This is a genomic window from Salibacterium lacus (assembly GCF_042684865.1).
In the GTDB taxonomy this organism is placed as follows: Bacteria; Bacillota; Bacilli; order Bacillales; family Marinococcaceae; genus Salibacterium; species Salibacterium lacus.
Map to the genome: position 1 here is coordinate 1,333,681 of NZ_JBHUML010000002.1, position 45,181 is coordinate 1,378,861.

Genomic DNA, 45,181 nt, shown 5'->3' on the forward strand with positions numbered 1-45,181 from the left:
TGATGACACTCATGTCCAGTTCATCGGCCACCCGCTTGAGAATTTCCAGGCCTTCCCTGCCGAGACCCTGAAAATCATACGGGGAGGAACGCGGTTTAAACGCGCCGCCTCTTAAAAGATTCAGACCCTGCTCTTTCATGGCAGAAGCCACTTCGTATACCTGCTCATAGCTTTCTACAGAGCATGGTCCCATAATCAGGCGCTGCTTGCCGTCTCCCACTTTTTCGCCTTTGAGATCCACAATGGTATCTTCCGGTTTTTTCTTTCTTGAGACGAGCAGTGCTTTGCGGTTATCATCTTCCTGCAGTTCCAGACTTGCCTGAAAAATCTGTTTAAAAAGATGCTGCATCGTACTCGTTTCAAACGGTCCTTCATTATTTTCTGTAATCATGTCGAGCATTTTACGTTCGCGTACCGGATCAAACCGGTTCTGTCCCGCACGGCTTTTCACTTTGCCGATTTCCTGCACGAGACCCGCCCGTTTATTAATAAGCTCAAGCAATTGCAGGTTCACATCATCCAGCTGTTCTCTCAGCGCTTCCAGTTCTTCGTTACTCATCTCTTCCCCACTCCTTACGTGATTTCCCTTTTCTCTTGATATGTGTTACATTTTTTATGATTAAGACCCATTATATAAGAAGATGACTGAAATGTCAGCCCCTTTTTCTTTGTTAATTGAACGCTTTTAAGTGTTAAAGTATTTTTTCCTTTAAAATCAGCTTTTTTTATTATCCACATTATAATTTTTTGAGGTGTGTGAGACGATGACACATAACGGGGAGATTATGTATGCACTGGATATCGGCACCCGGTCTGTTACGGGGTTAATTCTGAAACAGCTGAATGGCGCATTTGAGCTGGTGGATGTCGAATCCAGGGAACATAAGGAACGATCCATGATGGATGGACAAATTCATAATGTAGCTGCTGTCAGTGATGTGATCCGTGAAACAAAGGCGGCACTGGAAGAAAGACACGGACCGCTGCATAAAGTATGTGCAGCAGCAGCCGGAAGATCTTTAAAAACCCAGCGGGCTTCGATGGAACTTGATATTTCAGGGCAGCCTTGTGTGTTCGAAGGGGATATACCTCCGCTTGAGCTCGGAGCAGTGCAGAAAGCCCAGCACCAGCTTGCTTTTGAAACGGAACGTGATTCGGACAAAAGTCTCCAGTACCATTGTGTCGGGTATTCTGTTGTTGCTTATTATGTAGATGGACAGGAAATAGGAAGTCTTTTGGATCAATCAGGTGAGAAGGCATCCGTCGATGTCATTGCAACCTTCCTTCCAAAAGTTGTCGTAGAATCACTCATAAGCGCGTTGCAGCGGGCCGACCTTGAATTGGAAGCATTGACACTGGAGCCAATTGCTGCCATTAATGTGTTAATTCCACCGTCGATGCGCCGTCTGAATGTTGCTCTCGTCGACATTGGCGCTGGAACGTCGGATATTGCCATTACAGACCTTGGAACGGTTACCGCCTACGGCATGGTACCCATAGCCGGCGATGAAGTAACAGAAGCGCTGAGTGACGAATTCCTGCTCGATTTTCCGGACGCGGAACGGGTGAAACGGGATTTGACGGCCGGGAATACTATTCTTGTAACGGACATCCTCGGCATGGAAACAGAGTACCAGGCTGAAGAAGTAACAGCCCCCATCCGGCCTTCTATCGAGCATCTTGCTGCAGAAATCAGTTCTGAGATTCTGACGCTCAATACAAAGCCGCCTAAAGCCGTTATGCTGGTAGGCGGCGGCAGTATGACCCCCGAAATTGCAAAGCATTTAAGTGAAGCACTCAATCTTCCGGAAAACAGAGTGGCACCAAGGGATATTGAAGCCATAAAAAACCTGTCCTACGAAGGGATACAACCAGGACCGGAACTTGTTACACCGGTTGGTATCGCTATTGCAGCCAAAGAGCATCCGGTTGAATACATCCCGGTTTATGTAAACGGACGATCCATCCGCCTGTTTGATGTAAAAACGTTAACTATCGGTGATGCCGTCCTCGCCTCCGGCCTATCGATCCGAACATTATACGGCAGGCCCGGTGAAGCTGCAGTTATTACGTTGAATGGGCGGGTCATATCCATTCCCGGGACACGCGGGGAAGCACCAGTTATCATACAGAACGGCCGGCCTGCTTCCATCAAAGATTCCATTACTCCGGGCGATGACCTCACTCTGGAAAAAGGGAAAGATGGAAATCCAGCCTCTGCAGCATTTAAAGATATTGTTGACGAGCCTCCGGAAATGAAACTCGTCATTAATGACCGCGAGTACCTGATTCCACCGATGTACATCCAAAATGGGAGACAGGTATCTTCAGAAGAAGCACTGAAAGACCGGGACGATTTAGTCTTCAGGCTTCCTGAGAATCTGGAAGAAGTGTGGAACGTGATGAACTGGAAAATTCCTGTATCCTCCGCTCATACTGCGTATTACGTGGATAATAAGGAGGCTTCCCTCCCCGAAATGTTATATCCATTCTCCCGGAACGACCGGCCTGCTTCCCCGCAGGAGCCTGTACGGACGGGCGACATTATCACAGCCGGGCATGAGCAGAAGGAAGTTACGGTCCGAAACCTTCTGGAACATCAGGGAATACAGACCACAGCACAGCAACAGGTATTTTTTAATGAGGAAACAGTAGATATGGAAAAAACAATCGTTGAAGTGCAGATAAACGGGGAAAAAGCAGGACTGGACGACCCATTATCATCCGGGGATCATGTAACGACGGAGAAAACAATGTCTTCCCTTGATTTTATCGTCCAGGACATCTTCTCTTACGTTACAGTAGATCTACAGTACCATACCGGGAAAACGTGGAACCTTACAAAAAACAAAGAACCGGCCTCCTTTACAGAACCCCTTCACGGCGGGGACCAAATTGAACTGGAACTGTTTGATAAAGACGAAAAACGCTTTGCCGATTAACCGGCAAAGCGTTTTTCTATCTCTATCCTTACGTTTGATCTTTTTCTTCGGTGGAGGCGTGGAGATCGCGTACATCTTCTTTCACGCTGTCAACGTTCCCCTGTTCTGCTTCCAAATCTTCCGACAGCTCTTCGGCAAGTTCATCTGCTGTTTTCTCCTCGTTGCCTTCGCTTCCGGAAGAGGCTGTTTCTTTCACTTTACCATAAAGCTGGGAAGACTGCTCAGAAACGTTTTTTGCGATTTCCGATGACTTCTCCCGGGCATAATCCGCCCACTTCGAACCTTTTTCATAAGCATCGTTTGTCAGTTCATTTGTTTTTTCCTTGGCAGAATAAGCTCCTTCAGACAACTCACCGCGCAGCTCTCTTCCCGATTTCGGAGCCATCAGCAGTGCAGAGCAGGCGCCGACAATACCACCAATCAACGTGCCAATAACAAAATCCTTCGTGTTCATATCTGACATGTTACATCATCCTCCTGTCGTATAACTATTTTCATTCTGATTCACTTCTTTTTTGCGCTTGCGGTCCTGCCATTTTGCATACAAATCAATGGCAGCATTCCCCCACTGCACAGCCTGTGCAACCTGTTCAGACTGCTCTCTGGAGTGGCGGCTGATGGAATCCGACATATCTTTGAAAGAATAGTTCACATTCTCCAGAGAATCTCCCACATCTTTCAGAGACGTAAATAAACCGTTCAATGATTCAGTTTTATGTTGGACATCATCTGCTATAACATTTGTTTTCTGAATCAGTTGTTCGGATTCACTGGTGATGCCTTCCACCTGTTTTTCCATGCGTTCCATCGTGGTGGATACTTTCTCCATCGTCTGGGTGGCAGCTTTTAATGTTTTAATAAGGTAAATTACTAAGACTGCGATGGCTATTGCGACTATCAGCGCACTTATGTACACTAGTTCCATTGAACGTTTACACCTCCCTTCCTGTAAGTGTACCACGAATCACACCACATGAAACATAAAATCTGATTCTTCGATTAAATCCCTGCATCCATGTACTCTCTTCGACAAACGTTCTGAAATTCCTTTTCGCTGAAAAATATTATTTCATTTTTGAGCGATCAAAAAGCTCGTGCCAAACGCAGGAATCACACATACGAAATAAGCAATGGAGCTGTGTCAAAAATACAGCTCCATTAATAGTTATACAAGTTGTTTTTCATAGGCTGCCTGGAATTTCTGAATGTCGCCGGCCCCCATAAAAAGCAGGATTCCGTGTTCGTGAACCCCCAGTGAATCAACCTGATCCTCCGTAATGACACGGGAACCCGGTATCTGGTTCTGTAGATCTTCAATTGATAAAGCTCCGTCTTCTTCACGTGCCGAACCGAAAATGTCACAAAGGTACACTTGGTCGGCCTGCCGCAGGCTTTCTGCAAAAGCATCGAGAAATGCTCTTGTTCTGGAAAAAGTATGCGGCTGAAACACAGCTATAATATCCCGGTTCGGATATTTCTGCCGGGCAGCTTCTATGGTTGCGTTGATTTCGGTCGGATGATGAGCGTAATCATCAATTAATGTCTGACTTCCTGCTTCTTTTTCCGTGAACCGGCGTTTCACACCCGGAAAGGAGGCAAGCTGCTCTTTAATTACTTCCGCCGGTACTTCTTCATAATGGCAGAGAGCAATGACACCCAGAGCATTCAGCACATTATGCCTCCCGTATCCGGGTATGGTGAACGTACCTAAACGGTCCCCGCGGATTTTGACGTCAAACGTGGTTCCTTTTTCATCCGTCTGAATGTTGTCCGCATTGAAATCATATTTTCCTTCTATTCCGTAGTACACAATCGGCACCGGGACATTTAACGTCTGAAGGTATTCATCATCTCCACATGCTACAATGCCTTTCTTTACGTTACGGGCCATTTCCTCAAATGCCCGGATCACATCATCGACATCTTCAAAATAGTCAGGGTGGTCAAAATCGATATTGGTCATCACCGCATAATCCGGTTCATAATGGAGAAAGTGGCGTCTGTATTCACATGCCTCAAATACAAAATAGCTGCTTTCTTCTTCTCCTTTTCCTGAGCCGTCCCCTATTAAATATGATGTCGGTTTATAAGCTCCGATCACATGAGCAAGCAGCCCTGTTGTAGATGTTTTACCGTGGGATCCAGTTACTGCAATGGATGTGAACTGCTGTAGAAATCCTCCCAAAAAAGAGGGATATCGGTGTATCTCCATGCTTCGGTCCTGTGCTTCCTTAATTTCAGGATTGCTTTCTCCGTAGGCCGGTGAAGCAATCACATGCTGGTCGTCTGAGATATTTTCCTTCTGGAACGGGAAAATGGGAATACCTTTGCGTTCCAAAGGAAGCTGAGTGAAAAACTGCTTATCTACATCAGAACCCTGGACATTATATTTCATATCGTGAAGAATCTGCGCCAGGGCACTCATTCCCGAACCTTTAATTCCTATAAAATGATAGGTTGTCATAGTTGTGGCCCTCCATCTTATCCAGTTGTCCGGCCCGCCTTCGGAACCGGAACGAAAACACACGGGCTTTTTTCCTTCTTACCTTGCAAACACCTACATCATTATATCAGAAACAAATCAAAGCTCCAATACAAAGTGAAACTTCCATTCATCGTGCTCTCCGATGAATGGTTAGTTGAACAAGTCGGGGTGCCGGCAGCCGTCTATTTCTGTTTCGCATTTTGAAACAGAAACTTTACGGATGCCTGCACCGGGACAAAGTGAAACTTCCATTCATAGTGGTTTCCTATGAATGGAAGGGGATCAAAGGCTGAGGACGCCACGTCCTGTGGCAGCGCCTTTGTGACTCACATCGTGCGAGCCCGAACTCCCCGGGGATAATGTTACGGTCTTATCCTGAGCACACAGGATACTCCCCGTAGAGTTATAAAGGGGAGGTGTCTGCATACACAAGCCAGGAGGCTCCATTATCCTTCATAAATCGAAGTCTCCGATTTTCTTCTTCTTTTTTCTCGTAACGTGCTTTCCATTCCCGCAGTTCAGCATCATCCCCGGGCATAATAAGCGGTACGACAGGGCTGAACACCCGGTTCTCAAAACCGCAGTAAACCGGACGGGCCAGGATATAGGAAGTCTTCTCAAAGAGCGGAAAATTTCCATGTAAGGAAGACAATCTTTTTTCTTCTTTTTCCCATAAAGGAACAGCTGTTACTGATCCGCTCTGCAGACTTATCACTCTGAATGGTTCCAGCGCAGCCGTCAATACAAGTCCGCTCAGCTGTATTTGGGAGGGCGTGAGAACAGCAGCCTTTTCTTTTACAAATAAATCAAAAAGTCTACTCCCGATAATGGTGACATAATCAAATGCAAACCAGTCCTCAAAATACTGCCGCCACGGTTCTTCTTCCAGGTCTGAAACATCACACCCGGCCTGTTCGGCAAACATATGCTTTGCGCGTACTTTTTCACGCAGGTTCGTATTATGTTTCAGCCAGTCTTCATAAGCATCCAGCAGTTCCATAAGGTCAAGATCCGCCTGCTTCTGCTTCTCTCTGCGGTGTTCTTCAAAACTCGGAACATTGGATATCATCAGCACCGCCCCTTTCCGTGCTATCTAAACTCGTTCCAAACGGGGGTTCGGGCGGTAGACCCGTCCTGCTTTCGCCTCATCTTTATCATTTATCTTTACATTATCCCCCGTAAAACCAATATGAATCTCCAGAAGGCTGCTTCCGACACCGTATAGATCAATTGGAACATTCATATCCTCGTATTCATTGATTTTCTCTGCCGTGAAGCCTCCGCTGGCAAGTATCTGTACATGTTGATACCCTTCTTCATCCAGGGCTTCACGGAGCGCAAACAGAAGTTTCGGGTTGGCACCGCGTGGGTCGAAAGCTCCCATCACTTCAGGGTGACGGCAGAAATACTGGTCCACCATGTGGTTGGACGTATCCACCCGGACTCCTTTCAGCTCATATCCAAATTCACGTGCCAGTTTCAGAGAATCCATAATGACATCATTATTGTAATCAACCAGTGCCATTAAATCGTCATCAGGGTACGTTTCTTTATACGCATAGCTGGCCGCTACGACGTCTCCTTCAAATAACTGAATCAACGCATGCGGCATCGTTCCCATTCCTTCTTTTCCCCACCATTCGCTCATAGCGTGGGTAGCCTGAGCCTTTGACCCACCGATATAAGCGGAATATCCGTCCCCGGCCTGCTGGGTGAAATGGTCATCCCGGTCTCCCATAAATATAACCGGCTTCCTTGCCCCTGATTTCCGGGCTGCTTTCACAACATTATATACATTCGTGGCAACGGATGTGCGGCGGGCAAAAATACCGTCAATCAACCCTTCCAGGTGGCCGAAATTCGGATAGGGACCTTCAATGGTAAGAACCGTTTCATATGGTTCCACCTTGTCGCCGTCTTCGAGAGAGTGAATGACAAGATCCTCCGGATTTTTGGCGAAAGTCTTGATCAGGGCTATCACCTCATCGGTTCCACAGAGAACAGCATGTTTCTTCTGAAAAAACTGCATCGTTACATTTTCGCTGGGTTTATACTTTTCGGCGATTTCTCTTGTTTTCAGAAAATAAACAGCGGAAAACCAACCCTCTCCGACCCGTTCATCAAATTTGAACGTTTCATTGGTCAGTCGTTTTATATCTCCCTGCATTTTCAGTGCGATTTCTTTCATCAGCCTACTCCTTAACATTCAAAAATAATTTCATTGATATCTATCAAAGGATAAAAGAAAAAGCTGTTTCAAAGAAGCACACGGCGCTGCCTGTTCTGCCTGCACCTTATACCTTTTGAAACAGCCTTTGTTCAAGCAGCCTCATTTCCAAATACTCTCAGCTCTCAAACTTCTTTCTCAGTGAACCAGGTCGCCCCGGCCCTGTTCCATAATAACAGCTTCGAGAATCTCCTGTACATCTGCTTCGTTAACGTCCCGCAGTCCGTCCTGAAGCACAATCGGTGTATCCTTCTCTTCCTGTTTCAAAAGTTCCAGAGCCTCCGGATACAAAAATCCCAACAATACATTCAGCTGAATCTGTTCCATAAGAGCTCCTCCTTCTCAAGAAGTATGCCGGCTTCGGAATTTCAGCCTCTGTTCCATCATGTTTCTTAAAACGTGCTTTCCACGGTCCAGAGGAAGGTTCATGAATGCTGTGGTACCCTGTCTCTCTCTATATTATAGAACGCGGAGAGGAAAAACAAGCTTTTTGCTGAGATGGTGGCCTCTCATCCGCCGATCTGTTCTTGAATTTCATGTTCACTTAACAGTACGTTCCGGGGTTTACTTCCATTCGCTTCAGAAATAATCCCCTGCTTTTCCATCATATCAATAAGACGGGCGGCACGGTTATAACCAATGGAAAAGCGGCGCTGCAACAGGGACGAAGAAGCTCCCCCCTGCCCTGATACAAAGAGGCAGGCTTCCGGAAAAAGCTCATCGCTGTTTTCTTCCTGCTCTGCTTTTTTCTGAAGATCTTCCCTCCCAAAGATGTAGGAGGGCTGCTTCTGCTGCTTTACGTCATTCGTGACGGCATCAATTTCTTCATCCGTTACAAAAGTCCCCTGCACCCGGAGCGGCTTGGAGGTGCCGTTTTGGTGGAAGAGCATATCTCCTTTCCCTATCAGCCGTTCTGCACCGCCTGCATCCAGAATGGTACGGGAATCAGCCTGGGAGGAAACAGCAAAGGCTGTGCGGCTTGGAATATTAGCCTTAATCAAACCTGTAATCACATCAACGGAAGGACGCTGCGTGGCGACCAGAAGATGTATGCCGCAGGCCCGCGCCTTTTGGGCAATCCGGCAGATGGCATCTTCCACATCCTGGGGAGATACCATCATCAGATCAGCGAGCTCATCGATGACTATGACGATATACGGCATTTTATCGGCTTTATTCTCCATTTTTTCGTTGTATTTCTTAATATCGCGGACGCCCTCTGCGGCCAGTTTTTCATAACGTTCATTCATTTCAGCCACGGCCCGTTTCAGTCCCGCCGTCGCCTCTTTAGCATCATTTATAACCGGAGTCACAAGGTGGGGGATGTCTTTATATGAAGCCAGCTCCACCATTTTCGGGTCAATCAGCATCAATTTTACTTCGTCGGGGTCCGCTTTATACAGCAGACTGAGGAGGATGGAATTAATACATACACTTTTTCCGGAACCGGTAGCACCTGCGATCAGTCCGTGCGGCATATCCTGCAGATCCGTGACAATCGGAGAGCCGGAAATATCAAGTCCCATCGCGACCGTCAATGGCGATTCCTTTCGTATGAAAGCGTCCCGCCTCAGGATTTCCCGGAGCAGAACAGGCTCACTCTCCGCATTCGGAACTTCTATTCCAATCGTGTTTTTCCCGGGGATGGGGGCTTCCATCCTCAAATCTTTCGCCGCCATCGCAAGCTTTATGTCATCGGTGAGATTAGTGATTTTATTCACTTTCACCCCTGCTGCGGGCTGGACTTCGTACCGCGTGACGGAGGGGCCTTTTGTCATATCCACCACTTCTGCATCGACGTTAAAATTCTGAAGCGTCTGCTCCAGCTGCTGCTTCTGGTAAGAAAAATCTTCTTCCTGCATTTCCGGTTTTCTCGACGGCTGCTGCAGAAGCTGAATGGAAGGAAAGTGGTAAGCGGACGGGTCTGACGTTTTGGAATTTCTGCCGTTCGAACCACGACCAGGCTTTTTGTCAGGCTGACGGAGCACATTAAATGGAACCCCCGGACTGGCAGCGTCCTTTTCCTTCCGGGAGGTCTGTGCCGCTTCGCGTTCACGGCGTCTCCGTTCCTGACGGGTGGATGAGCTCTGCGAAGAGGAGCGTGCTTTCTCTTCGTTTTGCTCTGTTTCCTCTGTCTTCTTCGAAGATTCCAGGTCAACCGCTTCTACAGCAGTTTCTGTGCTTTCTTTTTCTTTCATTTCGCTTTCGGAAACATGCGTTTCAATAGGTTCGGTTTCCTCAACACCGGCATCCTTCTCTTCCGCAGGCGGGGGGGAAACGTATGTATCGAGTGCTGCACTGTCCGGTTTTGTCTCCTGCTCCGCTGATTCATCCTCCCATTCCTGTTGGGATGGAATCTCTTCCTCATGTTTTTTCAGGTAGCTGGAATGAAGCGGAACATTTTCAAAGCCAAAAATGGGAGACGGTATATTCTCTGCGATGAAATCATTTCCCTGGAAATAAGTACGTGAGGTCTCTTTTTCATTTTCCGCGGGGGCAGACGCCCGGCTTTTTTGTTTTTCAGAAGCATAAGAAGGCGGGCTTTCCTCCTGTGTTTTTTCTTCTTTGTCTTTTCCGCTTCCGTGCGTCTGTAGTTTTGCATCCAGTCTGTCCTGCCCGCTCTTAGGGTAATAATGCACCATTTTAATTCGGGAATCCGACTGTTTATGAAGCTGTGCAGGTCTGCTGGGTGCCGGTTTTTCTGTTTCGTTTTCTTCCTGCCCGGCATGCTCTTCGTTTCCAAAAAAGAAACGCTGCATTTTTTCTTTCAGCCGTTGAAAGGAACCAGCCATAGTATATTTCTCCTCTTTCCGGAATGTCATCAATGAAGCGGGGATGCACAGCAGGCAGAGGCACTCACTGCTTGTGGTACTGCATCAGGAAATCCGCACCTGTCGTGTAGGAGTCGTTCAGCTCAAGAATTCCTTTCTCCGACGGTGCATCAGGAAGCGCCAGTTCTTTGGCGGAACATATCATACCGCTGGAGGAGACACCCCGGAGCTTCGATTTCTTTATTTTCATCCCGGAAGGCATCTCATCTCCCGGTTTGGCAACGACGACTTTCTGGTCTTTCTTTACGTTCGGTGCACCGCATACGATTTGCAGCGTCTCCGTCCCGGTATCAACCTGGCAGACACTCAGCTTATCGGCATCCGGGTGTTTCTTTTTTTCCGTAACGTGGCCGACAACAAACGAGGCTTCTTCCGGAAAAGAAACAATATGCTGCTCAAGGCCGTTTGTGGTCAGAGCATGCTCGATCAGAGCTTTCACGTCTTTTGTCAGCGCGCACATCCCGGTCTGGTTTATCTTTTTGTAAGAAGAGGCATGAAAAATGTGAAAGCCGGCCGTTTCTCCATTTTCCTTATTATACAGCCGTGCCACATCCCCGTGTTTTTCTGTACCACGGTTTTGTTTCTCTATTTCTTTCAGGGAAACAAGAAGTGTATCCCCGATGCCCTTATTGTTGTAAAAAACGTTCATAAACTGTTTCTCCTTTTCCTGTGAAATTCCTATGTTATTGTAGCATAAACCGAACCGCGGTGCGCTTTTAATTCTCGGGTTTTTTCCGAGCGAGAATGAAAATCGGTTCAAGGCCGCCGTCTTCATATAAGAACGGCAGAGCTGTCACAGGAATCCGGCCGTTGTTGAAAAAGCGGAACGTCATCTGCCCGAGCACATCATAGCCGGCGTCATTTTGAATGTCGGCTATGATCATCACATCCTGGTGCGGCACAGCAATAGCTGTGTCACCTGTGACTTTTGCATCCATTTCTTTAATAAAAGTCTCGTGCAGCAGACGGCTGGCATCGTATCCATCATTGGAATTAATAAAATAAAACGTATTCCCCGCCACTTCATCGGTTTTATACTCATTCGGGAGCTGGCGGACGTTAAACAATGCGAGTTCCTTCATCTGTTCATTCGAGAAACCTTCTCTATTTACCGTTTCTTCTTCAAGCATTGTGTAGGCATCTCCCAGATCCAGAGCATAGTAAATTCTTGTTTCCGCGGTATGCTCGGAAAAGAGCAGAGCCTTGCCGTCTTTTGTTTCCGTTGGGAAGGAGGTGGATCTCAGTACCGGATAAATGTTTTTTTCTTTTCCTTGGATAACAACATTGCGCTCCATCGCTTCAAAGGAAGCATCAATAAACATGGCCGCTTCTTCCAGCGCTTTCTCATGATCGGTGTCATTTTTAGCCAGAAGTTTGTTCAGGTCAAGATCCAGGCCTTTATTCAGACCGGTGTGCTCCACCCGCAGCGAACTTTTTTCCTCGTCGAATATAAACTTCCGGTTATTTTTTGCAAGCTGTTTTTCCAATCTGTTTCTGAATTCCTCTAAATCCATCTATATCTCTCCTAAACGCGTCATCCATACTGTTTAACGGTATTTCTTTTAGTTTAACACGAAAAAAACCAGTATATAAATCAATAGACGACCCTCTCCGCTAAAATGGTGTTATGCTTCACCCTTGATCAATCGTCATGTCACCAAACGTAATCCACTGCTTCCTTCTCATCCATTCCGACAAGAGCAGACTTACGACAGCAGGGCCGGCGATATGGGTGAGCAGCATGGCCAGGAGCACATCGACGTGAAACCCCATTACCGAAAAAGTCATTACTTGTCCGACCAGCCCGCTCGTTCCCATTCCTGCCCCCGCTGCATTGTTTTCCATAAGAAAGACTATGGTAGAAAGCGGGGCAAAAACAGCACCCGCTATCGTCGGAGGAAGCAGAATAACAGGTTTTCTGACAACGTTGGGCACCTGCAGCATGGACGTCCCGATACCAAGTGCGGCAAGACCTGATACCCCGTTTTCCCGGTAACTGCTCACCGCAAATCCGACCATCTGGGCAGAGCATCCCACTGCTGCGGCGCCGGCAGCTATTCCTTCCAGCTCAATCATAATAGCAATAGCCGCGCTTGATATAGGAGCGGTAAGTGCCAGACCCATCAAGACCGCCACTATGATTCCCATGATAAACGGCTGCCTCTCTGTCGCCCACATCACAGCGTCTCCGAAACCAACCATTCCGTTTTGAATGACCGGTCCCAGGAAATAGGCCGTCGTATACCCCGCTGCAATCGTAACAAACGGTGTCACGATGATATCGAGTCTCGTTTCTTTTGATACAAGTTTCCCCAGTTCCACAGATATCAAAGCAGCAAGAAAGGCCCCCGCCGGACCGCCAAGTTCAGCACCGGCAGCGCCCGTTATAACAGCCGAAAACAGAACAAGCGGCGGAGCTTTCAGGCCATATGCCACCGAAGCGCCGATGGCAGGTCCCATAAGATCCATGGCCAGCTGCCCCATCTCTTCTAAAAATGACAGCGTGAATTGTTCACCAATTGTGCGTATAATAAGACCAATAATCAATGAAGAAAAAAGACCAAGAGCCATATAACTCAATGAAGTGACAGCATATGTCTTTACAGATAAGTTAACACCTTTACGCAAAAAAAATTCCTTCATCGTTCTCCCCCTCCCGGTAAAGAATTGTGATGTTTTTCACTTTCTTTTATCTTACCCTTCTTCTTTATGAATTGACAAGAGAAAGAATGCATTTCATGATGTGTATGTATTATTTTCTTGATAAGGGAGGTTTCAGCATGGAACTAAATGTATATTTAGCAGGACAGATTCACGATGACTGGAGACAGGAACTTAGAGACCTCGCCGAAAAACAGGAGTTGCCTCTTCGATTTTTCGGACCGATGGAAAACCACAGCCGCTCCGACAACATCGGCGAAGAAATTCTCGGCAGTCAGCATGATGCCGTGCAGAAAGACGATGCCGCTTCTGATTTTAACAACCTGCGCACCCAGATTCTGATGCAGAAATCCGATGTCGTCATCGCGCTGTTCGGCGAAAAATATAAACAATGGAATACTGCTATGGATGCAGGAGCCGCTGCTGCGATGGGCAAACCTCTGATCCTGATCCGTCCCGAAGATCTCCATCATCCGACAAAAGAACTGGCCAACAAGGCAAACGTCGTCGTTGAAACGAAAGAACAGGCGCTTCAGGCTCTTTCCTACGTATTCGAAACCCAATAACCACATGCTCTTCATATATTGTTGATTGATCGAAAAAACAGCCGCCCGGAGCAGTATCCCGGCGGCTGTTTTTTATTTATTCTGCTGATTTTCTGAAAGCTGATGGATCCCGCCTGTCAAAGCACCACTGCCCGTAAAGAAGCCGGACAGTGTGCTCAAACATTTCCGCTCTTGATATCATACCATCCGTGAAGATGCCGACCGCTCCTTCGTGGTGGTTGATGTTGTGCCGGTTGGTGTAGTCGTTCATAATTGTTTTTAATTCGCCGCCTGTCCAAAGTTTTTCAGCGATTTCAGCAGGCAGTTTTAGTTTTGCCCCGGCCGCAGTAACCATATGTCTGCTGCTGTCGATCAGGGCGCCCCAATTACAGAGATACAACCCGTCCTGCATTTCCATCACACCGCCTTCAAGGCCGATACCTGCGTCTGCCCTCTCGTTCAGAACAGCTGCCGCGCGGTACTGTGCTCCCTCTTTCGTTTCTTCATCGGAAAAGGGCTGCACCGAGACACCCGTTTCGACCTCAAACCCCTGAATCTCACAGCCCTCGTTTCCGAAAACAGCAGACACGGCTTTTATCTTTGCTTTATTGGTGGAGCCGACGCCGAGAATCATGGTCATAGGAGCATCAGACTCCTTTGCGGATCATCTCAAGGGCATTGTTGTCCGTCGTCTGCACGAGTTTTACAAGCAGTTCTTTCGCTGCGGCATAATCATCCACATGCAGAATGGAACCGGCGGTATGAATGTATCTTGAGCACACCCCGACGACAGCGGATGGAACGCCTTCGTTCGATGTATGTACCCGTCCGGCATCTGTACCTCCCTGGGATACGAAATACTGATACGGAATGTCATTGGCTTCCGCTGTATCCAGAACAAAATCACGCATACCGCGGTGGGTGATCATCGTCTGATCAAAAATCCGGAGCAGTGCTCCTTTTCCAAGATGACCGAATGCATCGCTTCCACCGGCGGCGTCATTGGCCGGGCTTGCATCCATCGCGTAAAACACATCCGGCTGAATCATCCGGGACGCTGTCGCTGCTCCGCGCAGTCCGACTTCTTCCTGCACCGTCGCACCGGAATACACAACGTTTGGATGATTGGTGTTCTGCAGTTCTTTCATCAGCTCAATGGATAAGCCGACGCCGTACCGGTTGTCCCATGCTTTCGCCAGAATCTTCTTGTCATTGGCCATCGGCGTGAACGTACCAGCCGGCAGAATCGGCTGTCCGGGTTTCACTCCGATGTGTTCGGCATCTTCCTTATCATCGGCCCCGATGTCGATATACATCTTGTTCATCGGCATTGGTTTCTGGCGCTGTGATTCTTCCAGCAGATGAGGTGGTGTTGAACCAATCACCCCTGGAATGGAACCGTTTTCGGTGATAACCTCCACTCGCTGCGCCAGCAGCACCTGGCTCCACCAGCCGCCGAGCGGTTCAAACTGAATCATTCCTTTTTTGTCGATATGTGTGACCATAAAGCCGACTTCATCCATATGCCCGGCCGCCATCACTTTCGGGCCGGTGGAATCTCCGGTTTTTTTCCCAAAAACACTGCCCAGTTTATCCTGGACGATGTCCTCACTCAAAGGCCGGAGCTGTTCTTTCATATAGTCTCTCACCGGTTTTTCAAAACCGGGAGCCCCCGGAAGTTCGGTTAACGTCTGGAACATTTGTTTCGTCTCTTCGTTCATCGTTGACTCCTTTCCGTTTCTTCTCCCCTTTTCATTTTATCGGAAGCTCTCTGCTTTTTCTACCTATACACATCTTTACGTTTGGAATCAGAAGAATTTTAGGCTATACTTGTAATAAATGAGATAGAAAAGGCAGGGATACCATGAAAGTAAGAGATATTCTCATTGGAGCAGGTGTAGGTCTTGCAGCCGGTTATGCATTGAAAGAGTGCACCGCAGGCAGCCACATTTCTCCTGAAAAAGCACTCAAAACCGTAAAGGAAAACATTCAGGATCATATACCTGTCAACGGATCATGGATTCATATGACCGCAGAAAATTACATGAAAGACAATCTCGACTACAAAGTGTACCGCGGCGGTATTTCGAGCACCAAAGAAGGCGAAACAAAGCAGATGGATTTCATCGTGGATGCCAAAACAGGCACCATTCTGGAACTGACGTCATAAACAAAACCGGGACAACCCTGTAAAAAAAGACGCTTCCGACTATCATTTTCGATAATCGGAAGCGTCTTTTTGTCTATTTTACCGGGCGTTTCAGGATTCCGGTTAACAGTGCTGTTACCATCATGCCGATTAAGATGGCTGCAATGTAGAGCAACGGATTGGTTCCCTGGATGGTCGGCACAACAAAGATACCTCCGTGCGGAGCCGGCAGTCCGGCGCTGAACAACATGGCAAGACCTCCGGCAACGGCTGAACCAGCAACAGATGCTGGAATAACACGGCCCGGATCCGCTGCGGCAAATGGAATGGCACCTTCTGTAATAAAGAATGCTCCCATAAAATAACTGGATAAACCTGCGTCCCGCTCTTCTTTCGCGAATTTCCGGCGGAACAGGCTTGTTGCCAGCGCAATGCCGAGCGGCGGCACCATACCGCCTGCCATAATCGCCGCCATCGGAGCAAAGTTTCCGGCATCAATCATGGCAATACCGAATGTATAGGAAGCTTTATTGACAGGGCCACCCATATCAACCGACATCATTCCGCCCAGAATGATACCGAGAAGGACAATGTTACCGGTCCCCATCCCGCTCAGAAGATCTTGAAGAGTTTGGGTCAGCCAGCTTACCGGTGGATTAATGACAACCGCCATTAACAAGCCTACAATGAAAATATTCAGGACCGGGTAAAAGAGAATGGTCTTGATACCGTCAAACACTTTCGGCAGACCGGCCAGTGCTTTTTTCATCAGATTCGCTGTATATCCCGCAAGGAACCCGGCAATCAAACCGCCGAGGAAACCGGCGCCTCCGGTTGTCGCCAGGAGTCCTCCAATCATGCCGGGCGCAAAACCGGGACGATCGGCAATGCTCATTGCGATAAAGCCGGCAAGAACGGCAACCATCAGCTGAAAGGCATGATCGGCCCCTATGGAATTTAATGTGGCTGCAAAAGCATTATAATCTTCATGTCCCTGTTCTGCTGAGTTAATACCGAAAAAGAAGGATACAGCCATAAGCACTCCACCGCCGACAACAAACGGCAGCATATTCGACACGCCGTTCATGAGGTGCTTGTAAAAACCGGTTCGTCCTTTGCTGTCCTGCGACCCATCTTCTTCCTCTGCTCCATCCGCATGATAGACCGGCACCTCTCCATTTGTTACCTGATCAATCAGTTCTTCCGGCTTTTTCATCCCGTCGGATACTCCTTTGATCAGCACGGGGCGGCCGTCGAAACGACTCATTTCCACTTTTGTATCCGATGCAATAATAATGCCGTCGGCGCCGGCAATTTCCTCGGATGTCAGGGCATTGTCGATCCCATTGGAGCCATTGGTTTCGACTTTAATGGACAATCCTTTTTCTTTTGCCTTTTCCTTTAAAGCATCCGCTGCCATAAATGTATGGGCAATGCCTGTAGGGCAGCCTGTAACCGCAAGAATCCTTGGTGTGGAACGCTCCTGATTCTCCACCTGCGCTGCCTGCTGCTGTTCTTTTTCATCAGCGCCGAGCTTCTCTTCTTCTTTTTGATCCACCAGTTTCAGAATTTCGTCCTCTGATGAAGCCTGCAGCAGGTCTGCACGAAACGTTTCGTCCATAAGCAGTGTTGAGAGTCTCGATAATGTCTGAAGATGGTCCTGATTCGCCCCTTCACTTGCTGCAATCATGAAAAACAGATGAGCCGGCTGCCCGTCGAGCGATTCATAATCCGTTCCTTCATGAGAGCGTCCAAAAGCAATCGCCGGTGTTTTCACGGCCTGCGTCTTGGCGTGGGGGATCGCAATTCCTTCCCCGATACCGGTGGAACTCTCGTTTTCCCTTCCATGAATCGCTTCTTTAAACGATGCCGGATCAGACAGATTCCCCGCTTTATCGAGCACGTTCACCAGCTCATCAATGACTCCCGCTTTTGAATCAGCCTGCAGATCGAGCACCATCGTCTCTTTTTGCAGCAGTTCTGTAATTTTCATCGAATGTCACCCCTTTTCCCTATTTTTAAAGCGTTGTGACTTTTATCTCTCTCTGCACTTTTTCCACTTCATCTTTTGTACAGAAGTCTTCTGAAAACGCGGTGGCACTTCCCGCAGCTGAAGCGTAGGCGAGAATGTCTTCCGGTTTTTGAAAGGACTGCACCGCTTTGATAAACCCGGCCACGAGCGAATCACCTGCTCCCACGGAATTCACTGCCTCACGCACCGGGGGAACGGCACGGCAGGCCCCTTCCGAATGCAGATAAACCGCTCCTTCGCCGGCCATGGAAATGATGATGTGCTGAATGCCTTGTTCTTCCATCAGTTTTCTGCCGTAATGCACCGCATCCCCGGCCGTTTCAATGGAAACGTCGTACAGTTCGCCAAGCTCTTTATGATTTGGTTTAATAAAATACGGTTCTCCTTTGAGGGCCCGCTTCAACGGTTCACCGCTTGTATCAAGGTATACTTTCACCTGCTGCTGTTTCAGTGTTTTCATCAGTTGTTCGTAATAATCCACAGGAAGGACCGAAGGCAGACTTCCGGCGAGGACAACTTCATCCTGCCCGGTCAACTGCGTCAGCTTATCCTCCAGCATTTTCATGTCGGAGTCCCGAACCGCCGGAGAAACTCCGTTCACTTCCGTTTCCTCGGCCCCTCTCAGCTTCACGTTAATCCGCGTGTCTTCCTCCACCGCTGTAAAATCAGTGGAAATGCCCTCTTTTGTAAGTGAATCCTTTATATAATCACCGGTAAAACCTCCGATAAAGCCAAGTGCAGTACTCGCTGTTCCCAGGCGTTTCAGCACCCGGGAGACGTTAATGCCTTTTCCGCCGGGGTATTTGATATCCCCCCGTGACCGGTTAACGGTTCCTTCCTGGAACCCCGGCACGTCGACTATATAATCCAGCGCTGGATTGAGTGTCACCGTATAAATCATGTTTTCACAACCTTTACTTCTGTTCGCTGCTGCAGTTGCTGCAGGTAGTCCTTATCTACATTCCCTGAGGTCAGAACGGCTGCCCGGTCCACCTGCGCCACACTGGCAAAAGAAATTTCTCCCATCTTGGAATAGTCGGCCAGCACCCACGATTTCGACGACAGGGAAAGAGCAGTTTTTTTCACAAATGCCTCTTCCGGGTCCGGAGTAGTAAAACCATGAACAGCGTCCACCCCGTTCATTCCGAGAAAGCAGGCATCAAATCGGAATTCGCGCAAAGACATCACTGCTTTTTCCCCTGTCAGCGCCGATGTTCCCGGTTTAGCTTTCCCCCCCGTCACGTAGGTCTGAATGCCGCGTTCCAGCAGAAGTGGCACATGCGGGATGCCGTTTGTTACGACGACAATATCCTTCCCCGCCAAATGCGGAATCATTTCCACCGTTGTTGTGCCGGCATCAAGAAATATACAGTCCCGTTCTTTCACGACGGATGCCGCTTCTGCTGCGAGCGCCTTTTTGTCTTTTTGATTGGTGCTCTGCTTTTCCGCAATCGAAGGCTCTTCCAGTTTCCGCTTTAGAAGAGAAGCACCTCCATGTAAGCGTTTTACATAGTTTTCAGACTCAAGCTCCGTTAAATCCCGCCTGATGGTTGATTCGGATGCACCAATAGTAGAAACCAGCTCCTGTACGGACACGGTTTCTCTGGACTGCAGGACGTTCAGTATCTGTTCTTTTCGTTCCGCATGAAGCATGATACGCCCTCCTCTCATGTTCAAAGGAAACGCTTACTATTATTATCTTTCTATATTATATAATCATTTTCGTTCAAAATCAATCATATTTTTAATTGATTTTGACTGAAAACAATCATATGTAGTCACATTGGTGACGGTTGAAGCAAATTGTGCACCTCAGATATACTCTAACGGTTGCTTTTTCCCTGTTTTCGTAAAAAGTACCTTTTAGGGCGCATCTAACACTCACATTCTCCTCCAGCCCCCCCTGAAAAGTGATGCTGAGCGTAAACACAAAAAAGATGATTCCTGCTTCTCACAGAAACCATCTTCTCCGTCATGCCCCGTTATTCCCAAGTATATGCTGCCGGGTACCGCCCTCTTCATCAAACTGGACCGCCCGGTATCTGCAGTCATGATAAAACGTAAACCAGGCCCGGCTGTTGTATCCAAGCTCCATATACCGCTGTTTTACCTCTATAGAATCCATCGGGTAATCATCATAGGCGGTCACCCACAATACAGGCTGATGGGCAAGCGTCGGCATATTGTCCGCCATATGGATGAGCGTTTCTTCCCCCTGCTCCATGGTAATAATACTCATACCCCGGCTGTGGCCGCCGGTTTTTTTCATCGTTATTCCGGGAGCCGGGATGCAGGTCTCCTCATATGTTTCCACCTGGCTGCGTACCGGTTTCCAGTTTTGTTCCCAGTACGTGTTCGCAGACCGGATATTCGGGTTGGTCGTTTCCGACCACTCTTCAGCTGAGGTCCGGATGACCGCGTTCTCAAAGACAGGAACATCCTCTCCGTGCTGATGCTTAACAAGCCCGGCTGCATGGTCATAATGCATATGTGTCATGAGAACGTCATCAATGTCCGCCGTTGTTAATCCAAGCGCATGCAGATCCTCTGCAATCTGTGATTCCTCCGTGATGCCGAAGTTGCGCTTCTGCTTTTCTGTGAAACGATCATTGCCAATACCCGCTTCTATCAACATGGTTCGGCCATTTCCCTGCACCAGAATAGGATCACAGCGCGTTTCGACCTGATTTTTTTCATTTACCGGATACTTCCGGGACCACAGCGGCTTTGGCACAACACCGAAAATCGCACCACCATCCGGATGTGTGACGCCGCCCCGCAGCCATGTCAGGGTATAATCGCCAATCTTCAGCTGATCCATGAAACCCCTCCTACTCCTTCGTTTCTGCTTTTTCATCCGGAAAAAACGCTTCCAGTCTGAAAATCGGCTGTTCCTTTTGATAAAACTTCCGCTCATACTCCGTCATGATGTTATGTTCCATATTGCTGTTGTGAAGGTCAAGTGACACGTTTTTCAGCACCATGCCACATCTCGACATACTTTCCAGGCTGTATTCAAACAACGTCTGGTTGTCGGTTTTCATATGGATATCATGCTCATTACGGAGTACTTTTTCGTATAAATCCAAAAACGTTTTATGTGTCAGACGCCTTTTTTCATGCCTCTTTTTCGGCCATGGATCGGTAAAATTAATAAACAGTCTGTCCACTTCATTTTCATCAAAAAAATCAAGCAGATTCAAGACATCTCCGTGAATAAAACGAATATTTTCCCGTCTTTCATGAAGAATACGCTGCATCCCGGTAACAAGAACACTCTCGTATTTTTCCATTCCAATAAAATTGATATCCGGGTAAGCCCGGCTCATTTCATCAATAAATTTTCCTTTTCCGGTACCAAGTTCAACATGGACCGGATTGTCATTGCCAAAAAGTTCTCTCCATCCGTCCGCAACCTGGGATGAATCAGATATTACCAGTTCCGGATGCTGCTGGATCCAGTCCCCGGCCCATGGTTTACGACGCAGTCGCATGTGCATTCCCTCCTGTTCGAACATTTCCTGCAGTTTCTGTTAGTCCGGCAGCAAATACCGGATGTTATAAAAGTCCGACCCGCCGGGCCGGACTTTTAAATAGTATAATAAACTTCCACGCTGCACCCGTCCTGAAGGCAGTGCAGCCGTATCATCCTGTGGAAGCTGCTGTTTTTAAACGGTGCCGTATACGAGGCCGTAAAGATAGTCCGTCCATGAGGCAGCTTTCTGGTTGAAACCTCTGCTCCGGTGATAAAGAGCCCGTTCAAGAGCATCGGCTGTGACGTACCAGTGCATTCTCCTTTTCAGGTTGCGGGTAAGAGAGAGTCCGTAATGGCGCAGCCACTGCTCCCACTCTCCCACCGGTATATACTCATACAATAGAAGTCCAAGATCAAAAGCCGGATCCGCAACCGTGGCTCCGTCCCAATCAATTAAATATAATTCATTACCGGAATTAATCATCCAGTTGTTGTGATTGATATCACAGTGACAGACAACCATAGGGGATGATACCACTTCCGAATAAGCAGCAAGCAGGTAATGAAGAGCCTCCTGAAACAATGGGGGAAATGCATCATCGCGCTGCATCTGTGATTTCAGGTTTTCAATAATAATCGATGGTGTCAACGGTTCATTTCCGATACGCTTGAACATATCAAGCAGCTCACTGGATGCATGTATTTTGCTCAGCAGACCCGCTACATCCGCACGGTTCATATCAGAAGCACGCAGTTCACGTCCATGCACCCAACGCTGTGCTGTGATGACATCGCCGTTTTCCAGACGCTTTGTCCATAATAACTTTGGAACTATTCCTTCGGCAGAAAGTACTGCTAAAAAAGGGGAGGAGTTACGTTTTAGAAACAGCTTCTGCTCTCCGGCCCAGGCAATATACGCTTCACCGGTCGTTCCGCCTGCAGGTTCAACGGTCCATTCATTTCCCAATAGAAGATCCAATACCTTCACCCTCGTTTTTACAGTTTCCTCTTTCAACCAATATATCAGGCAGAAATTCGTCTGTTTATCTTTTATTGTCCATTCATTCCGGGTGTCCGGATGAACGTGCGTGACATGGGGATTTTTCCGTTCTTCATCTATTTCAATGTCGTAAAAGAGCGAATCGTTTTTAATAGTATCAAAGTTTTTGATACATCGTCAACGACAACCTTTGTTCGCTCTCCTCCCGGACAGAGGCGGCTGGTGCGCGCTTGGGACGAATCGATTGATCTCCTTCTTTTTTTTACCCGGCAGGAGTGATATAGTTAACAACGTATGAATGATTTGTAATTGGAGGCTCATTGTCATGCACGAAACCCATCAATCCAATCGGGTGCGGCTGTTAATATCCTGCCCGGACCAACCCGGTATTGTAGCTGCTGTGTCGCAGTATCTGCAGAAGCAGCAGGCTAACATTGTACAGTCCGACCAATACAGCACAGATCCGGAAGGCGGAACATTTTTCATGCGTATTGAATTCAACCTGCCTTCTTTTGAGGAACGTTTCCCTCTTATTCTACAGGGATTTGAGTCTATTGCCGACTCGTTTCAGATGAGCTGGCGGCTCGAACAGGAACGTAAGCGTAAGAAAATGGCCGTGTTTGTATCCAAAGAAGACCATTGTCTGCTGGAGCTCTTATGGCGCTGGCGCTCCGGCGAACTGGAAGTAGATATTCCGGTGGTTATCAGTAACCACGATCAGTTACGTGATATTGTAGAAAGTTACGGCATTCCTTTCCGGCATATTCCGGTAACCAAGGAGACAAAAGTGCAGGCGGAACAACAGCAAAAAGAAGTAATAGAAGCATATGACATTGATTTTATCGTGTTGGCGCGCTACATGCAGATTCTTTCGCCTTCTTTTGTGAAGTCATTCCAGCATAAAGTGATCAATATCCATCACTCTTTTCTGCCGGCATTCATCGGAGCCAACCCATATCAAAAAGCCTTTGACCGCGGCGTGAAACTGATCGGCGCGACTGCCCACTATATAACAGATGATCTCGATGAAGGACCGATTATCGACCAGGAAGTTCTCCGGGTCAATCACCGCTACGGAGCGGGAGATCTGAAAGTCGCCGGACGTAACGTGGAAAAAATCGCGCTCGCCCGCGCTGTCGACTGGCATATCCAGGATAAAATCCTCGTCTACGAAAACAAAACGATTATTTTCAACTAGTCAGTCTTCCTCTTCCATATCTTCCATCAGCTCCCTCCGCCGAAAGGATGTCGTCAACGTATGCTGCAGTAATGTTTCCGCGGCATACAGCTGATTTTTCTTAATCGGCGAGGGGGTTCTTTTTCTTTTCTCAAACCAGACATCGTGATTTCGTTTATCCACCATTTCCACTTTCATTCCGGGAGCCCGGTGATCAATGACAGAAGTCGGGGACCATACCGCCCGGTGCAGCTCCATCTCAAGGGGATGCTCCTGAAATATGGACTGAATGACACGGCTCATTCGATTAAGCGAAATCACCGGGTTAACGATACGGTGCCTGCTCTTATGAACATACTCGTTCCAGTAACGACCCGAGGACGTCTCAAACACACTGTTTTTATCCCCGGAAAGATAAGAAAGACATATAATTTCTGTCGGACTGATCAGAATGATATCCATGTCCAGCGGGGCACCCCCGACAGAGAATACCGGATAATATAAAATAAGGTAGTTATCAGGCAGGAATCGAAGCAGAAACCTCAAATTCTGATCATATTTATAAACAGGATTCATACGCGATTCTTCCAGAATGGATGCACTCGCCCACCTTAGCTGAGCCATGAATAACTCTTCAAAGAACATATCCTTCAATTGCTCAAGCGATTTTCCTTCATAAAAAAGAGAGCGGTCATCCGTCTCCTGCGCCGGTTCTTCTTTTTTTCCGCGCCTTTCCTGAAACTGTTTTAATCGGTTGATAGCTCCCTGAAAAAAACCGTCCCCCGCTTCTTCAAGCCAGTCCTCCAGCGTTTCTTCCTGAAGGGGCTCCTGCGCATTTTCATTATTCACCTTTCTCCAATCGCGTTTCATACTCTCCCACCGCTCTTTTTTCAAGCGGGAAAAACGACTCAGGTAGCGCTGCATATCATTCATATACCTTGATGTATAATCTTCCAATTTTATTAAATGAGCCATGATAACCCCTCCTTATCAAAAGAAAATCGCTGTCAGTAATGGGGTGATAAAGGAGAGAAGCAGAGCGCTAAGTGTCATCGCCACTGATCCTGCTGTCCCTTCCAGTTCACTATTTTCAAGTGCTTTTGCCGTTCCTATGGCATGGGAAGCCGCTCCGAAAGAAATCCCTTTGGCGAGAGACTGTGATATGCCGGTAAAAGCAAACACATAGGACGCACTCACGACACCGCCTATGCCTGCAACCATGACAAAAACAGCCGCAACAGCTGGAATACCTCCTGTCGTCTGTGCGATATCCATGGCGACCGGTGTCGTAACCGATTTCGGAAGAACAGTAGCAATCAATTCGTCATCCAGACCCAGCCACCTTGCAGGAACGTACCCCGACAGCACCCCCGCCAGCGCACCTGCCGTGATACCGGCGGTGAGTGGAAATGCATATTTTTTCACCGTTTCGCGCTGTTTGTACAGCGGCAGGGCAAGAGCCACCACTGCAGGACCCAGCAGCTTTTCAATCCACTGTCCGCCTGACATGTAAGTCGAATAGGAAATATCCATAACAAGCAGAAACAAGACAATGGTGATCGTTCCGGTGACAATCGGAAGCGTAATCGGATACGGAAAACGCCGGTAAAACCACCGGGTTCCCTGATAGACTGCCACCGTCCCCGCCACAGCTGCAAATGCCGGCAGCCATTCATTCATGATGATTCCTCCTTCTTAACAGCAGCTGCACCGTCCAGCCGGACGTAACGAGCACAAGCAGTGTACTGAGATACGCAATAACCACAAGCCATAATCCCTTTCCGGTGAATAGCTGTGTATGGGCAATAACCCCAGCCGTCACGGGAAGGAAAAGAAGCGGCATATGGGACAGGAGAAGAGAAGTTCCCTGTTCGATCCATACCGGTTTCACGAGATTCAGCGAAAAGCAGACCAGCAGCAGCAGCATCCCGATAATGCTTCCGGGTATCATGAGCTGTAATGCTTCCTGAATCCATACCCCTGTATAATAAAAGACAAATAAAATTCCAATATGAAAGACAATTCGAATCGTCTGCATGTTTTCTCCTCTGCTCCAGCATCAAAATATCATGTTTTTTCTTTATTCCGGACCGAGCGGAAAGGTTTCCACCCTTTCATATTTCACTTCCCGGTGCGGGTGTGTGCGAAAAAGAACAACCTCCTCTGCTGTCCAAGTCATCGTTTTAAGCTCCGGCAGGAAAACGGACTGCCGGGAAAAAGAATATGCTCCGGTCCATGTTCGGGCCAGTGTAATATGAGGGCGGTATTTTCGTTTTTCTTCCGCAAAACCGCAGGAAACGCAGCTGTCTGCGACGCGCTGCTGAAGACGCTGCAGTTCTTCCGGACAGTTTGTATCCGCCCACAACACCTTTGGGGCCTCCCGCGGTCCGAAATGCCCTATCCCGCCTGTCTGCATTGTGATGGCAGGGCACGCAGAGCAACTGCGGCGTACGAGTTCCGTCGTCTGTTGAAGAACAGCCTCATCCGCTGCCCCGAGAAAAAAGAGTGTAATATGGTAATCCTCCGGGTGAACCCATGTTTTAAATGAAAGGTCGAACACTGCTTCTTGTGTCCACGAGGCGATTTCCTCTTTCACCTCCACGGACGGTACAAGCGCGGTAAAATAGTGCGGTTCCATGACGTCCCCCCTCTTTGTGACATTCACCTGCTTCCCTCTATTATATCGGATAACAACTGTTATGGCTAAACACAGGAACAATTCCCCGTTTCTGCAAATAGAAGAACAGCTCTGGAATATGTTACGATATGTGAAGCAGTTATAAAAAAAGCCCTGGCGCCCCGGGAAAACACCGAACAAACCTGTCTCCTGCAGATTGTCGGGAGGATGGGCGCCGAAGCTGTATTCAGGGGAATCCTGTAATCTATACGTTCCTACTTACGGAGAAAAAGGAAGTGTCATTATGCAAGTTGTATCCAATATGTCAGATTTAGTCGGAAACACTCCCCTTGTTAAATTGAACCGGCTCCCAGCCGCCGATGGAGCCGATGTATATTTGAAACTCGAATTCCAGAATCCAAGCGGCAGCCTGAAAGACCGTGCCTCCAACAATATGATTGCACAGGCGGAAAAAAAGGGCCTGCTTCGTCCGGATTCTGTCATTATTGAACCAACATCAGGCAATACCGGAATCGGTCTTGCCATGAATGCATCCGCAAAAGGATATCGTTCTATTCTCGTGATGCCGGACACGATGTCCCAGGAACGCATCAATCTGCTTAAAGCCTACGGGGCGGAAGTAGAACTCACACCTGGAAAGAAAAAAATGCCCGGCGCTATTGAAAGGGCACATGAGCTCGTAGAAGAAATACCTTCCAGTTTCATGCCGATGCAGTTTGAAAACGAGGATAACCCCGACGCACACCGCAAAGGTACAGCCGAAGAAATCAAAGCAGCGATGGATGAACTCGGCAAGCCGCTCGGAGCCTTTGTTGCAGCATCGGGGACAGGCGGAACAGTAACAGGTACCGGAGAAACCCTCCGCAGCTACTATCCAGAGACAGCCATCCACGTTGTCGAGCCGAAAGGATCCCCTGTTTTATCGGGAGGAAGCCCCGGCCCTCACAAATTAGTTGGTACGAGCCCCGGCTTTATTCCGCCGGTGTTAAACCAGGATATTTACGATTATATTTACAAAATCTCCGACGAAGATGCTTACGAAGCAGCACGGGGCCTCGCCCGGGATGAAGGGATTCTCGCCGGCCCTTCCACCGGTGCAGCCTGTTACGCAGGCATGCAGACCGCCAGCGGCATGAAACCGAATGAAATTGTCGTTGTCATTGCCTGCGACACAGGTGAACGCTATCTCTCCACCGATCTTTTTCGTCACAACTAAAACGAATAAAGAGAGAAGGGGCTGTATCAAAAGGTACAGCTCTTTTTCTATGATAATACAAAGGCTGCAATGCCGGCGGCGTACTTTTTCCATCCACAGACTTTGGATACAGCACCCGCTTTTGTAAACATTTAATTAAAAAAAATGATTTTTCTATACTTTTTATTAAGTGTTGCGAAACTCCCTTTTATATGCTTTGCGCGTGTTGAGGAAATATTGTATAATGCAACTACAACATAAGGGGCCATTGATAGGTTGGAAATATATATATGTACCATTTATGCTTTGGCTGATATCGCACTAGTTCGTCACACCATGACCGTTGCATCGTTTCCCTGTCAATGCGGATGACTAACAGCATGATGAAACGCCCCGGGAGTAGATCTCCCTATTCATTAAAGCTAAGGAGTGGTTTTTTGAGGCCATCAACCGACCGCATGATCACCCGGGTAAAATCGATTTATCTTTATATCAAAGAGAAAGGAACGGTGACAACGAGCGAACTGGTTGACGAATTCGGAATCACCCAGCGGACGATTCAGCGGGATCTGAACGTGCTGGAATACAATCATTTGGTCCACAGTCCTTCCAGAGGAAAATGGACAGCTACTAAAAAGAAGGTTAAAGTTTCTTAAGTCTATAACGGTATCCTGCGTATAACAGAACCCCCCGGGCGCCTGATCAGTCCGGGGGGTCCGTTTTTCCTTTGCGGTACGCTTCTTCAAGCAGAAGCTGCACTTCCTCTTCTTCCATATCGCGGTATTCACCGGCGCCCAGGCTTTCATCCAGCGGCAGTGAACCGATCTGTATCCTTTTCAAGTAACGGACTTCTTTTCCTACGGCTTCAAACATACGTTTCACCTGATGGTATCTGCCTTCCCGTATCGTTATCCGCACACGCTCCGGATCCTCAGGAAGCAGTTCAAGCTCAGCCGGTTTTGTCCGGTACCCATCATCCACCAGTGTGACTCCACGTGCGAACGCTTCTGTATCTTCCTCTGAGGCCTCTTTGTCCAAAAGCGCTTCATACGTTTTGGGGACCCCTTTTTTCGGCGAAGTCAGCGCATGGGAGAACTTCCCGTCATTCGTGAGCAGAAGCATCCCTTCGGTGTCTTTATCCAGTCTCCCCACCGGAAAAGGATGACGGACAACATCTTCCCATTCCAGTATGTCGAGCACCGTTTCATGCAGTTCATCTTCGGTGGCGCAGATGACACCAGCCGGTTTGTGCATCAATAGATAGATGTATTCGCGGTAATGAAGCGGTTCCCCTTTCACTTCAATATCCTGAGTGTCCGGATCCAGATGGACTGCACCGTTTTTCACTTTTTCTCCGTCCGCAGTCACGACTCCCTGCTTCAACAGTTTTTTTACATCTTTTCTTGTTCCAAAGCCGGTACTTGCCAGTAACTTATCAGCTCTCATTGCTTTTCTCTCCCTTTTATGCGTCTGCAGCCTGTTCTTCCCGGGCCCTTTTTGCACGTTTTCCTTCTCTTGAAATATTAGCCAGAATACCGATGCCGGTCATGGACACGAGCATCGAGGACCCTCCATAACTTAAAAACGGGAACGGAAGACCTGTAATCGGAAGTAGTCCGGTTGCCGCCCCCGCGTTCACGACAGACTGGCTCACAAGTTGAAATACAATGCCAAAAGCCAGAAGCGTTCCGAAAGTGTTCCGGCAGCGTATACCAGCTTTTATTCCTCTCCAGGCAATCGTCAGCAGGCAGATCAGAACGAACCCTATGCCGAAAATACCAAGCTCTTCTGCGATCACCGCCAAAATAAAGTCTGTATGGGGGTCAGGCAGATAATGCATTTTCTGCACACTCTGTCCAAGACCTGTACCGGTCAATCCGCCGTGTGCGATGGATATGTACGATTGAATAAGCTGATAGGCGCTTCCTCCGGCACGTTCGGCCGATTCAAATGGATCGCGGAAGGCTATCAAACGTTGGACACGGTAGGACTCACTCAATGCAAAGTACGTAATAACGATACCGGATAAAAAGGCAAGAACTGTTAAGTGCCGTAATTTCGCACCGGAAAGAAAGACGATGATACCGGCGGTCATTAAAATGGCGGCGGCGGTACCAAGATCCGGCTGAAGCATAATCAGCGAGAACACGAAGACAACCAGCACGAGCGGCGGCAGCACCCCGGTGATGAATTTATTGATATAGGCCTGCTTCTGGGAATACACCTGAGCCAGATAAATAATGACGGCCAGCTTCACAAATTCCGACGGCTGAATCGTAAACGGTCCGATGGAAATCCAACTTGTCGCCCCCCGGATCGTTGTTCCTACGATGAGCACGAGTATAAGAAGCAGAATGGTTCCCGCAATAAGAAACGGGGACAGCTTTTTCAGCGCCTCGTAACGAAGATGCATAAAAAAGAACAGCAGGACACTGCCGAGTACCAGCCAGATTAATTGTCTTTTGAAAAAGTAGGCAGGGTCGTCATACATATCAATAGCAAGCGGAAAGCTGGCACTGAAAATCATGATAACCCCGAACACAGCAAGCAGCAGAGCTGCTGATAATAACCACCAGTCATAGTCTTTGTAACGTCTCGTTTTCATATTACCTCCAGGGTGATTGCACGTCCCTTCAGCATGATTGTATTCTATCCCGGCAGACGGGAGTTATTACATTATACCACCGGGTCCTGCCGTGAAAAAGAGGACCCGGTCCCTGTTTTGCATCTTGTTTTTCATTACGGCAAATCTTTCGTCCGCTTTAAAAAGGAGAAACGGTCTCCCAGAATAACACCGGCCAGCCCGGTTTTCACACTCAGAATCAGGTACAGCCCGGCTCCTGCTGCAACGCTGAAAAACTCAACAAGAAATGCATGATACCAGGATTCCAGCGGAAACATCGTCTGCGCCCCTTCTTTAACAATCACAACAGCCGCTGTCATCACCAGCGTCAATGCGGCAATTAACAGCAGCCGTCTGGCAGGTTTTCCATAATGAAACGACGTAAAACGACCGATCCCCCGTATATTCATTCCAACAGCGGCAGCATAACCGGCAAGCGTACTGAAACTGCCGCCGACCGGTCCCATGTAATACAAAAACAGATAAGCGGTGGCGGCTTTTATGCAAAGTCCGATAAGTAGAGAAGCCACCACGTAACGCTGTCGGTTAATGCCCTGCAGAATCGCTGCCGTCACGGAAAAAATCGAGAAAAACAAGGCAGCCGGAGCGTAATACCTCAGGATATTGCCGCCAAGCTCCATATCATCTATGCCAAATAACACGGCAAAGGTAGGATAGGATAAAACCATCAGACCGGCCGAAGCCGGCACGGCAAGAAACAAAATGATCTGGTAAGTTTGCGTAATCTGGCGCTGCAGCAGTTCTTTGTTTCCATTTGTAAAAGCATTGGTGATGGCGGGAATCAACGTGACCGACATCGCTGTCGCCAAAGCAACCGGTATAAGAATAAGCTTGTGCGCCGATCCTGAAAAAGCACCATATGCCCGTTCCGCTTCGCGCTGTGTAAAAGCTTCCGAAGCCGTCAATGCATTGTTGAACGTAAACAGATCCACCATCTGAAACAATGGGATGGCAAGACCTACAAAAGAAAGAGGCAGCGCGTAAGCAAGCAGCTCTTTGTACATCGAAGGTAATGAGATATTGTAATCCACTGTACTCTGCGCTGCTTCCTGCTCGAGGTGGCGGCGCCGCTTTTTCCAATAAATAATCAGAACAAGCAGAGAGCCAAGACCGCCCACAAACGCGCCGAATGTAGCAAATCCGACCGCTGTACCACGCTCTCCACCAAAGATATGCAGCACAGCAAAAGCCATGGATAAAATAAAGGTGATGCGGACAACCTGCTCCACCACCTGGGAGGCCGCCGTCGGCCCCATTGACTGAAAACCCTGAAAGTAACCGCGGATAATAGACATGACAGGTACTAAAAGAAGCGCCGTACTGACCATTCTTATAGTGAAAATGACAGATGACATGTCATTACCGCCGATCGCGTCCGGACTGGGGATAATCCACCCTGCGATAACCGGAGCCATGAAAAATAAGCCGAGAAACGCAGCCACTCCGGTCAAACTCATAATAACCAGTCCGGACTGGAACAGACGTCGTCCCGTCCGGTAATCTCCGAGCGCGTTGTATTTGGAAACAAATTTGGATACCGCCATCGGTACACCAAGCGTAGCGAGGCTCAACAAAATCGTGTAGGGCTGATAGCCGTACTGATAAAGAGCCATCCCCTGCTGCCCGACGAGGGCAACAAAAGGAAACACAAAGATCATCCCAAGAAACTTGGATGAAAACTGGGCCAGCGACAGGATCATCGTGCCCCGTAAAAATTTATTAGAATCGGGCATGGTTTCCACTCCAATTGTCAGTGCTGAAGGTATATATCACTCGACATTTTACCACAATCTGCATAGTTACACTTCTGTTGTATCGGTGATACCCTTCACATACATGGAACGTCTGCGTGGACCATCAAATTCGCAGAAATAAATGCCCTGCCATGTGCCGAGCACAATCTTTCCCTTTTCTACAATCAGTGTCTGCTGGGTGCCGACAGTGGACGCTTTTAGATGGGAAGCCGAATTGCCTTCACCGTGCTGGTACTTCGGATGGTTCCACGGATACACCTCATCAAGCTTCATAAGCATGTCATGCAACACGTCCGGATCTGCGTTTTCATTAACCGTAATACCTGCGGTTGTGTGCGGGCAGTAAACGACAAGGATACCGTTTTGCATCTTTTGTTTATGCACCCACTGCTGTATGTCTTCTGTCACATCCACCATCTCGTCATGCTGTGATGTAGAAACGGTCATTTTTTCAAGCATTCAACACCCTCCTTCAGGCTTTGACAATCTCTTTCTTTCTGTATAACCTTAGCGTATCATTTATAGTAGAACTGATTAAATAAGGCGGGAATAAACATGACGTATCATACAATTATCATCGGAGGCGGACCGGCTGGTTTAATGGCAGCTGTGGCTGCCGCACAACACGGCGCCCGTGTCCTCATCGTTGATAAAGGAAAAAAACTCGGGCGCAAGCTTGCCATCTCCGGCGGCGGACGCTGTAATGTAACCAACCGGATGGAACAGAGAGAATTGATTGAACACATTCCGGGAAACGGCCGCTTTATGCACAGTCCCTTTTCGATTTTTAATAATGAAGACATTATCACCTTCTTCGAAAACCTGGGGATTGAGTTGAAAGAAGAAGACATGGGCCGGATGTTTCCGGTCAATGACAAAGCCATGACCGTCGTGCAGACTCTGCTTCAGAAAATAAAAGAACTCGGGGTTGACACCCGGCTTCAGACGAAAGTGGATTCTCTTACCTTTGAAGACGGCCGCGTAACGGGGCTGAAGCTTGATAACGGGGAAACACTCGAAGCCGGAAGCGTCATTGTTGCAACCGGCGGGAAATCAGTTCCCAATACCGGAAGCACCGGCGACGGATACCCTTGGGCCGAAGCAGCCGGCCATACGATCACGGAACTGTACCCAACCGAGGTCCCCATCACATCGGCGGCCTCTTTTATTCAGGAAAAAACGCTCCAGGGGCTTTCCCTGTCCAATGTCGCGCTCACTGTCTACACTCCGAAAGGAAAGAAAATAAAAACCCACCGCGGAGACATGATTTTCACGCATTTCGGCATTTCCGGCCCTATTGTGCTCCGGTGCAGCCAGTACGTTGTCAAAGCTCTAAAAAAACATGAAACAGGCACTATTCCGATGGGGCTTTCTCTATATCCGGACACCAACGTCGAAACGATGTTCCAGAATCTTGCCGAAACTAAAAAGCAGGACGGCGCTAAAGCGGCCAAAAATGCATTAAAACATGTTGCCCAGGAGCGTCTTCTCGCTTTCTTTCTGGAGCGCTGCAGTATACCGGAGTCCAAGCCGCTGCAGGAGGTGTCCAATGATGCTCTGCGCCGCCTTTCCCAAGTCTTAACGGAGTTCCGGTTTGATGTTAACGGCACCTTGTCCATTGAAGATGCATTTGTCACCGGTGGAGGCATTTCCATTAAGGAAATCCAGCCGAAACGGATGGAATCCAAAATGACCAGCGGCCTCTTTTTCTGCGGTGAAATTCTTGATATCCACGCTTATACCGGCGGGTTTAACATCACCGTCGCCTTCTCCACCGGCTATACGGCCGGACAGGCAGCGGCAGAAACAGCAGGAGCACATTCTTTTTAAGGAAACAGCCTCCATGCAAAGAAGAGCAGCCGTTCCTCTGCCGCAGAGGAACGGCTGCTCTTTTAACCGGCTGCGACTATATTAACGAGTCTTCCCGGGATCGCAATGACTTTGCGGATGGTCTTCCCTTCAATTTCTTCGCTGATCTTTTCGTCTTCTCTGGCAATGGTTTCAAGCTGCTCTTCATCAGCGTCTTTCGGTACAACCGCTTTGGAGCGTACTTTGCCATTAATCTGAAGTACGATTTCCACCTCATCTTCCACAAGCATGTTCTCGTCATACGACGGCCACGGCTCATAGGCAATGGTTCCTTCATGACCGAGAAGCTCCCATATTTCTTCGGCAAGGTGCGGAGCTACTGGAGCCAGCAGCTTGATAAAGCCTTCCATAAACGGTCTCGGGAGCGTTTCCTGTTTATAGGCCTCATTCATAAACACCATCAGCTGACTGATGCCGGTATTGAAGCGGAGATGGGAAAATTCTTCCGTCACCTTATACACTGTCTTATGATACGTGCGTTCAAAATCTTCGGTCCCGCCGCTTTCGGTTACGGCTTCGGACAGGGCCTGTTTTTCATCAGTGAATATCCGCCACACCCGGTCCAGAAAACGACGGGCGCCGTCCAGTCCGTTTTCCGACCAGGCCACGGCAGCCTCAAGCGGCCCCATGAACATTTCATAAAGACGAAGAGTGTCGGCTCCGTGGGTTTTAATAATATCATCCGGATTGACAACGTTGCCTTTGGATTTACTCATCTTCTCATTGTTCTCCCCAAGGATCATCCCCTGGTTGTAGAGACGCTGAAACGGCTCTTTTGTCGGCACCACGCCGATGTCATACAGTACTTTGTGCCAAAAGCGGGCGTAAAGCAGGTGCAGTACGGCATGCTCGGCGCCGCCGACATAAATGTCAACCGGAAGCCATTGTTTCAGTTTTTCTTCATCCGCAAGTTTTTCATCGTTGTCCGGATCGATAAAACGAAGGTAGTACCAGCAGCTTCCCGCCCACTGAGGCATGGTGTTTGTCTCGCGGCGTCCTTTCATACCGGTAGCAGGATCCGTAACTTCCAGCCAATCCGCTGCATTGGCAAGCGGGGATTCTCCGTTGCCTGACGGCTTGAATTCTTCCAGCTCCGGCAGTTCCAGAGGAAGTTCATCTTCGGGCACCGGTGTGAGAGAACCGTCTTCCCAGTGAATCATCGGGATAGGTTCTCCCCAGTAGCGCTGACGGCTGAAGAGCCAGTCACGAAGACGGTAGGTCACTTCTTTTTTCCCTTTACCTTCCTGTTCAAGACGTTCCGTCATGGTTGAAATGGCTTCTTCTGTATGAAGACCGTTCAGAAACCGGGAATTGATGTGCGGGCCATCCCCTTCATAAGCTTCTTCATCCATATTGCCGCCTTCTACGACTTCCACTATAGGAAGGTCGAACGCACTCGCAAATTCATAATCACGCTGATCATGGCCCGGCACTGCCATAACAGCCCCGCTTCCGTAACTGGCGAGAACGTAGTCGGCTGTATAAATCGGCAGCCTTTCATCATTGACCGGATTGATGGCATAAGCACCGGTGAACACCCCTGTTTTATCTTTTTGCAGTTCGGTCCGTTCCAGGTCACTTTTTGTGCCTACTGCCTGTTTATAAGCTTCTACTGATTGTTTCTGTTCATCAGTCGTGATTTCCTGAATCAGCTCATGCTCCGGGGCCATGACGCAGTAGGTAGCACCAAATAACGTATCAGGCCGGGTCGTAAAAGCGGTAAATATATGATCATGGCCATCAATGTCAAAATAGACTTCCGCCCCTTCCGAGCGGCCGATCCAGTTCCGCTGCATATCTTTCACGCTCTCCGGCCAGTCGAGCTCCTCCAGATCTTCAAGGAGACGGTCGGCATAATCGGTGATTTTGAGCATCCATTGTTTCATTGGTCTGCGTTCAACCGGATGATCGCCCCGCTCACTGCGGCCGTCGATCACTTCTTCATTGGCGAGCACCGTCCCAAGTGCCGGACACCAGTTCACTGCCACTTCATCGACATAAGCCAGTCCCTTTTTGTAAAGCTGAATAAAAATCCACTGCGTCCATTTATAGTACGACGGATCCGTTGTATTAATTTCACGATCCCAGTCGTAGGAAAATCCGAGAGCTTTAATCTGGCGTTTGAATGTTTCAATGTTGGCCTGGGTGAAGTCCCCGGGGTTTTTTCCGGTATCCAGAGCAAACTGTTCTGCCGGAAGACCAAACGCGTCCCATCCCATCGGATGAAGTACCTCATACCCCTGCATCCGTTTCATGCGGGAAATAATATCAGTCGCGGTATATCCTTCCGGATGTCCGACGTGCAGACCTGCGCCTGATGGATACGGAAACATATCCAGTGCATAAAATTTGCTGCCTGCTTCCGGATAATCCGGTGTTTTGAAAATGTGATTATTTTCCCAGTACTGCTGCCATTTCTTTTCGATATCCTGGTGGGGAAAAGCCATTGTGTATGTACCTCCTTTAATTTCCTTTATGTTCTATTTGACCCGCGTGTGGATTCATTAAAAACCTCCCGCCCCCTACCTGCTTCCTATAGGGACGAGAGGTTGTTTTTTCTACTGCTGTTCCCTGTCAACATTCTTCCTATATAAGTGAAGCGCTTTTGCGGGGGCTTTTTAATACTTGGTATTTTATGAACTTCCATCCCGTCTGTCAATATTGGTCAGGACACATAGTCCAAACCACGTCAATTAACAACATATTACCTATCTTACCATATTACACGCCCGTCTTGAAGAAGGCAAACGGGACCGTATTGGTGTCTGTTTGGATGTTTTCATAAATCATGCTAAAATACAAAAGTATAGCGTGTAGAAGGAGAGATTCAATCATGACGCTGAATGAACAGGACCAATCCCCCTTGAAGTGGGGAGAAAAACGTTATCATACATGGAATCATCACCTGCGCAGTCATTTCGGTGAAAAGATTTTTAAAATTCCTCTCGATGGAGGCTTTACGTGCCCAAACCGGGACGGCAAAGCAGCGTCGGGCGGCTGCACCTTCTGTTCGGCCCGGGGATCCGGAGATTTCGCAGGTGACCGGCGTGATGATCTGGTAAAACAGTTTCACGAGATCAAAGACCGGATGCACAAAAAATGGAAAAACGGAAAGTATATCGGTTACTTTCAGGCATTCAGCAATACGTATGCCCCCGTGGAAGAGCTTCGTGACATGTTTGAAGTTATTCTTGAACAGGACGGGGTTGTCGGTCTCGCCATAGCGACCAGACCTGACTGCCTGCCCGATGATGTCGTCGAATACCTGGCTGAACTGAACGAACGCACCCACCTCTGGGTTGAACTCGGCCTGCAGACCGTTCACGAAAGTACCGCCGACCTTATTAACCGGGCCCACGACTTTGAATGCTATAAAGAAGGAGTGAACAAACTCCGCGCCCACGGCATCCGCGTCTGTTCCCACATCATTGACGGACTGCCGCAGGAATCCTACGAAATGATGAAGGAAACGGCGGCTGAAGTGGCAAAACTCGATGTACAAGGCATTAAAATCCACCTGCTGCATCTGCTGAAACACACCCCGATGGTTCATCAATATGAGCAGGGGCTGCTTGAGTTCATGGACATGGAAGAATACGTGAATCTTGTCGTTGACCAGATTGAACTGCTTCCGCCTGACATGGTCATTCACCGCTTGACCGGGGACGGCCCTGCCGACCTGCTGATCGGGCCGATGTGGAGCCTGAACAAATGGGAAGTTCTAAATGCCATCGATGCGGAACTTGAGCGCCGTAACAGCTGGCAGGGAAAATATCACCAGCCGGAGGCAGCCCTTTCACGATGACAATGCCCGATGTGCTGACATTTGCCAAAGAATGGATGGAGAGGGTGCTCGAAAACGGAGATACAGCCATTGACGCCACCGCAGGCACCGGGCGGGACACCCTTCATCTTGCACATTGCGTCGGCAGCGGCGGACATGTATTCAGTTTTGATATTCAGACAGAGGCACTGGAACAAACAAAACAACGCCTTGACAAACATCTTCTCTATGAGCGGACAACCCTTATAAACAAAGGTCATGAGCACGCAGCGGCACAGATCCCTGCGGACCACCGGAAAAAACTGAAAGCAGCCGTCTTTAACCTCGGTTATCTTCCCGGGGGTAATAAAACAATCACCACCCGGACGGAAACGACGATACAAGCCATCTCACAGCTGCTGGATATCATAAAACCCGGAGGTCTTCTTTTTGTCGTCGTGTATCCGGGACATCCCGAAGGCAGAATGGAAAAAGATAAACTCGAAGAATACGCTGCCGCCCTGCCTCAAAGAGATATACAGGTGCTGCGCTATGAATTTATGAATCAAGTGAATCATCCCCCATTTTTATTCATTTTTGATAAAAGACAGGAGTGAGTATATATGACAATCATTGATTCCATGCTTTCTTTTAATGAAAAATTTGTAGAAGGAAAAGAGTACGAACCCTTACAGACGTCCAAGTTTCCGGATAAGAAAATTGTTATTTTGACGTGTATGGACACTCGGCTCGTTGAGCTGCTCCCCAGAGCATTAAATCTGAAAAACGGCGATGCCAAAATCATTAAGAATGCCGGGGCCATGGTAACAGACCCTTATGACAGTATCATGCGCAGCATCATTGTCGCCCTTTATGCCCTAAAAGCCGACGAAGTGGCTGTGATCGGGCATTACGGATGCGGCATGACCGGTTTAACGTCGGATGATATTTTCAGCCAGGCAGAGTCCCGCGGCGCCGATACAAGCCGGCTCCAGGAAGCAGCCTACGCCGGGGTGGATCTGGACAAATGGATGCATGGGTTCACAGACGTCGAAGAGAATGTCAGAAACAGTGCCGGTATCATCCGGAACCACCCTCTCCTTCCGGCAGATACTCCGGTCCACGGGCTGGCCATCTCCCCCGAAACAGGAGAGCTCACCGTTATTGAAAAAGCAGCCGCTTCCTCGTGAAGCCGCTGCTTTTTTTTACCCGTATATTGATTTGGAATTCCGCCGGTAGATCCAGGTGTTAATGTAAAAGAACGCTGCCGGCAGCCCCCCGAAACGGATGAAACGTTTCGCCGTTTGTTTCATCGACGGTTCCGTCTGCACCTTTTCATCCGCCAGATAAATCGCGAACAATCCTTTCACAATCAGCGAATGGAAGCCCGCATCCGGCAGTTTCCGCACTTTTTTCTCCGCTTCTTTTTTAAAGTAGCGGATCCGTTCCACCATTTCTTCTTCGTCTTCATACTGCGCACAGAAATTAAGTTCATCATCAGCAATGTCTTCCTGTTGATCAATAAAGTAATCCAGTAAAATATGAACGCCCTGCACGTACGGAAAGTAAGCCGATTTGATGGACCGGGCCTGGACGTCTGCCAGGTGGGATCTGGCGGCGTAAGCTCCGAGTGCGTAGATTCCAAGTGTAGAGCCGGTACAGGCATTGAATTCGTACCACCGGATATCAGGAAAGTCCTCTTTGACTTCATCGAACCAGGCAGTTAACCTCGGTACACGCTCTTCTTTTTGAACATGCTTATGAACCTGAAGAGTCCTGTAGTAATGAGATAATTCCTCCATGTACTCTTTCACATTCCAAAAGCCGGGAAATATCACAAGATGAGACTGGCAGGTTTCTACTAATTCCTTCAAATAACCCCCGTCGTCCTGATCATCCCGGTAAAAATAATAGTTCTCCACCTCACGTCCCGGTTCAAGCGCATGTTGCAGCGCTTTGTGAAGCATATGAAAATCATCAGGGTTCTGGGACTCACTCCAGTCACAAAGGCCGTCCAGATAATCGCAGATCGTCTGGTAGGCAATAATGAACTGAAGCACATTCTCTCTCCTGCTTTCCGGGGCAAACATGGCATACACCCCGCCGCCTTCACAATGAAAGGCTTTATTCTCAATGCTTATCAAGGCCTGTCTCTTCAGTTCCGGATTCGGTATCTGTTCCGCTTTTTCCCGCCACTGTCCCAGCAGGCGGTGCACCTCCGGAATAACTTCCCGGTAGATGCTGTACATCATGGTCCATGGCGTCGCTGGTACTTTCATAGTCATCCTCCTTCTTCCTGCATCGTCTTTTCAAGGCGTTGTTCCACAAAGTGCATCAGGAAGCTGAATACGTCTTCGCGCTCAGGCTCATGAAGCAGCTCATGATACAACCCTTTCCATTCCCGGTACGCACAATCTGAGATGTGAAGCTGGTTGAACCAGCGCCGTACCGAAAACCTATCTACAATATAGTCTTCACCAGCCTGCATCACCAGAGTGGAAACATCCGGATAATAATCCGGATAAAGTTGAGCCTGTTTTACAGCCTTCGTTAACTCCCGGTACCACCGGAGTGTTACCGTCGGTACGATTAAGTCGTCCTGCCTGAATGCCGCCCTTGTCTCTTCATGTCTGGTGAGGAGCTCTGCTGTAATCCCTGATTTGGCCCTGAACGAAGGAGTCACGTGGTGCATCATTTTCGCGGCGAGTTCCACCCCTCTTTTTGGGGAATCCGCCAGCCCGAGACACGGAGAGGAAAGAATAACTCCCTGAACCGGCAGGTATTTTTCCATCAATGTCCGTACTGCAATCAACCCACCCAGGCTGTGTCCGAAAAGAAATACCGGAACATCAAGAGCAGCTGCCTCTTTATACCAGTTGTACACAGCGTCTATGTACTGATCAAAACGGTCAATGTGACCTCTTTTTCCTCTTGTTTTCCCGTGTCCCGGCAGGTCACCGGCAACGACATGAAAACCCCGGGTGTTCAGACGATTGATCCATTCCTGGTAACGGCCGTGATGTTCACCGACTCCATGTATCAGCACTATGGTACCGCGTGGTTTTTCCGTTAACCATGTGTTTATCATCTTATTTGTTCCTGCCTTTCCGTCGCTGCATCGAACTCGAACAATCCCTGCACTATCCATTTTACTATGATTTTTGCTAAACTTACATTAAAGTAAGTAAAATTTTATGAAAGATTAGGAGGTTCCGCCATGCTCTATGATTATAAAGGAAAATTTCCAGAGATCGCAGATTCCGCTTACACAGCCGATTATGTGACCATCACCGGTGATGTGAAAATCGGCGAAGAATCAAGTGTTTGGTTCAACACCGTGATTCGTGGAGATGTTGCTCCCACCATCATCGGTAACGGGGTCAATATTCAGGATCAATCCGTTCTCCATCAGAGTCCGAAGAACCCCTTGATTGTTGAAGATGACGTTACCATCGGCCACATGGTCATCCTGCACAGTGCTATCATACGAAAAAACGCGCTGATCGGGATGGGGGCCAAGATTCTGGACCGTGCAGAGATCGGTGAAGAAGCTTTCATCGGTGCCGGTTCCCTTGTACCGCCTGGAAAGGTGATCCCACCGCGCACTCTCGCCGTCGGAAGTCCTGCCAGGGTGGTCCGTGACCTGACCGATGAGGACCTGAACGAGATGCACCGTATTCAGCAGTCCTATGTAGAAAAAAGCAGATACTACAAAGAATTAGCGTCTGATTCCTGAACCGTCATTCCTTTGTCTGCCGTCTGCTCTCTTTGTTTAAACAAATGCCGTATAAAGAATCCGGACGCTGCCGCATTCCAATAGAGAATGTCATCTACACGTCCGGATTTTTATCTGTGTATTCTTTTCATACAGGCTTATTTTTTCATTTGTTCTGCGCGGCCTGTTCTTTCAGTGCTTCCGCCTTATCAACGGCTTCCCACGGCAGTTCAACATCTGTTCTGCCAAAATGACCGTAGGCTGCAGTCTGCCGGTAAATCGGCCGGCGCAGATCGAGCATTTTTATAATGCCTGCCGGTCGGAGATCAAAGTTGTTGCGGACAAGCTCAGCCAGAATCTCTTCGGACACTTCCGCCGTACCAAACGTCTCCACCGAGACGGACACAGGACGTGCCACGCCGATCGCATAGGCAAGCTGCACTTCACATTTTTCGGCAAGCCCCGCCGCAATAATATTTTTAGCAGCATAACGGGCGGCGTAAGATGCGGAACGGTCCACTTTTGTCGCATCTTTTCCGGAAAAAGCCCCGCCGCCGTGACGGGCATAACCGCCGTACGTATCAACGATGATTTTTCTGCCGGTCAGTCCGGCATCTCCCTGCGGACCGCCGATTACAAAGCGGCCGGTTGGATTAATAAAATAGTTCGTCTCTTCATCAAGAAAGTGTTCCGGAACGACTGGTTTAATAACCTGTTCTTTCAGGTCCTTGTCGATCTCGTCCAGCGGTATATCGGCATGATGTTGCGTTGAAATAACGATTGTCTCCACCCGCAGCGGCTTCCCGTCTTCGCCGTATTCGACCGTCACCTGGGTTTTACCATCCGGGCGCAGGTAAGGAATCGTTCCATCATTGCGTACTTCGGTCAAGCGGCGTGCCAGTTTGTGTGCCAAAGAAATCGGGAGCGGCATCAGTTCCGGCGTTTCATTATCAGCATAGCCGAACATCAACCCCTGGTCACCGGCCCCGATTGCCTCCAGTTCTCCTTCGGTCATATGCCCTTCTCTAGCTTCCAGCGCACGGTCCACTCCCTGGGCAATATCCGACGACTGCTCATCAATCGATGTCAAAACAGAACACGTTTCATGGTCAAAACCATATTTGGCTCTTGTATACCCTATTTTCTTCAGCGTTTCGCGGACAATACTTGGAATATCCACGTACGTTGACGTGGTAATTTCCCCTGCTACCAGTACGAGTCCTGTATTCACGACCGTTTCGCATGCTACCCGGGCATTCGGGTCTTTCGATATGATTTCATCCAGAATGGCATCGGAGATTTGATCACAGATCTTGTCCGGATGACCTTCTGTTACTGATTCTGATGTAAATAAACGTCTTCCATCCGTAGACACGTGTACTGCCTCCTCTTCGTATTAGATCGTTACGGCACTCATTCCCTATGTTCTTACATCTCCAAGACGAGCAGGCGTAAACAGTGTTTCTTTATCTCATGAAAACATAAAGACCCCTTTTCCATGGCGAGGAAAAGGGGTCTTGATCCGTTCACCTTTTTCGCCTCTTATCTTCCAAGACGTTATTCCGTCTTTCCAGGTTAGCACCTTTGCCTCCTGCAAGAGGAGGATGGTTGCCGGGCTTCAAGGGGCCTGTCCCTCCACCAGCTCGGGATAAGAGTATCCGTTCAACAGTTATAGTACCTTACAACAAGATTTCTGTCAAATAATCAGCGCTTGATACCGCAGGTTCCGGACTCGCACGCTGCTCCTGAGAATGTATGGCGGTTGCGGGCAACAAGCCGGTACAGTGTTTCCCCGATCTGATCCGATCCGGGCAGGTGAAATAACGGAGCCACCCACTTTCCGGCCGGAAGCAGCTGTACGATCCGCTTCACCGCTGCAAATCCGGTATAAAGGTACGTATTATTTTCCAGAAGATGCATGGCTTCCTGTACATTCCTCCCTTTTAATAGTGGATACTTTTCCAGTGTATCGGGATGTTGAATATCGAGCCACGTGATCATACCTGCAGGATCTCTTTTATCGATGATGCGTTTGGACTCCCGGCAGATGCCGCAGCTTTGATCGTAAAAGACGACGATGGAGGACAAGTTATTCATAAAGAACCCTCCTGTTTTGTTTCATTATAGTATAACATATTTCTTCCCTCTGCCCGTTCCTTTTGAAACAAAGAAAAGCATAACATTTTTGAATAAAAAGTATAGACTGATTATCTAAATGTGTTATACTAATTCGTAACAAAAACAATATTCTGATAAAAGAAAGGATTTTCCGCCATGATGTCGTCCCGTTTTTCCACCCCTTTAACCCGTTTGATGGAAGGAAGGAACGTCAATATTGACCTTCCTGTGTCCCGTTTAATCGAAACGTCCCTTTCCCGGGGAGAAGGAATGCTCACTTCAAACGGTGCCCTTTCTGTCGCGACAGGTGAGTATACCGGACGGTCCCCCAAAGATAAATTTATCGTTCATGACAGCGTTTCCGCGGAAAAAGTGGATTGGGGAGAGGTCAACCGGCCGATCAGCAGGGACGTGTTCTCGTCCTTGTATGATCAGGTTCTCCATCACCTGGAAAATAAAGAAGAACTGTTTGTCACAAACGGGGCAGCAGGAGCGGACGCTTCCTACCAGCTTCCAATCCTGGCTGTCAATGAGTTCGCCTGGCACAACCTGTTTGCCCGTCAATTATTTCTGCGTTCCGGGGGACCGGACCGTGATACAGGTATGGAACCTTTCACTATTATCAGCGCCCCGCAGTTTAAGGCCGATCCTGAACGGGACGGCACCGATTCGGAAACCTTTATCATCCTCTCATTTGAAGAACGGGTTATACTAATCGGAGGAACGGAATACGCCGGAGAAATGAAAAAATCGATTTTTTCCGTTATGAATCACCTTCTTCCAGAGCAGAATGTTCTGCCTATGCATTGTTCTGCCAATGTTGGAGAAGAAGGAGATACCGCCCTTTTCTTTGGGCTGTCGGGTACGGGGAAAACGACATTGTCAGCCGACCCAAACCGGCATTTGATCGGTGATGATGAACACGGCTGGTCGGACAACGGCATTTTTAATATCGAAGGCGGCTGCTATGCCAAATGCGTGAATTTATCAGAGAAAAAAGAACCGCAGATCTGGAATGCGATTCGTTTCGGGGCTGTGCTTGAAAATGTTCATGTCGACTCCGAAACCGGTGCTCCTGATTACACGCACACTGATGTAACGGAGAATACGCGGGCGGCCTATCCGCTGGACAACATACCAAACGCGCTGGAATCGAGCCGCTCCGGCCATCCATCAACGATCATTTTCCTTACCGCTGATGCCTTCGGTGTGCTGCCCCCGATCAGCAGGCTGACAAAAGAACAGGCGATGTATCATTTTCTGAGCGGGTACACGAGCAAGCTTGCTGGTACAGAACGCGGAATCACTGAACCGGAAGCCACGTTTTCCACGTGCTTTGGCTCCCCGTTTCTTCCACTTGACGCCTCTGTCTATGCGGAAATGCTTGGGGCGAAGATGGAACATCACGGAACGGAAGTCTTTCTTGTAAATACAGGCTGGTCCGGCGGTCCGTATGGAACTGGAGAGCGGATTAATCTTTCCTATACCAGAGCAATGATTCAGGCGGCACTCGAAGGGGATCTGCAATCGTCTGAAATGGCAACCGAGCCGGTCTTTGGGCTTCACATCCCCCTGCAGTGCCCGGGCGTTCCGGATGAATTGCTGCAGCCTGCCTCAACCTGGAAAGATAAACAGGCCTACGCAGAGAAAGCAAAAGAACTGGCCCAACGTTTTGAAAATAACTTTCAAAAGTTCACCAATGTTTCCCAGGCCGTTCAAGATTCGGGTCCTTCCAGCCGTACCGCCGAAACAGCAGGCCGCTGAACAGCACAACGAACAGTCCGACGAAGCTGAGATAGAGGCTGTATCAAAAGGTGCAGCCTCTTTTCTGTGATATAGAAAATGTAATCATGGGCAGGAGCGAAAGGCGGCAGACGCATTATCTTGAACTTCAGCCCCAGAAAGAAATCCCTGCACGAAACGAGTCAGGGACAAAGCCTTTATGAGACAAGAAATGCCGA

44 protein-coding genes and 1 riboswitch (1 of these 45 cut by a window edge) are annotated in these 45,181 nt (G+C 48.5%); of the genes, 12 read left to right on the top strand and 32 right to left on the bottom strand.

Annotated features, from left to right (window positions below; genetic code table 11):
* Positions 1–559, bottom strand: the 5' portion of a protein-coding gene (locus tag ACFSUB_RS07570) for a bifunctional 3-deoxy-7-phosphoheptulonate synthase/chorismate mutase (protein ID WP_380712579.1). The gene continues 515 nt to the left of window position 1, outside the view; 559 of the gene's 1,074 nt are visible here — the first part of the coding sequence; the start codon lies at positions 557–559; its stop codon lies off the left edge, out of view.
* Between the two features lie 205 nt (positions 560–764).
* Between ACFSUB_RS07570 and ACFSUB_RS07575 the strand changes: the two genes are divergently transcribed.
* Positions 765–2,942: a cell division protein FtsA gene (locus tag ACFSUB_RS07575; protein ID WP_380712580.1), complete on the top strand. Its 2,178-nt coding sequence runs from the start codon at positions 765–767 to the stop codon at positions 2,940–2,942.
* A gap of 28 nt (positions 2,943–2,970) precedes the next feature.
* Here ACFSUB_RS07575 and ACFSUB_RS07580 read toward each other — a convergent pair whose 3' ends face one another.
* From ACFSUB_RS07580 to ACFSUB_RS07625, 10 genes are all read right to left on the bottom strand, one after another.
* Positions 2,971–3,405 carry a YtxH domain-containing protein gene (locus ACFSUB_RS07580; RefSeq protein ID WP_380712581.1) on the bottom strand — a complete coding sequence of 145 codons (435 nt, stop codon included), beginning with the start codon at positions 3,403–3,405 and terminating at the stop codon, positions 2,971–2,973.
* 6 nt (positions 3,406–3,411) lie between these two features.
* The gene (locus ACFSUB_RS07585; protein WP_380712582.1) at positions 3,412–3,867 is read right to left on the bottom strand and encodes a DUF948 domain-containing protein; all 456 of its coding nucleotides are present in this window, start codon (positions 3,865–3,867) and stop codon (positions 3,412–3,414) included.
* Between the two features lie 240 nt (positions 3,868–4,107).
* Entirely contained in the window at positions 4,108–5,406 is a 1,299-nt protein-coding gene (gene murC, locus ACFSUB_RS07590; RefSeq protein ID WP_380712583.1) for a UDP-N-acetylmuramate--L-alanine ligase, read from the bottom strand.
* A 424-nt stretch (positions 5,407–5,830) separates the two neighbouring features.
* Positions 5,831–6,496 (bottom strand): hypothetical protein, encoded by a 666-nt coding sequence (locus ACFSUB_RS07595; RefSeq protein ID WP_380712584.1) that lies wholly within the window; start codon positions 6,494–6,496, stop codon positions 5,831–5,833.
* A gap of 24 nt (positions 6,497–6,520) precedes the next feature.
* Positions 6,521–7,615, bottom strand: coding sequence for a nicotinate phosphoribosyltransferase (locus ACFSUB_RS07600; RefSeq protein WP_380712585.1), 1,095 nt, complete (start codon positions 7,613–7,615; stop codon positions 6,521–6,523).
* Between the two features lie 177 nt (positions 7,616–7,792).
* Complete coding sequence (locus ACFSUB_RS07605) at positions 7,793–7,981, bottom strand: hypothetical protein (RefSeq protein ID WP_090927156.1); 189 nt, start codon at positions 7,979–7,981, stop codon at positions 7,793–7,795.
* A gap of 182 nt (positions 7,982–8,163) precedes the next feature.
* The gene (locus tag ACFSUB_RS07610) at positions 8,164–10,446 is read right to left on the bottom strand and encodes a DNA translocase FtsK (protein WP_380712586.1); all 2,283 of its coding nucleotides are present in this window, start codon (positions 10,444–10,446) and stop codon (positions 8,164–8,166) included.
* Between the two features lie 64 nt (positions 10,447–10,510).
* A complete protein-coding gene (gene ytpR / locus ACFSUB_RS07615; protein WP_380712587.1) occupies positions 10,511–11,134 on the bottom strand; it encodes a YtpR family tRNA-binding protein in 624 nt (207 codons plus the stop codon).
* A gap of 67 nt (positions 11,135–11,201) precedes the next feature.
* A complete protein-coding gene (locus ACFSUB_RS07620; RefSeq protein ID WP_380712588.1) occupies positions 11,202–11,999 on the bottom strand; it encodes a DUF1444 family protein in 798 nt (265 codons plus the stop codon).
* Positions 12,000–12,117: 118 nt separating this feature from the next.
* On the bottom strand, positions 12,118–13,128 hold the full coding sequence (locus ACFSUB_RS07625; protein ID WP_380712589.1) for a PTS transporter subunit IIC: 1,011 nt from the start codon (positions 13,126–13,128) through the stop codon (positions 12,118–12,120).
* A 137-nt stretch (positions 13,129–13,265) separates the two neighbouring features.
* Between ACFSUB_RS07625 and ACFSUB_RS07630 the strand changes: the two genes are divergently transcribed.
* The gene (locus ACFSUB_RS07630) at positions 13,266–13,712 is read left to right on the top strand and encodes a YtoQ family protein (RefSeq protein ID WP_380712590.1); all 447 of its coding nucleotides are present in this window, start codon (positions 13,266–13,268) and stop codon (positions 13,710–13,712) included.
* Positions 13,713–13,788: 76 nt separating this feature from the next.
* Here the strand turns inward: ACFSUB_RS07630 and ACFSUB_RS07635 are convergent, their stop codons facing one another.
* Positions 13,789–14,331, bottom strand: coding sequence for a DUF84 family protein (locus tag ACFSUB_RS07635; RefSeq protein ID WP_380712591.1), 543 nt, complete (start codon positions 14,329–14,331; stop codon positions 13,789–13,791).
* Positions 14,332–14,338: 7 nt separating this feature from the next.
* Positions 14,339–15,412 (bottom strand): M42 family metallopeptidase, encoded by a 1,074-nt coding sequence (locus ACFSUB_RS07640; RefSeq protein ID WP_380712592.1) that lies wholly within the window; start codon positions 15,410–15,412, stop codon positions 14,339–14,341.
* Between the two features lie 143 nt (positions 15,413–15,555).
* On the opposite strand from ACFSUB_RS07640, the gene ACFSUB_RS07645 reads away from it, so the two are divergent.
* A complete protein-coding gene (locus ACFSUB_RS07645) occupies positions 15,556–15,861 on the top strand; it encodes a PepSY domain-containing protein (protein ID WP_380712593.1) in 306 nt (101 codons plus the stop codon).
* Positions 15,862–15,934: 73 nt separating this feature from the next.
* Here ACFSUB_RS07645 and ACFSUB_RS07650 read toward each other — a convergent pair whose 3' ends face one another.
* The 6 genes from ACFSUB_RS07650 to ACFSUB_RS07675 all read right to left on the bottom strand — a co-directional run bounded on the left by ACFSUB_RS07650 (position 15,935) and on the right by ACFSUB_RS07675 (position 22,326).
* Positions 15,935–17,833, bottom strand: a complete 1,899-nt coding sequence (locus ACFSUB_RS07650) for a PTS fructose transporter subunit IIABC (protein WP_380712594.1) — start codon at positions 17,831–17,833, stop codon at positions 15,935–15,937.
* A gap of 25 nt (positions 17,834–17,858) precedes the next feature.
* Positions 17,859–18,773 (bottom strand): 1-phosphofructokinase, encoded by a 915-nt coding sequence (gene pfkB, locus ACFSUB_RS07655; RefSeq protein ID WP_380712595.1) that lies wholly within the window; start codon positions 18,771–18,773, stop codon positions 17,859–17,861.
* Positions 18,770–19,525 carry a DeoR/GlpR family DNA-binding transcription regulator gene (locus tag ACFSUB_RS07660; RefSeq protein ID WP_380712596.1) on the bottom strand — a complete coding sequence of 252 codons (756 nt, stop codon included), beginning with the start codon at positions 19,523–19,525 and terminating at the stop codon, positions 18,770–18,772. The genes pfkB and ACFSUB_RS07660 overlap by 4 nt, the downstream gene beginning before the upstream one ends.
* Positions 19,526–19,844: 319 nt before the next feature.
* A complete protein-coding gene (locus tag ACFSUB_RS07665; RefSeq protein WP_380712597.1) occupies positions 19,845–20,693 on the bottom strand; it encodes an MBL fold metallo-hydrolase in 849 nt (282 codons plus the stop codon).
* 10 nt (positions 20,694–20,703) lie between these two features.
* Positions 20,704–21,366 (bottom strand): tRNA (guanosine(46)-N7)-methyltransferase TrmB, encoded by a 663-nt coding sequence (gene trmB, locus ACFSUB_RS07670; protein ID WP_380712598.1) that lies wholly within the window; start codon positions 21,364–21,366, stop codon positions 20,704–20,706.
* Positions 21,367–21,540: 174 nt separating this feature from the next.
* Positions 21,541–22,326: a phosphotransferase family protein gene (locus ACFSUB_RS07675; RefSeq protein WP_380712599.1), complete on the bottom strand. Its 786-nt coding sequence runs from the start codon at positions 22,324–22,326 to the stop codon at positions 21,541–21,543.
* A gap of 346 nt (positions 22,327–22,672) precedes the next feature.
* Between ACFSUB_RS07675 and purU the strand changes: the two genes are divergently transcribed.
* On the top strand, positions 22,673–23,545 hold the full coding sequence (purU, locus tag ACFSUB_RS07680; protein WP_380712600.1) for a formyltetrahydrofolate deformylase: 873 nt from the start codon (positions 22,673–22,675) through the stop codon (positions 23,543–23,545).
* On the opposite strand, the gene ACFSUB_RS07685 is transcribed toward purU, so the two are convergent.
* From ACFSUB_RS07685 to thpR, 4 genes are read right to left on the bottom strand one after another with little or no spacing between them, the layout of a single operon-like run.
* Positions 23,546–24,499: a nuclease-related domain-containing protein gene (locus ACFSUB_RS07685; RefSeq protein ID WP_380712601.1), complete on the bottom strand. Its 954-nt coding sequence runs from the start codon at positions 24,497–24,499 to the stop codon at positions 23,546–23,548.
* 15 nt (positions 24,500–24,514) lie between these two features.
* Positions 24,515–25,204, bottom strand: a complete 690-nt coding sequence (locus ACFSUB_RS07690) for an LrgB family protein (RefSeq protein WP_380712602.1) — start codon at positions 25,202–25,204, stop codon at positions 24,515–24,517.
* Complete coding sequence (locus tag ACFSUB_RS07695) at positions 25,197–25,562, bottom strand: CidA/LrgA family protein (RefSeq protein WP_380712603.1); 366 nt, start codon at positions 25,560–25,562, stop codon at positions 25,197–25,199. The genes ACFSUB_RS07690 and ACFSUB_RS07695 overlap by 8 nt, the downstream gene beginning before the upstream one ends.
* Positions 25,563–25,604: 42 nt before the next feature.
* A complete protein-coding gene (thpR, locus tag ACFSUB_RS07700; protein ID WP_380712604.1) occupies positions 25,605–26,162 on the bottom strand; it encodes an RNA 2',3'-cyclic phosphodiesterase in 558 nt (185 codons plus the stop codon).
* Positions 26,163–26,445: 283 nt separating this feature from the next.
* On the opposite strand from thpR, the gene cysK reads away from it, so the two are divergent.
* Positions 26,446–27,378: a cysteine synthase A gene (cysK, locus tag ACFSUB_RS07705; RefSeq protein WP_380712605.1), complete on the top strand. Its 933-nt coding sequence runs from the start codon at positions 26,446–26,448 to the stop codon at positions 27,376–27,378.
* A 416-nt stretch (positions 27,379–27,794) separates the two neighbouring features.
* Positions 27,795–28,013, top strand: coding sequence for a DeoR family transcriptional regulator (locus ACFSUB_RS07710; protein ID WP_090927175.1), 219 nt, complete (start codon positions 27,795–27,797; stop codon positions 28,011–28,013).
* A 46-nt stretch (positions 28,014–28,059) separates the two neighbouring features.
* On the opposite strand, the gene ACFSUB_RS07715 is transcribed toward ACFSUB_RS07710, so the two are convergent.
* The 4 genes from ACFSUB_RS07715 to ACFSUB_RS07730 all read right to left on the bottom strand — a co-directional run bounded on the left by ACFSUB_RS07715 (position 28,060) and on the right by ACFSUB_RS07730 (position 32,214).
* A complete protein-coding gene (locus ACFSUB_RS07715; protein WP_380712606.1) occupies positions 28,060–28,803 on the bottom strand; it encodes a pseudouridine synthase in 744 nt (247 codons plus the stop codon).
* Positions 28,804–28,819: 16 nt separating this feature from the next.
* Positions 28,820–29,962: a putative lipid II flippase FtsW gene (ftsW, locus tag ACFSUB_RS07720; protein WP_380712607.1), complete on the bottom strand. Its 1,143-nt coding sequence runs from the start codon at positions 29,960–29,962 to the stop codon at positions 28,820–28,822.
* A 134-nt stretch (positions 29,963–30,096) separates the two neighbouring features.
* The gene (locus ACFSUB_RS07725; RefSeq protein WP_380712608.1) at positions 30,097–31,734 is read right to left on the bottom strand and encodes a putative polysaccharide biosynthesis protein; all 1,638 of its coding nucleotides are present in this window, start codon (positions 31,732–31,734) and stop codon (positions 30,097–30,099) included.
* A 66-nt stretch (positions 31,735–31,800) separates the two neighbouring features.
* Positions 31,801–32,214, bottom strand: a complete 414-nt coding sequence (locus ACFSUB_RS07730) for a secondary thiamine-phosphate synthase enzyme YjbQ (RefSeq protein ID WP_380712609.1) — start codon at positions 32,212–32,214, stop codon at positions 31,801–31,803.
* Between the two features lie 96 nt (positions 32,215–32,310).
* Here ACFSUB_RS07730 and ACFSUB_RS07735 point away from each other — a divergent pair, with 96 nt between their 5' ends.
* Positions 32,311–33,585: a BaiN/RdsA family NAD(P)/FAD-dependent oxidoreductase gene (locus ACFSUB_RS07735; RefSeq protein WP_380712610.1), complete on the top strand. Its 1,275-nt coding sequence runs from the start codon at positions 32,311–32,313 to the stop codon at positions 33,583–33,585.
* A 62-nt stretch (positions 33,586–33,647) separates the two neighbouring features.
* Here ACFSUB_RS07735 and leuS read toward each other — a convergent pair whose 3' ends face one another.
* Positions 33,648–36,071 carry a leucine--tRNA ligase gene (gene leuS / locus ACFSUB_RS07740; protein WP_380712611.1) on the bottom strand — a complete coding sequence of 808 codons (2,424 nt, stop codon included), beginning with the start codon at positions 36,069–36,071 and terminating at the stop codon, positions 33,648–33,650.
* A gap of 386 nt (positions 36,072–36,457) precedes the next feature.
* Here leuS and ACFSUB_RS07745 point away from each other — a divergent pair, with 386 nt between their 5' ends.
* The 3 genes from ACFSUB_RS07745 to ACFSUB_RS07755 are packed head-to-tail and all read left to right on the top strand — an operon-like array spanning position 36,458 to position 38,577.
* On the top strand, positions 36,458–37,429 hold the full coding sequence (locus ACFSUB_RS07745; RefSeq protein ID WP_380712612.1) for a TIGR01212 family radical SAM protein: 972 nt from the start codon (positions 36,458–36,460) through the stop codon (positions 37,427–37,429).
* Positions 37,426–38,004, top strand: coding sequence for a class I SAM-dependent methyltransferase (locus ACFSUB_RS07750; protein ID WP_380712613.1), 579 nt, complete (start codon positions 37,426–37,428; stop codon positions 38,002–38,004). The genes ACFSUB_RS07745 and ACFSUB_RS07750 overlap by 4 nt, the downstream gene beginning before the upstream one ends.
* Positions 38,005–38,010: 6 nt before the next feature.
* Positions 38,011–38,577, top strand: a complete 567-nt coding sequence (locus ACFSUB_RS07755; RefSeq protein WP_380712614.1) for a beta-class carbonic anhydrase — start codon at positions 38,011–38,013, stop codon at positions 38,575–38,577.
* Between the two features lie 15 nt (positions 38,578–38,592).
* On the opposite strand, the gene ACFSUB_RS07760 is transcribed toward ACFSUB_RS07755, so the two are convergent.
* Both ACFSUB_RS07760 and ACFSUB_RS07765 read right to left on the bottom strand, forming a co-directional pair.
* Positions 38,593–39,666 (bottom strand): tetraprenyl-beta-curcumene synthase family protein, encoded by a 1,074-nt coding sequence (locus tag ACFSUB_RS07760; RefSeq protein ID WP_380712615.1) that lies wholly within the window; start codon positions 39,664–39,666, stop codon positions 38,593–38,595.
* 2 nt (positions 39,667–39,668) lie between these two features.
* On the bottom strand, positions 39,669–40,475 hold the full coding sequence (locus ACFSUB_RS07765) for an alpha/beta hydrolase (RefSeq protein ID WP_380712616.1): 807 nt from the start codon (positions 40,473–40,475) through the stop codon (positions 39,669–39,671).
* Positions 40,476–40,604: 129 nt separating this feature from the next.
* Here ACFSUB_RS07765 and ACFSUB_RS07770 point away from each other — a divergent pair, with 129 nt between their 5' ends.
* Positions 40,605–41,123 carry a gamma carbonic anhydrase gene (locus ACFSUB_RS07770; protein ID WP_380712617.1) on the top strand — a complete coding sequence of 173 codons (519 nt, stop codon included), beginning with the start codon at positions 40,605–40,607 and terminating at the stop codon, positions 41,121–41,123.
* A gap of 145 nt (positions 41,124–41,268) precedes the next feature.
* Here the strand turns inward: ACFSUB_RS07770 and metK are convergent, their stop codons facing one another.
* Both metK and ACFSUB_RS07780 read right to left on the bottom strand, forming a co-directional pair.
* Positions 41,269–42,477 (bottom strand): methionine adenosyltransferase, encoded by a 1,209-nt coding sequence (metK, locus tag ACFSUB_RS07775; RefSeq protein ID WP_380712618.1) that lies wholly within the window; start codon positions 42,475–42,477, stop codon positions 41,269–41,271.
* Positions 42,478–42,641: 164 nt separating this feature from the next.
* Positions 42,642–42,757, bottom strand: a riboswitch (SAM riboswitch).
* 49 nt (positions 42,758–42,806) lie between these two features.
* The gene (locus ACFSUB_RS07780; protein WP_380712619.1) at positions 42,807–43,199 is read right to left on the bottom strand and encodes a thiol-disulfide oxidoreductase DCC family protein; all 393 of its coding nucleotides are present in this window, start codon (positions 43,197–43,199) and stop codon (positions 42,807–42,809) included.
* Positions 43,200–43,376: 177 nt separating this feature from the next.
* On the opposite strand from ACFSUB_RS07780, the gene pckA reads away from it, so the two are divergent.
* The gene (pckA, locus tag ACFSUB_RS07785) at positions 43,377–44,984 is read left to right on the top strand and encodes a phosphoenolpyruvate carboxykinase (ATP) (RefSeq protein WP_380712620.1); all 1,608 of its coding nucleotides are present in this window, start codon (positions 43,377–43,379) and stop codon (positions 44,982–44,984) included.
* The last annotated feature ends 197 nt before the right edge of the window (positions 44,985–45,181 follow it).

Bases quoted from the DNA above. Each gene is read 5' to 3' on its own strand.
- ACFSUB_RS07575 (WP_380712580.1), top strand. From the start codon at position 765: ATGACACATAACGGGGAGATTATGTATGCACTGGATATCGGCACCCGG.
- ACFSUB_RS07580 (WP_380712581.1), bottom strand. From the start codon at position 3,405: ATGTCAGATATGAACACGAAGGATTTTGTTATTGGCACGTTGATTGGT.
- ACFSUB_RS07585 (WP_380712582.1), bottom strand. From the start codon at position 3,867: ATGGAACTAGTGTACATAAGTGCGCTGATAGTCGCAATAGCCATCGCA.
- murC (WP_380712583.1), bottom strand. From the start codon at position 5,406: ATGACAACCTATCATTTTATAGGAATTAAAGGTTCGGGAATGAGTGCC.
- ACFSUB_RS07595 (WP_380712584.1), bottom strand. From the start codon at position 6,496: ATGATATCCAATGTTCCGAGTTTTGAAGAACACCGCAGAGAGAAGCAG.
- ACFSUB_RS07600 (WP_380712585.1), bottom strand. From the start codon at position 7,615: ATGAAAGAAATCGCACTGAAAATGCAGGGAGATATAAAACGACTGACC.
- ACFSUB_RS07605 (WP_090927156.1), bottom strand. From the start codon at position 7,981: ATGGAACAGATTCAGCTGAATGTATTGTTGGGATTTTTGTATCCGGAG.
- ACFSUB_RS07610 (WP_380712586.1), bottom strand. From the start codon at position 10,446: ATGGCTGGTTCCTTTCAACGGCTGAAAGAAAAAATGCAGCGTTTCTTT.
- ytpR (WP_380712587.1), bottom strand. From the start codon at position 11,134: ATGAACGTTTTTTACAACAATAAGGGCATCGGGGATACACTTCTTGTT.
- ACFSUB_RS07620 (WP_380712588.1), bottom strand. From the start codon at position 11,999: ATGGATTTAGAGGAATTCAGAAACAGATTGGAAAAACAGCTTGCAAAA.
- ACFSUB_RS07625 (WP_380712589.1), bottom strand. From the start codon at position 13,128: ATGAAGGAATTTTTTTTGCGTAAAGGTGTTAACTTATCTGTAAAGACA.
- ACFSUB_RS07630 (WP_380712590.1), top strand. From the start codon at position 13,266: ATGGAACTAAATGTATATTTAGCAGGACAGATTCACGATGACTGGAGA.
- ACFSUB_RS07635 (WP_380712591.1), bottom strand. From the start codon at position 14,331: ATGACCATGATTCTCGGCGTCGGCTCCACCAATAAAGCAAAGATAAAA.
- ACFSUB_RS07640 (WP_380712592.1), bottom strand. From the start codon at position 15,412: ATGAACGAAGAGACGAAACAAATGTTCCAGACGTTAACCGAACTTCCG.
- ACFSUB_RS07645 (WP_380712593.1), top strand. From the start codon at position 15,556: ATGAAAGTAAGAGATATTCTCATTGGAGCAGGTGTAGGTCTTGCAGCC.
- ACFSUB_RS07650 (WP_380712594.1), bottom strand. From the start codon at position 17,833: ATGAAAATTACAGAACTGCTGCAAAAAGAGACGATGGTGCTCGATCTG.
- pfkB (WP_380712595.1), bottom strand. From the start codon at position 18,773: ATGATTTATACGGTGACACTCAATCCAGCGCTGGATTATATAGTCGAC.
- ACFSUB_RS07660 (WP_380712596.1), bottom strand. From the start codon at position 19,525: ATGCTTCATGCGGAACGAAAAGAACAGATACTGAACGTCCTGCAGTCC.
- ACFSUB_RS07665 (WP_380712597.1), bottom strand. From the start codon at position 20,693: ATGGATCAGCTGAAGATTGGCGATTATACCCTGACATGGCTGCGGGGC.
- trmB (WP_380712598.1), bottom strand. From the start codon at position 21,366: ATGCGACTGCGTCGTAAACCATGGGCCGGGGACTGGATCCAGCAGCAT.
- purU (WP_380712600.1), top strand. From the start codon at position 22,673: ATGCACGAAACCCATCAATCCAATCGGGTGCGGCTGTTAATATCCTGC.
- ACFSUB_RS07685 (WP_380712601.1), bottom strand. From the start codon at position 24,499: ATGGCTCATTTAATAAAATTGGAAGATTATACATCAAGGTATATGAAT.
- ACFSUB_RS07690 (WP_380712602.1), bottom strand. From the start codon at position 25,204: ATGAATGAATGGCTGCCGGCATTTGCAGCTGTGGCGGGGACGGTGGCA.
- ACFSUB_RS07695 (WP_380712603.1), bottom strand. From the start codon at position 25,562: ATGCAGACGATTCGAATTGTCTTTCATATTGGAATTTTATTTGTCTTT.
- thpR (WP_380712604.1), bottom strand. From the start codon at position 26,162: ATGGAACCGCACTATTTTACCGCGCTTGTACCGTCCGTGGAGGTGAAA.
- cysK (WP_380712605.1), top strand. From the start codon at position 26,446: ATGCAAGTTGTATCCAATATGTCAGATTTAGTCGGAAACACTCCCCTT.
- ACFSUB_RS07715 (WP_380712606.1), bottom strand. From the start codon at position 28,803: ATGAGAGCTGATAAGTTACTGGCAAGTACCGGCTTTGGAACAAGAAAA.
- ftsW (WP_380712607.1), bottom strand. From the start codon at position 29,962: ATGAAAACGAGACGTTACAAAGACTATGACTGGTGGTTATTATCAGCA.
- ACFSUB_RS07725 (WP_380712608.1), bottom strand. From the start codon at position 31,734: ATGCCCGATTCTAATAAATTTTTACGGGGCACGATGATCCTGTCGCTG.
- ACFSUB_RS07730 (WP_380712609.1), bottom strand. From the start codon at position 32,214: ATGCTTGAAAAAATGACCGTTTCTACATCACAGCATGACGAGATGGTG.
- ACFSUB_RS07735 (WP_380712610.1), top strand. From the start codon at position 32,311: ATGACGTATCATACAATTATCATCGGAGGCGGACCGGCTGGTTTAATG.
- leuS (WP_380712611.1), bottom strand. From the start codon at position 36,071: ATGGCTTTTCCCCACCAGGATATCGAAAAGAAATGGCAGCAGTACTGG.
- ACFSUB_RS07745 (WP_380712612.1), top strand. From the start codon at position 36,458: ATGACGCTGAATGAACAGGACCAATCCCCCTTGAAGTGGGGAGAAAAA.
- ACFSUB_RS07750 (WP_380712613.1), top strand. From the start codon at position 37,426: ATGACAATGCCCGATGTGCTGACATTTGCCAAAGAATGGATGGAGAGG.
- ACFSUB_RS07755 (WP_380712614.1), top strand. From the start codon at position 38,011: ATGACAATCATTGATTCCATGCTTTCTTTTAATGAAAAATTTGTAGAA.
- ACFSUB_RS07760 (WP_380712615.1), bottom strand. From the start codon at position 39,666: ATGAAAGTACCAGCGACGCCATGGACCATGATGTACAGCATCTACCGG.
- ACFSUB_RS07765 (WP_380712616.1), bottom strand. From the start codon at position 40,475: ATGATAAACACATGGTTAACGGAAAAACCACGCGGTACCATAGTGCTG.
- ACFSUB_RS07770 (WP_380712617.1), top strand. From the start codon at position 40,605: ATGCTCTATGATTATAAAGGAAAATTTCCAGAGATCGCAGATTCCGCT.
- ACFSUB_RS07780 (WP_380712619.1), bottom strand. From the start codon at position 43,199: ATGAATAACTTGTCCTCCATCGTCGTCTTTTACGATCAAAGCTGCGGC.
- pckA (WP_380712620.1), top strand. From the start codon at position 43,377: ATGATGTCGTCCCGTTTTTCCACCCCTTTAACCCGTTTGATGGAAGGA.